Genomic DNA, 57671 nt, shown 5'->3' with positions numbered 1-57671 from the left:
CAGCCACACGAGATGAAGAAGTCAGCTTATGACTGCGACGTGTTGTATGGAACGACCAGTGAGTTTGGTTTTGATTATCTGCGCGACAATATGAAATTAAGTGTTGAAGAGCAGTATCAAAAGAAACGTAATATGGCAATTGTTGACGAAGTCGATTCGACGCTGATTGATGAAGCTCGAACGCCATTGATTATCTCAGGGCCAGCGCATGATCATCAGCCGCGTTACGACCTTGCAGATCGTCTGGCTCGTTTTCTGCTTGAAAAGCAGAAGCCGTGGGAGGCACTCGATCTGAAGGTACAGGAATGTATGGTTAAGGTTTCAGGCCTTGAGGGAGATATACGAACGGCCCGAGATAAAGAGGGCCTTCCGGCAATGCGAGAGTCGCTCAATCAAGCTCGCAAAGAGTTGTTAAAACTGGAAGAAGACCGAGATAAATTTACCCAATACTACGAAGTAGAGCTTGATAAAAAACGCGCTCACCTGACGCATGATGGTATTTCAGAGTCGCAAAGAGAAGCCAATATTGGTTCATTTTATGTTGGTGAAAATGTTGATGTGCCGCACCTCCTTGAGCAGGCCATTCGAGCTCACACGGTTTATCAACGGGATCGAGACTATATCGTTGCGGCGGATCAGGATGGTACGGCATCGATCGTAATCGTTGATCAGAATACGGGCCGAAAAATGGTTGGCCGACAGTGGTCTGATGGACTGCATCAGGCAATTGAATCCAAGGAAAGCGTTCCGATTAAACAAGAAACGCAGACCATGGCGACTATTACTATTCAAAACTTCTACAAGCTTTATGACAAGCTGGCTGGTATGACAGGAACAGCTGATACAGAAGCCACGGAGTTCTATGAGATCTACAAGCTAGATGTGGTTGTCATTCCGACCAATGTTCCTGTGATTCGTGAGGATCGCAATGATCTCATCTTTATGACCGCGAAAGATAAGCTCAACGCAATTGTTGATGAGGTTAAAAGCTTTCATGATGCTGGAAGGCCGGTGTTGGTTGGCACCACCAGCGTAGAGCGGTCGAAGGAGCTTAGTGAGTCACTGTCACGTCGTTTTAACATTCCTCATGAAGTGCTTAATGCTGAGCAGCATGATCGCGAATCAGAGATCATTACAAACGCTGGTCAGTTGGGTGCTGTGATGATTGCAACCAACATGGCAGGCCGTGGTACGGATATCAAATTGACTTCACTTACGAATGAAGCAATTATTGAACATTGGAAGCGGCGAGGAATTTGTCCCAAGGGGGTGACTGCAGAGCAGCCTGAGGAAGAAGTTATCTCGCAGGTGTATCGGCATATGGCGCCGAAGGAACTGGGAATGAAGAAGGCCCAGGTTGATGCGATGGAGGATAGAGATATTCGCCTGGCTCTGTTGCGTCACTGGTATGACGAGTATTGCTGGATGGCGCGAGGCAAGAGCTCAGGTAAGTCAGAAAGTGAATTGGTGAATTCCCTCGACGAGTCGGGTAACTGTTTGATGCAAAATCTTCGGTTCTTCAACAGTATTGAAGATCTGGGTGGACTTCATGTGATTGGTACAGAGCGCCATGAGTCGCGCCGTATCGACAATCAGCTCAGAGGCCGATCTGGAAGACAAGGTGACAAAGGTTCGACACGTTTCTATCTGAGTCTTGAAGATGATTTGATGAAAATGTTTGCAGGGCCGACAACACTCAAGATTTTGAGCCGGTTGGGCATGAAGGAAGGCGATGCTATTGAGCACGCCATGCTTGATAAGGCCGTAGGCCGGGCACAACGAAAAGTTGAAGAACGCAACTTCCTTATTCGAAAAAATATACTCGAGTACGACGAAGTGATGGATCTGCAGCGTCACAGTTTCTATGGTCTGCGTCAGCGCATTCTTGTGGGTCATGACATCAAAGGTCTGATCTTTGAAAATATTGATGAATCGATGGCAGACGCAGCCTACCGATTTTTAGACAAGCTCTACGGCCCAAAGTGCATCGCTGAATGGGTGCGAGAGAATCTTGGTGTGCAAATTGGGGCGGAGCGTCTTCGTGAAACGGACCTGGTTGATTTGCATAAGCGGATAAAGACGGATGCGAAGGAGGATTCCGGAAACATTATTCGGGTCACGATCGGTGAGTACCTTTCTGAAGAGATCGATCTCGGTAAAGGCACTCTGGCACACGAGTCCAGTGAGCAGTGTGACTACAAAGGGCTTTGCGATTGGGCAAACTCGACATTCAAATCGAATCTAAAAATCTCACAGATTAAGCAGATGAGTAAAGAAGAGATCGTGACGGCGATTCATAGCGCTGCAGAAACCTTAATCGATGCGGCGGATCTCTCGCCGGTCGATCAGTACAGCAGCAAATCTTATGGTTCTACAGAGTTAGGTAAGTGGCTCGATAGCAAGATGGGCATTCAAATTGATGTAGAAGAATATGCGTTGATGGAAGATCGAGACAAAGCGATTGACCAACTTTCGGATAAGGCTCGAGAGGCCTATCAGAACCGAGAGCTGACATACCCCATTGACTTTGCACTGGATATGACAACCTCTGCGTTGCAGAATGAGCAGCCAGGTGCGATTGAGCAGCTCTGTCGTTGGGTTAATGCTCGTTATGAACTTGATTGGGATCCCTCAAATCTGCCCTCCGATCGGCCAGCAGAACTTCGTGAACTTTTAGTCGAGCAAGCCCAGGGGTGGCAGAATGGAAAAGTTGATTCACGAGCACAAAGAACTTTGAAAACAGTTGGCAATGACGTTGATGCATTGGATAAGTGGTTCCAGAAAGAGATGTTTGCATCATTGACCGATGATGAGCGAGTTGATGCAGAGCAAGACATAATGGAAGCGACTCGTGCGAAGATGTTGACTGTCATGCGTGCAGAACTATCGCAGTTTGAGCGTTGGATACTTTTGCAGATACTTGATCAAAGTTGGAAGGAACATTTGTATCAGATGGACCAATTGCGAGAGTCAATTGGATTTCGTTCGTTTAGTCAACGTGATCCTCGTATTGAATTCAAACGCGAGGGGTCACGACTGTTTGATGAAATGCATGAGTCAGTCAGAGACAAACTGACTGGTCTTATTTTCAAAGCGAAGCTGCAACCTCAATTGGCGCCCCCCCAAGGTCGTCAGCAGCAAGCGTCGCCTTCGCAGCAGGACCCTGCTCCAGAGGCGATGCAAACTGGTCGAGGGCAGCAGGCAGCGCCACCAGCACCAGCGTCTTCTGCAACAGCTGCTGCAGTCGCAGCCACTGCAGCGGCACGTGGTACAAAACAGCAGCAACGCGACTTAGAGGCAGCAAATCAGGCTGGCGGCGCAGCGAAGAAGAAGCAGCAGCCAGTACGAGCTGCCGTTACGGTGGGGCGCAACGAGCCGTGTCCATGTGGATCTGGCCAGAAGTACAAGAAGTGCTGTGGAGCCCGTAATGGATGATCGCTATGGGGCAATTCTGGCAGGAATGAATCTGCCAAGAGGGTTGTTAGCGGAGTTTATTTCAGTCTTCATGTTGATGTTCGTCACGGGCGGGGCCGTCATTGTGGTCGGCGGTGAAGATGCTGTGGCTATTGCTTTGGCCAGCGGATTGACAATTACAGCGACCATTGCAGCGGTGTTTCATATTTCGGGTGCACAGTTCAACCCAGCTGTCTCAATTGCAGTCACGCTACTCGGTAAGCAATCATGGAGGCGGTGCTTTGCATTTATCATTGCGCAGTGTTCAGGCGCGACGGTGGCAGCGTTGTTACTTCAATGGCTAATCGTAGGTGTTCAGTTACCCATCACTCGGGCTGACGAGGGTTCGGTTGCGCATATTGGACTCACAGTGGGGCTCTTTAGCGATCTTGCTCAAATGGATGTTGCTGGTAGCACAGTGCGGGTGCTGATTCTTGAGGCCATTGCGACATTCTTTTTGATGTTTGTGATTATGGGCGTGATGGTTGATCAGCGGAGTGGTTTGGACAGTCCAATACTCATGGGATTGCCAGTCGGTATGGTCGTGGCTGTTGATGTACTGTGCTTTGGAAAACTGACTGGCGCGTCGATGAATCCTGCGCGAAGTCTGGGGCCAGCTATTGCTATGGATTACTGGCACATTCAATGGGTTTACTGGGTTGGGCCAATCATTGGCGCGCTCGCGGCCGCAATTCTCTACCGCATGGCATTTGGACACTTGGCAGTTGCAGCTCAAAAGCATCAAAGCATGAATGATTAATTAATGTGATTGACTCTTGGTGTGTTGCTGCGCCTGAGGATGACCGCGCTGCCAACAATCAAGAAAACAGGGATCACAAGCAACCAGTAGGCGGGCCGAAACATGCCGAACTCTGCAATTGGCAAGCTGATGCAGAGAACGACGACAAGCCACACCAGCGAAGTCTTGGTTCGATTCGGCAGCCAAATCAACATGATTGCAGGGAAGACGAGCCCATACATCACAAGAAATCGAAAATACCCCCGCTCCAGCGATAGTTCATCCAACGCTGTGCCACCAATCATTAACGCGAGCCAAAATATTAATGGCACCACCAATGGGCTGAGCATATAAAAACGCTTGCCGCCGCGATTCACTTCTCCACGGGATGTGAATTGTTCTCCCAGTCGAAGCTCGCGAAGGTGTGCGGCGATTGTAAAAATTGACTGGTATACGAAGAAGGCGATTATCAGTGATGGTAGAGCATATGGAGCATACATCGCATAGCTGGCGACAAAGACCATCGTGAAGGCAAACCCAAGGCCAAAGATGCCAAAGGCATGCGGTCCATTCACTGCCTGTCTGGCACGGTGCAGTGTTGCATCGAGATGCGGGCAAAGGAGAAATCCCAATGCAAACATCGGGGCGGCGCCAATTGCACCGCTCGGTGCCTGCTCAGCAAGATCGCTGACATGATCAAGATTATTGGGGCCAATGATGAAGAAAGTCACAATCGTCGCTGCAAAGATGATGCTGGCAACAACCAACCACAAAATGGTTGGCAGATAACTCACAAACCAAGCTATGGAAAAAACTGCAATTGGAATCCACAGGCTTAGCCAAACCAGTCCAGGATCTGGAGCAAAGGCCCAGGTCATGAAAGTGGCGATCATGCTTAGAAAGAAAAGATGGTAGGCGATCGTGACAGTCGAAAACCAGGTCACACTCAAGCCGGCTTGAGTCACTGCTTTGCGAGAAGCCTCCTTTGAACGAAGGACATAGCCCATGCCAGCGCAGCCAAGCACATTAGGAATTGCAATCAACCAGAAACCAGCCCACCCGAACCGGTGAATCAAGAGGATTGGTAGCCACATTCCAATGCACCAGGTCCAGCTGACGGTGCAGAAAATGCCCCAGCCACAGTTTGCAATCCAAGCAGGCATCGCACTACAGGCCTCATGGCCGCCTAAGGAGTAATCATCGGACCAGACTAGCGTGAATTAGCCTTACGACGTCTTGCTTGAGCTTTTTCTTTTGCTTGCTCACGCGGCGTGCAATGGAAGACAATTGAGCAACGTCCGACTCGTGGTGCTTTCTCTTTTGTCTTTCGTAGAATCTGTCTTACATCGAGCGTCATCTCAAGATTGAACTCGGTGTTTTTGCTCATGCTCTCATGAATCTCTTTTCGAACCCGTTCGGTATCTGCTACTTCATAAATCGCCGGGCCGAGGCACGGTCTTAGAAATCGATAAGACATCTCACGGCATACCACGGTAAAGTCGCTCTTGCATTCAGCAAAGACGAACATTCCAGCGGCTACTTCCGAGTTGCCCAGAAGTGCAGCACCAGCCATCGCGTTGTACCAGTTCCGATTGACTCGCTTGAACGGAAGTACTGCAGTGAAAGTTCCAGCATCTCGCCGCCAAAGTCTGACGCCACTTCGAAATGCATATGGCAGCCAGATCATTGAGAAAAGACGATGCCAAAAGTTATGACGCGTACTAAGGCTAGCCGCACATGCTTCGAGCCTGTGAAGCAGCGATGGTGATTTCATGACTGCATGAGAACCTGTGACCTCAGTGATGACCGGTTCGTTGGCGTTTTCTGTGAGGTTATTCAACGGATAGACCTTGTTTGTTAGAGATCGAAAAAGTCACCGGCAAGAAGGCAATATCACAGTTCCTTGATGTCTCCTTGGGCTTAAGGTCCATGGAAAAAGAGACTGCTCTTGGGGCTGGGATTGTAGGAACCTAGTGGGGGTCTTCCAACCTGTACGTTGTTGGATCTCTAGGAGTGCGTAGGATCTGTCGCGGATATGCTAGACGAGATTGGCGTCCAGGGCCAAGGCGTTAGAAGGGCATGACCTTCACTCTGGGGCGACAATCGGTGAGTCTGGTGCTCAATAGTTCATGGAGATTACTATGTCGATGGGTCTTATCGGAGTATGCAGCTGGTCTTTATCACCTAATAATCCTCAGATCCTGGGCTCTCAGCTTTCAAAAACAGGTGTGGAGGGCGTTCAGCTGGCTTTAGGGCCTGTGCTTGAAGATGAGAACAATTGGGGTCAGGGGGGTGATAAGACCAAGGAAGTGCTGTCGCATGCCGGAATTCAGCTATTGAGCGGCATGATGGCGACCGTCGGTGAAGATTATTCCACTTTAGAGTCTATTCGTGCGACAGGAGGGCTGCGTCCAGATGAAACGTGGGACGCGAATCTTTTGATGGCCAAAAAAACGGCTGAGCTTGCACATCAGATGAGCCTGAAACTGGTCACTCTCCATGCTGGATTTATTCCAGAAGATCGAGCTGATCCTGAACGAAGTGTGATTTTGGGACGACTTTCTGAATTGGCAAGCATCTTTGATTCCCATGGCATTCAGCTTGGCTTAGAGACTGGTCAGGAATCAGCAGTGACTCTGCTTGAACTGCTCGAAGAGCTCGCCAGCCCAAATGTCGGTGTGAACTTTGATCCTGCCAACATGATTCTCTACAACATGGGTGATCCTATTGAGGCGATCAGGATACTTTCACCACATATCCTTCAGGTCCATATCAAAGATGCGATGCCTACCGAAGTTCCAGGAAGATGGGGGAGTGAGGTTCCTGTGGGTAGCGGGGCGGTCGATTGGAATCAGTTCCTTGGGGCGGTTTCTCATCTTCCAAAAGTGGTCAATATGGTGATAGAGCGTGAAGCTGGAAGTCATCGCCTTGAAGACATTCTTAAGGCGCTATCAGTGATTGAGGCATATCGGTTAGCTAAGCCAGGAGTTGTATCGTGAACCTAGGCACGCGACAGAGAATACAAAGCAAGATGAAAGATTCTTTTCAGTGGTTGCATTGGCTACTGATCATCGTATGTCTTGTACATGCAGTCTCCTGTGGGTCGATTCCCAGTCATGGAGGTCGTTATGAGTCGATGGCCATTGCCACAGACTCGCCAATTGCTTCAGATGCTGGCTTGGCAATCCTCAAGCAAGGCGGAAACGCGGTGGATGCAGCAGTTGCAGCGAGTTTCTGTCTGGCCGTCACCAGACCTCAATCATGCGGTTTAGGTGGCGGTGGTTTCATGTTAATTGCAGCACCTGATTTTGCGGCCGATCGGCGCGATAGAGCAAGGAAGGTATTGCTGCAAGCGGGTTTTGAAGATGCACTGCTTCAAACAGATACAGGTACGACTTTTGTTGGTCTTAATTATCGTGAGCGTGCTCCGGGTGCGTTGCACCCAGCCTACTACTCTGATTTGGAGAGCCAGATAGAGCACCCAAGTCGGTACGGGCCCCATGCTATTGGAGTGCCGGGTACTGTGGCAGGATTGCTCTTGGCGCATGAGGCTTTTGGTCAGCTGCCACTAAGTGAGGTACTACAGCCTGCCATCACAGCAGCTGAAAAAGGTTTCTCAGCGGATAAACATCTTGCGCTTGCTGTGCAGGAGACTGCGAAACAGCGAGCGAAAGATCCAGATCTCATGCTGATCAGCAGTCAATTGTGGCAAGACTTAGCGAACAATGGTCAGCTACGTCGTGGCACTCAGATTCGACAGCCATCACTTGCTCAAACACTCAAGATGATTGTAAAAGATGGTCGAGATGCTTTTTACGATGGTCCAATCGGGATCTCACTGGTAGAGACAATTAGTAAATTTGGCGGCACCATGACACTTGAGGATTTGAAGAACTATCGAGTGTCCATTGTCGAACCGCTTGTTTCCCGCGTTGTGTTTCAAAAATATACGATGTTGTCAATGCCGCCGCCCAGTAGTGGGGGCATCGCTATGCAACAGATTCTCAGTATTCTGGATATGTATGTAGAGCGTCATGGATTACCGCCACGCAGGTCACCTCGTTACGTGCATACCATGACTGAGGCAATGAAACATGCATTTGCGGATCGATCGAGATGGTTGGCGGATCCCGAGTTTGCGCCGGTACCTGTTGATCGCTTGACAGACAGTGCTTACCACCGTCGATTAGCTGATCAGGTTGAGCGGGTTAAGACGCGTGAGCCAAGTGCTTATGGAATGCGACGGGCACTTCCTGATGATCGTGGTACCAGCCATATCTCCGTTGTTGATCAGCAAGGCATGGCTGTTGCTTGTACAGAAACAATCAATGGGTACTTTGGGTCACTTGTATTCGACGAAAACACTGGCATTGTTCTTAACAATGAGATGGATGATTTTACGACGGTCTCGGGTGGCTCCAATCTCTTTGAACTTCGGCAATCTGACTGGAATTTGCCGGAGTCAGGGAAGCGGCCGTTGAGTAGCATGTCACCGACGATCGTGCTTTCGGATGGGCGCCCAGTGATTGTGGCGGGGGCTTCGGGTGGGCCCCGAATCATCACTGGTACGCTGCAGGTCATTCTTGATGTCATGCTCTTCGGTATGACACCATGGGAGGCAGTGGCTTCGCCACGTTTTCACCACCAGTGGTACCCCGATGAGTTGCGATTTGATGAAAGTTGGTCCAATGATGGCCTGGTTCAGGCAATGGAGGCTCGTGGGCATACCATTAGTGAGATCAGGACAGTTGGTATTGTGCAGATTGTGGTGGTTGATGAGGATGGATTATCTGCGGCAAGCGATCCACGTAAAGAAGGCCGCCCCGCTGGGGACCCCATCATTAAGAAGGCCAAACCAAGTTCTTTTAAGTAGTCGGACAAGCGGAGAATTCTGAGATGCCAATTTACGTCTATGAAGTTGTGACAGAGGATGACTCTCCGGGGGAGCGTTATGAAATTATGCAACCAATGACGGCTGATGCATTGACGAAGCACCCAGAGACCGGTGAGAAGATTCAACGCGTACCAACCGCACCAAACTTGCCAGCGACTTGGTCGGACGGTGCAACCAAAAGTAAATTGAGTAATAAGAATCTTGATCGCCTTGGCTTTACGAAATATGAACGAGCTGGTGATGGCAACTATGAGAAGAAATCAGGAAAGGGCCCGGATGTCATTTCTTCGTGATCTAACGAGTATGCGGTTGTTCATATTCGCTTTCTTCTTAGGCACCATGCCGGCGGGATGTGTTGTTTCAATGGAGCAACTTGCACCGTACCAACAGCCTCAAGCGAAACGTGCGGCTCGTTGGATGGTCGGCCACTTTACGACTCTGATTGTTGCAGAAAGTGATTCAACGTCAGAGGATCTTCAGCGTGTTGTGGTGCCTATTTGGTTGGATCGACGGGATGGTCCCTGGCTCTATGTTGAAGAGGCCAAAGCTACGCAGCCTGATGAACCAATAAGTCAGTTGGTTATGAATATCCGTCTTGGATACCACGGGCAGGTTCAATGTGAGGTCTATGATCTACCTGATGATCGGGCTGTTTACGCAAACGCCTGGAATGAGCCAGATGTACTCAGTTCAATCTCGCCACAACAGTGTGACTATCGGTCCGGATGCACAATTGATATGCATCTCAATGGACAAGATGTTTATGTCGGTTCGACCAATGGTGATGGCTGTCCAGATCAATACCTGAACGGCGCATTCATGACCATTCATCAGCAAATTGGTGCCCTGAGTATGACGCGCTGGGTGCGCGGATTCACAGATGATGGGGTACTGCTCTGGGGCTCGCCCGACACACCAGAGGTTTTTAATCGCTTGACGAAGATTCCCGAGTCACTCGATGAGCCTTTGGTGATGATCCAAAGTAGCCCCTAGCTGAGTTGTTGAATGATCTCTAGCCGCCCAGCGTATAACGCACAAACGCTTTTATCTTGGCGCCATCTGGAAGCATATCTTCAACTCTTTTCGATTCGTCAAGAACATATTTCTGTGCAAGTAGGGTGCATTCTTGCAAGAACTTGCGAACCTTCCCGTCAGCCATCTTCTGAGCAATCTCTGCAGGCTTACCCGTTGCTTCGGCCTCAGCTTGGGCATCGGTACGGATCTGCTCGATCTTGTCAGCAGGTACATCTTCAGGGCCGATACCCATCGGGTCATGAAATACGATGTGCTGGCATATGCCCTTGAGGGTTGAGTCGTCTATATCACCTTCAACCTGAATTAAGCAGGCACGCTTGCCATCGTGATGTAGATAGGATCCAAACGAGCCACCTTCAATCTTCTGGCCTCGTCCGAAGTTAACATTTTCACCTGTCGTAATTCGCTGGTCATCAATGAGCGCCGTCATTGCAGCGTCAGGAGCGACATCACCTGCAGGTTGACTGATTGCTGCTTGAGCAACACCTTCGACCATTTCTACAAACTTATCATTACGAGCGGTGAAGTCAGTTTCGGTGAGGACCTCAACAATAACCGCTTGCGAACCATCAACAACAATTCCGATTCGACCCTCTGCAGTCGCCCGTTCTGTACGTGTCGACATTTTGTCTTTTCGCGTTTCTCGCAGCCACTCTTCGGCTGCCGCAAGGTCGCCGGCCTTTTCGTTGAGGGCTTTCTTGCAGTCCATCATGCCTAGGCCAGTCTTCTGGCGGAGATCCATCACATCCTTGGCGGTAAAAGTCACGTCACAAGCTCCCATAGAGTTGAGATTCACGAAAGGTGTTTTTAAGTCAGACTGATCAACGGCCATTATTGCTGAAGCTGCTGCTTAGAATTGGAGTTCATTTATGTTGCGGTTGGGGGCATCTCAGAAGGAGGGTCAGCAACGGCAACAGATTCAGTAGCGGCTGGGGCTTTACTCGCTGAATCTTCGGCGGGCGCCGCTGGTTCATCTGCTCGGAAGCGGGACCTCGATGACCGCCGCGCTGGAGCAGGCTGCTCATTGGGCTCTTCAGTTGAACCCTTTTCAGGGCCACGAGACAACTTGCCTTCAGTAACAGCCTCATTGAGCTCACGCAATACAACATCAATCGATCGCATGGAGTCATCATTTCCTGGAATGGGGATGTCCGCCATGCCAGGATCTCCATCAGTATCAATGAGCGCGATGGTCGGGATTCCAAGTGTCCGAGCCTCTCTGAGCGCATTGGTTTCTCGTTGCACGTCAATGATAAAGAGTGCGCCGGGCAATTTCTTCATGTCGCGAATACCCTGGAGGTTTCGCGTAATCTTGCGCTTTTCTCGCATCAACTGTGATGCCATCTTTTTCGAATATGTTTCGATCTCACCAGAATCAACGAGTTTCTCAAGCTCAACAAGCCGCTTAAGACGTTCGCGGATGGTTTTGAAGTTTGTCAGTGTGCCACCAAGCCATCTTTCGATGACATAAGGCATGCCAACTTCAATTGCCCTTGCCTCGACGGCACCGCGAGCCTGACGCTTGGTGCCGACGTAGCAAATGTCTTTGCCTGAAGCGACAGTTCTCGTAATGAACTTACGAGCAAGCAGCAATCCCTTGATTGTCTCGCGAATATCGATGATATGGATTTTGTTACGAGCACCATAAATATAAGGTGCCATTTTCGGGTTCCATCCACTTTTGCGTTGCCCAAAGTGAATACCCGCTTCGATTAGGTCTTTGACCATTTCAGATGAAGGCATACTGAGACCGTACCTCGTTCAGCGCGACCGGCGGAGCATGCGGTGGTTGGCAGCTTTACACTGCCCGAGATCCGCGCTTGGGCGCTTGATGTGACGTTTTGTCGGGATCGGAATCCTGAGGCCACGTCGATCGGACCAGGGGTAAAAAGCAGCTAAAAGAAGGACCACCGATCCTCTTTAGCTGTGAGCAGCAAATGGCTCAAGAGGGGCGGATTCTAACCAACTAGCCATCTCGCTTCAATCCCTTAAGGCTCAAGAAATAGCAGTCGGTCGTGATTCAGGATGGTGAGGGGGGCGATTCGTGGGCGAAAACGCTTTTTCAGCATGGACAAGCCGCCCCCCAACGATGGTGGCCACAGCTTTGCTGGTGACCGAAAAGCCGGCAAACATTGAGTTTGTGCACGGTGATTGAAAATCAGCGGGGTTGACCGTCCATTTCATCTCAGGATCAATGACCGTGATATCGGCTCGATGACCGATCTTCAGGCTTCCATAGCCATGCTGATCAAGGCCAACGAGGCGAGCGGGGTTGATTGTCAGCATGGAGAGCATCGCTGGCCAGTCGAGTACACCGGTTTCGATCAAGGCCTTTGCATAAAGCGGCAAGGCGCATTCCAAACCAATTGTTCCAAAAGCAGCGGAGGCAAAATCAGTGTTCTTGGTTTGTGCTGGATGCGGCGCATGATCGGTCGCAAGCACAGTAACAACGCCTTCCGCAATCGCATTTCGAAGTGCTTCCACATCTTCAGCACTGCGTAAGGGAGGATTGATCTTCGCTTGAGTGTTGTAGTTATCACAGAATTCGTCTGTGAGTAGCAGGTGGTGTGGCGATGCCTCACCGCTTGCTTGTTGGCCAGCGTTTTGGGCATCACGAAGCGCGTTGATTGATTCACGAGCAGAAAGATGTTGAGCATGGTATTTGGCACCGATGTCGGCATTGAGTTTTAGATCACGCTTGAGAATAGATGATTCTGCAACTGGTGGCCAACCAATAAGACCCAGTCGTGTAGCTGTCGGACTGGTATTCATGACAGATCCAACGGTCATCGCTGGATCCTGACAATGTTGCATAAAGACGCTGCCAACATCTTTGACATTCTTCAATACCATCGCCATGACATCGTCACGAGCAACGGCATCGCCGTCATCTGAAAAACCAACAGCACCTGCCTCAGCCAATCCTTGAAAATTGACTAGTTCACTGCCTTTTCGACCAAGCGTGGCGCAGACCACAGCAAAAACCTGACTTCCGTCAGCGGCGAGCGCTTTCGTAGCCTGTTGCTGGACTAAGGCCAGAACATCAATGCAATCCAATGCTGGTGATGTGTTGGGCATACAACAGACGGTGGTAAAGCCGCCACAGACAGCACCTCTGCTGCCGGTGGCAATCGTCTCAGTATGGAGCTGGTTAATTGATGGCTCGCGGAAGTGGACATGCGGATCGATCAGTCCTGGTGTCACCAGGCATCCCTCTACATCTAGTACCAGGGTGTCACGCTTGCTTTTTGACGAGATCTTGCCTGGCGTGGTCTCGATGGCTGTGACAAGGCCATTCTCAATCAGCACATCAGCAGTCTGGTCAAATCCACTTTCTGGATTGATGACTCGACCGCCACGAAGCACCGTTTCTGGCTTTTGATGATCCATCACTGGATTGTACTTGAGGTTGGCCAGATTCGATTGGTGGTGGTGAATATGGCTGTCAGGGAATTTTTCTGCAGCTCATCAAAGATCCGTAGAATCATGGGACATGACTGGATTTCCAACTGATCGAGAGGAAGTGCGCGTTCGACTGGCGGCAGAGGCCCGAAGCTTGCCAGATCAGCCTGGCGTCTATTTGCTCAAGGATCACGCCGACCACATTCTCTATGTCGGGAAAGCCGCCAGCCTTCGTAGCCGCGTTGGCTCCTATTTTACGCGCTCAGTGGATCTGGGACCGAAAAAACAGTTGATGCTCAGTGATGTTGAGTCACTCGATATCATCGAATGTGATGGCGAGTGGCAAGCACTGTTGGTGGAATCGAGATTAATAAAAGATACGCGGCCTCGGTTCAATGAGTTGATGACGGATGACAAGACGTATCCATATCTTGTTATCACAACCCGCGAAGCCTTCCCTGGTGTTTATATCACCCGCACGCCTGGTGATGATCAGTTTCGTCAGGGACGTATCTTTGGCCCATTTACTTCGTCAGGTGCCTTACGCGATGCACTTCAATTGTTGCAGCGTGTTTTCAAGTATCGAACATGTCATCTTGATATCAATCCAGATGATCCCCGTAACGCACATTTTCGTCCATGCTTGTTGTATGCCATCAATCAATGCTCTGGGCCTTGTGGTAATAAAATTTCGCAAGAAGCATATCGCAAGGACATTGATCGCTTCATTCGTTTTCTTGGCTCTAAGCGCACTGTCATGATTAAAGAATTGCGAACGGAGATGGAACAAGCATCGCGGGGACGTGAGTATGAACACGCAGCAATTCTTCGCGATCAACTGCGAGCCATTGAGAAATTAGATGAACGTGAAAAAGACCGTCATACGATGGCAGCATGGCAGCCAGAGGTCATGGCTTTTGCGTCTGATCCGAGCCAAGGTCTGCGGAGTCTGCAGCGAATACTTGGATTGGACGCACCTATTCGCTGGCTTGAGGCCATTGATATTGCTCATCTACAAGGAGATGAGACGGTTGGCTCAAAGGTTTGTTTTATTGATGGTCGACCTTTCCGAGAACAATACCGGCGGTTTCGTGTGCGAACGGCCTCAAATGATGATTATGCATCGATCGGCGAAGTGGTGAGTCGCTGTTATCGCAACGCCCGTGAAGGTAAGGAGCTCTTGCCTGACGTCATTTTGATTGACGGTGGACGAGGGCAACTTTCAGCAGCTGGTACAGCGCTTGGTGAAATAAGACCACAGGCGCTTATTAGTCTTGCAAAGCGAGAGGAGCTGATTCATCTTGAGGGGCGGAGTGAGCCCATTCGACTCGGCAGAGAGAATGTTGGGCTGAAGCTCTGTCAAGCAATTCGAGATGAAGCACACCGTTTTGCACAGCATTATCACCACCTGCTGCGGCATAAAAGAGTGATTGATCGCTAATTGAGCTAGTGGACTAAGCGCCACAAGCAGCGTTGGCGAGCCAAGTGATTTATGGTCCTCATGCCGGGCTGGGAAGCGTACCAGCAGCCGGTTCATCATCAGGATCTTTACGTGATTCTGCAGATCCAGAATCTGATGATTTGTTCTTTGCTGATTCTGCGTCAAGCAGTTCGGCAACGGTTGGCTTATCTAGCCGCTGGCCTTGCATAAGCGAGTCGACTTCTTCTGCTAAGAGCGTTTCAAACTTTAAGAGCGCCTCAGCGACAGCCACGATTTTATCCCATTGTTCATCCACGATCTTTTCAGTTTCGGAGAAGGCGGTATCAATGATTCGTCGCACTTCGTTGTCGATCATATGCGCTGTCTCTGGTGAGTAGTCCTTTTCTGGGATGTACATTTCACTGGTATCAGAACCCGAGTAGTTAACGAATCCCAATTTGTCAGACATGCCCCACTCGATGACCATGCTACGGGCGTATTGTGTAGCCATTTGGATGTCCATCGATGCGCCAGAGGAGATCTCGCCAGTCTTGCGCTGCTCAGCAATGCGTCCACCGCAGAGGACACGAAGTGTGTCTCGGAGATATCGGGTGCCGAATCCGTAGCGGTCCTTTTCGGGAAGGCTAAAAGTGGCACCGAGTGATTGGCCACGTGGAATAATGGTCACCTTGTGGACTGGATCGGCATGTTCCATCAGAGCTTGTACGACGGTATGGCCAGCTTCGTGATAGGCAGTGGCGACTCGTTCAAGCTCTTCAATTCGACGGCTCTTGCGAGCGCGACCAAAGCGAATCTTATCGCGAGCTTCTTCTAAGTCTTCCATCTCAACATGATCTTTATGTGCCAGTGTTGCAATGATGGCGGCTTCATTAATGACCGCTGCCAAGTCTGCGCCTGAGAACATAGGCGTGCCACGGCCGAGTCGCTCTAGGTTGACATCAGGACCAGTCTTGACCTTTTTAGAGTGGACTTCCAGAATCTGACTTCGGCCAAACAGGTCGGGTAGTGGCACCTGTACCTGGCGGTCGAAACGACCTGGACGTGTGAGCGCTGGATCGAGGACGTCTGAGCGGTTGGTTGCTGCAATCACGATGATTTGGTCTGTCGCGTTGAAACCATCCATTTCAACAAGAATTGCATTGAGTGTCTGTTCTCGTTCGTCATGGCCGCCAGTCGTAAACCCACCACCACGTCGGCGTCCGACTGCATCAATCTCATCAAGGAAGATGATGCATGGTGAATTGTCTTTGGCTTGTTTGAATAAGTCGCGGACGCGGCTGGCGCCAACGCCGACAAACATCTCTACAAAGTCAGAACCAGAGATGGAGAAGAAGGGCACGTCGGCTTCACCAGCAATTGCTCGTGCGAGGAGCGTTTTGCCGCAACCGGGAGGGCCTACCAGGAGGACGCCCCGTGGGATGCGACCGCCAAGTCGCTGGAACCTCTTGGGGTTTTTAAGGAATTCGACAATCTCAGTGACTTCTTCCTTTGCCTCATCAATTCCTGCAACGTCATTAAAAGTAACTTCGATAGCGTCCTTGTTGGAGAGTCGGTGTTTCGACTTTCCAAAGTTGCCCAGCATGCCACCAGGTCCTCCTCCGGCATTTCGCATTGAGCGGCTAATAAAGAACCAAATCAGGAGGATCACTAGGATGATTGGGCCAAAGGAAAACAAGATCTGTTTCCAGATTTTTGTTTCCGTATCTATGTTCGCGTAGGTGACGCCTTTTTCCTCGAGCTTTTCGATGTAATCAGAAGAATCGCCCAGATGGTAATTGAAGTAGATCAGCTCACCATCGCTATAGCCTATTGATCCTTCTGCAATACGTGCGGTTATTCGATTGGGGCCAATGTCGACTCGATTGTCCACAATCTTATTGGGCGTGCTGACCGTATTAAGGAAGCTGCTCCACGTTTCAATCTGTTTGCCTTTCTCGCCACTCGACAAGAATGCAAACAGAATGATCATGAGACCAATGAGAAACACCCATGTCATGAGGCCCCGTCCCATGCGATTGGCAGGCGGTGGTGTTGGCGGGGTGCCCCGATTAGGACCGCCTTCGTTTTCGGCAGAAGGCTTTTGATCGTTGGCGTCGCCCTTGGGAGGAAGGGGGTCTTGGTTTTTGTCTTGTTGGCTCATTGGTGTTGATTGAGTTTTAGAGTACTGGGCGTCGTTCTTTAAGGGATTAGAAGAAGGCGGGTGCCTTACCAGTCATTACGCATTTCATCGACGATATCTTCTGCTATCTGTTGTACGACTGCGAATTCTCCCAGTTCCAATGGCTCCCCAGGCTTTTGGTTGGTGGTCCCAGAAGGTGTAAATACGGCGTCGGCTGAAAAACCGGTTCGTTCCATCATAGGCTCGCCACTCCGTAGGTCACGCCAGGAGAAGTCAATCTGCACCACGACCAGAACTTCTTGATTGAGGCCCGTTTCGCGGGATTTAGAGATTGTCCTGAGCTCCACACCAGCGACGGTGCCTTCTAAAAGGCTATCGGCAGTGGCTTGAGAGGCGACTTTATATGGTGTTCGGGCCTCAATTTCCTTGATTACGGCATCTGTAATCCAAAAACTAATATTCCGCATGTAGGTGTCATTGGTGAATATCGGCACAGCGATCGTGTTGATATTGGTGGTATAGGTCGAGCTATTGATGCTGTAGCCCTGAGTCGGATCCTGGGCGCAACCATTCGCTATCAAACAGCTTGCGGATAGGAAAAATATTTTTGGCAACCAACGATGTAGCTTAGGTAGGAGCCTCATGGGGTTGGCTCACTATTTGGTGGATGATCGCCCACACCTGCTGGTGATGACTCATCCTCTTGTTTCTTTTTGTTTTCCGCATCCTCAAATGCCTTGTTGATGGAATCATCTTCGGCTTGTTTTTCTTTGAGGGCTTTTTCCGCCTTCTCAGATTGTTCCTGCTGGACGGCATCGAGATCTTCCATATTGGCGGCCTTGGCTTCGTCGGTGACGGTCTCTTCGGCCAGCATTTGATCTTGACCTGGTGCGTCTAACAGGGCTTCTTGATAAATGGAATAATCCGGCATTTGTGAAATCACGGAAGGTGGCAGATTGGGCACGATTGATGGAATGAGGCGAAGTGCACGAGCCGCAGCCACTGTATTGGGGTGCTCGAAGATCATGATACGAATGGTGTACTCAGCAGAAATGGGATCGCCAATAGCCAGGTACCACTCAGCCGTTGTCAGCATCTTCTCTGCTTCTGATTCATTGATTCGCAAGACCAATGCTTCTGAACCAATTCGTTGGGCTTGAGCTGGTGAAACAACATCGAGTTGTTCAAGTTGAGCACGGGCCTCAAAAATGCCTACAGCATCAAACTCTGGTCCCTTATAGGAAGCGATATTTGCGAAGATGAGTCGGCGTCGAGCCAGCGGAATATTGTCTGAGTGAGGATAGTTCTCAATAAAGACGGCATAGGTATCAGCAGCTAATTGCATCTCACGACGACGGTAGTAGAAGTCGCCTAGTGCCAAGCCAGCTTGTTCAGCAATCTGGCTACCCGGTAAGCGTTCTTGTACCCGAATGAAAATTTCCTGAGCTTCGTCATAGGCCAGCAGGATTCGTAGTCCAAGAAATTTTCGGCGGACGCCATTGGCGAATAGCTTGGCAATTTCATATTCCCGCGTGACCGCCTGCACGAATGCAGCAGAGCTTGGGTGACTTCGAGCAACGAACTCGTAGTCGTAGAGGGCCTCGTAGTAACTGTGCTGTGCGACCAGAGTGTCGCCGCGGATCATGTACGCCTCAGGAATAAGTGGATCGTATGGAAATTTCTCAATCCATCGTGTGACCAGGTTCATGGCGCGAAGTAGTTCGCCTGCAGCCAGTGCTTTACGGGCTGCAGCGAGTTGTCCTGCTGGTGTTCCAGTCTGGGCCGTTTGGGTTGCTTTCCATTGGTCCTCATCAGTGAGGGTATAGGTGTCCTGGCCTAAGGCAGCAGGGGCCAACACAAAAATGGAGGTCGCCAGCAGTGCTATCCGCAAACTGCGTCGGCATGGGCTATCAGGACGGGAATGTATTCTTCCTGACAAGGGCATGGGTGGATGTTACGGTGCAGAGGGCCGCCCCACAATGTACGGTGGGCAAGGAGGCTTCTGAAGCGACTGATGCAGATCGTTCTCACTTTCAACCCGACTTCTGGAAAAGGCCATGCCCGAGAGAATGTAAAGCTGATCGCTGAAGCACTTGAAGCAACGAGCCATCGCATTCGCGTTGTAGAAACCGAGCCATCAGATGCCAAAATATGGTTACTGCCGAAGTTGGCAGATTGTGACCTCTTGTTGGTCTTTGGGGGTGATGGAACAGTGCTTCTGGTCCTCGATGCGGTGCTCGATGCCGGGGTGCCTATCTTTCACGTGCCGGAGGGTACCGAGAATCTGTTTGCACGTGGTTTTGGAATGTCTGCGAATCCAGAGCGGGTTGCTGCAGCAGTCAGTCGTTTTAAGCAAGTGAAAATGGATGTCGGAAAAGCCAATGGGCAGCGATTCTTGCTGATGGCTTCCTTGGGTTTCGATGCTGAAGTGGTTCATGATCTGGCAGCAAGACGCAGGGGTCCCATCTCCCATTTGAGTTATGTGGGGCCAATGCTGAGGCAGTTCTTCAAGTGGAAGCCGCCGCGACTAAGCGTTGTTATTGATGGGCAGGACCTGCTGGCGGAATCCATCGCTGATTGTGGTGGCCAAGAGAATGGACAAACCAATGAGCAGGGCTCTCCGCTCTCGGTCACGGGAAGGCGTGGATTTGTGATTGTGGCCAATAGCCGGTGCTACGCATTGGGTCTCAATCCAGCCCCGAGTGCATCAATGATTGATGGTCAGCTCGACGTGATCTTTGTGCCAGTGAAACGATCCTGGTCTGTCTTATGGTTTCTCTTACTGGGAATGTTGGGTTGTCTACACCGGTCTTCTCGAGTTTGTGTGGGAAAGGGGCGGTGCATACAGGTGTGCGCAACATGCTCGCAACATGTGCAGCTTGATGGTGATCCAGCGACTGAAACAGACTCTGGAAAGAATCAAGGAAACCAGCATGCTTGGCAGCTGAATGTGAGCGTCGAAGCGGGGGCATTATCGGTCGTTGTGCCATTAGAGGCTGATACGTTGCCAATTTAGCAAGCGATTTTGATGAATCGAACAGGTCATCTCAAGTTGCCATCAGGCGTCTCCGATGAGTGCATGGCTGCGCGTGCAGCTTTCTCTTCGGAAACCACCAGGGGGTCGCCGTGGATCTTGCAACGATAGTCGGACTTGTATTAGGTATAGCTTGCGTTCTTGCGGCGCTGGTTATTGGCGGATCATTTATCAGCTACGTGGATCCCGCGTCGCTCATGATTGTGCTTGGTGGCGGTACAGCTGCAACGCTTACAGCGTTCCCGCTCGCCCGCTTCATGAAGCTGCCCAGGATTAGTGCCCGTGCGCTATTTCACAAATCAATGGATCCAGCTGAAATGGTTGATTCAATCGTTGGGTTGGCAGAGGTTGCTCGACGCGATGGCATCTTGGCATTGGAAAGCTCATTAGCTGAAATTGAAGATCCCTTCCTAATCAGTGGTATTCAGATGGCCGTTGACGGAACCGATCCTGACGTCATTGAGCACGTCATGGAAGCTGATCTTGAGAATCTGATTGAGCGACATGAAAGTGGCAAGAGCATGCTTGAGTCGCTGGGTCGGTATGCGCCAGCCTTCGGCATGATCGGAACGCTTATTGGCCTTGTCGCAATGCTCTCGGGTATGGACGATCCCAAAGCGATTGGCGCAGGTATGGCTGCAGCATTGTTGACAACGCTCTATGGAGCGCTCATTGCCAATGTTGTCTTCCTTCCAATGGCCGACAAATTGGGAGCGCGGACATCGGAAGAGACATTGCTTAAGACAATGATCATTCAAGGAGTGATGTCAATTCAGTCTGGTGACAATCCACGCAATGTCGAATCTAAGTTATTGACATTCTTGCCGCCAACAAGTCGTATTACCCAACAGCAACGACGAGAGGCAGCTTGATCTATGTCGCCTCGTAGAGCAAAAAAGTCTCGTGAGACACCTGGATGGGTGGTCACCTTTGGTGACATGATGGCCTTGCTCTTGTGCTTCTTTATTTTGCTTCAGATGTTTTCTGAGCTCAAGAAGGATCACGAATATCAACGTGTTATTACAGCGATCAAAGATGCTTTTGGTTATTCCGGGGGCGTTGGCGTGATGCCAATTGATGATGTCCCACTTAATTCAATGGTCGAAGTTCTTGAGGAAATTGCCATTGAGAATGATGCCCAGCAGCTTGAGAGTCAGAATGACGCCCAAGGCCTCGATGGCCCGCACTTACGGGTCACACGTGTACGTGAGGGTATTGTCTTTACGATTGGTGGGCCGACGACCTTTAAGGAGGGCTCGGCCACAATTAGTACCCAAGGGCGAGCGGAGCTTGAGCAGTTAGCCACTCTGTTGGCAGGCCGCTCTAATAAAGTAATCGTTCGTGGGCATGCAGCGGCAAAGTACCTCGATCCTGGAAGTTCTTGGGATGATTTAGACGATCTCAGTTTTCATCGAGCGCGCAATGTGAAATCAGTGCTGGTTGATCTTGGTATTGAGGATCGAGTGTTTCGCTTGGAGGCCGTTGGTATGCGTGAACCGGTCAACCCGCGTGCACTAAACCACAATGATGTGGCGGAAAACCGTCGTGTCGAGATCATTCTCACTGAGCAGACGATTCACGAATTCAATCAAGACGCAGACTTTTCATCACCAAGTCTGGTACGAGGGGAATCTTAGATGGTCCAGAAGTCAAATATTGATCCCAACGCAGCAGGGCCCGAACATTCAGCCCGGCGTTTGAACTTACGAATGATTATCATTGTGGCGGTCATCCTGGTGGTGGAAGCCGCGGCTATCTTGTTTGTGGTTGATCTCACTGGTGGTCCCAGCGAGGCTCTGGCAGATGACAGCCCCTTGGCAATGCTTGACCTTGCGGAAGAACGTATTGTCGAGGTACAGGTACTCGGTGCTCGCCTTCCAAATGCCAAAGTTGGCGTGACCTATCTTTATGAAACTGAGATTTATGTTCAGGTGCGAAAGAAGCACCAGGGCCGAGTCACTGACCATCTGGATCAATTCGGTAATGAGATTAAGTCAGAGATATCAGCGATTTGGAAGGCGGCTGATCCCAGTCACTTTCAAGAGGTTCGGTTGGAGACACTTACGCGAAAACTGCGGGTGTTACTCAACCAGCACTTCGGGATCGATCCAGAGACTGGCAAGCCATTTGTTGAGAAATGTGTGATTGTGATGGGTACTGGCTTCCGGCTCTAAGGCTTATGAGGAGGATTCTCAGCCCTTTGCTGGCCTCCGTATCATCCCAATAGCTGGTTCGAACCACTCAACTTAAGTCACCAGATCGAAGATATTCAGTTTTCTGCCCCTCATGACCGATGAAGCAGGTTGGCACTGGAGTGCCAGGTATGGTTGCCGCGCGCCCTCATGGCATGTGGCAGCTGAGATCTCGAAACCTCCCCCTTCGGAGACGCCAAGGATGGCCGACCAAGCAGATCAGGGCTTCACGCCGCAGTCACATCAGCCGCACGAGCAACCCAAGACACCACCAATTCCGTCTGCCGAGATGCCACCTACGGTTCCGGATGCTGATGATGCGCTAAAGCAGGTGTCGAAAGCAGCAGAAAAGGTGGCATCGACCTCACAGGATCCGCTCAATTCTTCAGCGGTGCCGACGGGGTTAGACATGCCAGAATTCGAACATTCATCGCACCCTAAGACAGCCCTCAATGGCGGGTCTCAGTTCAATGGAACTTCGGGTGCTGGACTTGATCGGCTCGATGACGTTGAGCTTGATGTTCGAATCGAACTTGGTCGGACGCGAATGTACGTGCAGGACGTGCTTCGTCTTAACGCGGACTCAGTGATAGAGCTAGAAAGGCCAGCTGGTGACCCTGTTGATATTCGAGTCAATGGACAGCTGGTTGCCCGTGGTGAAGTATTAGTAGTTGATGAGACGCTTTGTGTGAGAATTGGCGAGATTGTCGAGGAAGGCCATAGCAACAGGTAAGAAGTGAGATGGACTGGTGTTTTTTAGGCATCAGCGTAGAAGTCAGTACTGGTTCCGGATGGATTCGGAACCGAAATAGCCAGGGACGGCATGATGACCGCACGGGTCAGAGGACATTTGGGCGCTGTAATGCTCGCAATTGCGGGCATCTGCTCGTTAAGTGGTCTGGCCTTGGGCGTTCAGCAGCCTCCACTTCTAGAAGCCAATAATCCTGTTTCGGTGCCGGTCCAGCTATCAGTGCCCGAGGCTGAGGTTGCACAAGCAACAGCGTTGCCAGTGGCCAAAATTGAGCAACTTCCATTAGGGCATCCTCAGAAAAGTAGGGCACTTGGTATTGCTTCTGGTGCTGATGGCGATACGCCTGCTGTTGACTCTTACGATCCAACTCAAAATGAGGTGGTCCGCGTTCTTCTTGCGCTCGGTGGTGTACTGGCTCTGATCCTGCTTTTGCGTGCCGTTTTACGTCGCATGGGCGCTGCATCTGGAGTTGGATCGTTGGGTGGTCGACGGCCGTCTGGTGTACTTGAGGTCTTAGGGCGTTTCCCGACAGGGCGAAAACAATCGATGGTGCTCCTGAAACTCGGGCGTCGTATCGTTTTGGTGCATCAGACGCCCATGGGCATGCAATCATTAGCTGAGGTAGTTGATCCTGATGAAGTCGCGTCATTGCTGACTCGTGTTGAGGCAGGGCATGGTGTTCGGGGTGGAAAAAAGCCGGGGGCCGCGCTGAAGCGAATATTCTCCGCCAAGCGATCCAATACATCAGGCGATCAGTTCTCAAGCGTCTTAAAGGAGATGCAAGATGATCCCTGGGACGCTGTTGAAGCGGCGAATTCTGGAGATGTCGTGGCAAGCGGTCAGGATGTCCAGTCGGTTTTATCACGCGCGCCACGCCGTGAGACGGGTGTGGATGGTAGTGAGTTAGTTGACTTGACCCGCGCCGCAAAGATCAATCTTAAAAAGGGCGGGTCCGCTGGTTCTTCTCGTGGTGGGGAGGCTAGAAGATGACCCTTCGTCGATGGCATTTTCTTTCATTGCTTATCTGCTGTGGTGCGATTGCATTATTTACATCCTCACTTACAGCACAACAAGCCAATGTCGTTCAGATCTCACAAACAGATCCCGGTGCACTAAATAATCCCAACCCACTGACTGTTTTGCAGGATGTTGCAAACGCCATTCCAGGTACAGATGGGCGACTGAGTGCCGTACTTAACATCATGTTGTTGTTAACGGTTCTTGCGTTAGTTCCGTCAATATTGATTCTCTGTACTTGTTTTATTCGTCTCGTCATTGTTTTTGGATTGCTGCGTCAGGCATTGGGGACACAAGGGATGCCACCAAGTCAGGTGGTGGTTGGTCTGAGTCTCTTTCTCACCTTGGTGATCATGACTCCGACACTTGAGCGGATGTACGTTGAAGGTATTCAGCCTTATGCAGAAGGCAAAGAAACAAATTATGAGGTTGCATGGAATCGAACCAAGCAACCGCTTCGAGACTTCATGTTTGGACAATTAGAAGCGACCGGGAACTGGTCAAGTCTCTACATGATTCTCAACTACCGCGGTGTAGATACTTCTTCGCCAGAAGAACTGAAGCGCAGTGATGTAGACATGATCGCGTTGATACCTGCTTATGTGCTTAGTGAGTTGAAGACGGCGTTCTTGATTGGATTTCGAGTTTTTCTGCCGTTCCTTGTCATTGACATGGTCATTGCGAGCATTTTGATCTCCATGGGCATGTTGATGTTGCCCCCAGTTTTGATTTCATTGCCGTTTAAGTTGTTGTTGTTTGTGTTGGTCGATGGATGGGCGCTTGTAGCTGGTTCACTGTTGGCAAGTGTGGCTCAGGGTGAAGGTCCTGTGGATGTCACCGGGCAGATCTTTGGTAGTGGCCCGTAGGAGGTTTCGTATGGAAGCTGATGCAGTTGATATTGTCAGGCAAGCATTCATGCTTTCGCTACTGATCGCTGCGCCAATTCTTGGGGCTGGTTTGATTGTTGGCTTAATAATTAGTTTGTTGCAGGCCGTGACACAAGTGCAGGAGCAGACTCTGAGCTTCGTGCCCAAAATTGTTGCCATGGTCTTGGTGGCGGTGGCGATTCTTGGTTGGTTGACTGTGAAAATGACTGACTTCGCAATTGACATGTTTGTGTGGTTTTGACATGAGAGGGTTTAACGATGTCGAGCTTAAGGACTGATTTCATTGCAAGCGATTGCACCGCACATTCCCGCCGCACTTCTTGTGATCTTCCGAATCGGAGGACTCATGATGTTTGCGCCAGTTCTTGGTTCGAACCTCATTCCAGTGAAGTTCAAGGCGCTGCTTGCAGTGGTTCTAGGGCTCGCCATTTACGGGATTGTGAGCACGGGTCCGGTCAGTATGGGCGCCTTCCAGTTGAACCTTTGGTCGCTGGCACCCCTGATCGCACTGGAGATGATGATTGGTCTGCTGATTGGGTTTTTTGCAAGCCTGCCATTTGTCGGAGTGCAGATGGGCGGATTACTCATGGGGCAACAGATGGGGCTGGGCTTCGTGAGTTTTTACAATCCAGCCTCAGATTCGGACGCCGATCTATTGGGCCAGATTTTGTTCTTTATGGCGCTCGCAGGCTTCCTCATGATCGGTGGGCTCGACGCGATTGTGTACTGTCTATTACAGACCTTTCAGCACATTCCAATTGGCACCTTCACGCTCGGCGAGGAGACGATCGCCGTGATCCTGTCACTCTTATTGGCAGCGTGCGAAATGGCTCTCAGGATTGCGGCGCCGGTTCTGGCGATCATCTTTCTACAGAGTATCGCCATGGGATTTGTGGCCAAGACGGTGCCGCAACTGAACATTTTGAGCCTGGGATTTCCATTAAGAATTCTGATTGGTCTCGTCATTCTGATTGCAGGTCTTGTTGTGATTGATGAGGTCATCCTTGATGGGATGAACTCCATGTTGGGTACGCTTATGACTTGGGTGAAGGGACAGTAGCTTCGAATGTCGGAAGATCTAGGCGAAAAAACAGAACAGCCAACGGCGCGTCGGCTGAGTGAAGCAAGGAAAGAAGGCCAGGTTGCCCGAAGCCAAGATTTTTCTAGCGCGGTGCTCTTAGCAGCCATGACTTTGGCGTTGGCATTGGCAGCAATGCCAATGCTAGAAACAGCTGGAGTCATGATTAGGCATGCACTATCACCTGAAACCTTAGGCATCATGATTGATTCGAAGCAAACGAGTCATCTTGTGGCTGCGATGGGGCAGGCAACTGTCAAAGTTTTGGTCCCTGTATTAGTCGTGGCAGTCGTGGCAGCACTTGTTTCTCATATCGGTCAATTTGGTTTTATCTTTTCGAGTAAAGCGCTGGTCCCAAAGATAGAAAAGCTTAATCCAATCAGTGGTGCCAAACGAATTTATGGCATCAATGCGATCGTAAAAGCAGGCCTTGATTCATTCAAGGTGCTATTCGTGATGCTGGTCGCCATTTGGGCTGCATGGGATCATGCACCAGAGATTTTGGCATTGCCTCAGCATGGCGTTCTCGTAGCAGCTGCGGCGACCGGTTGGTTACTGCTTGATACGGCATTGCGTATGTTGGCAGTACTTTTTCTGTTGGGAATTCTGGACTTTATCTATCAGCGATGGAAGAACCGCCGTGATCTGCGAATGACCAAACAACAGGTCAAAGATGAGCTTAAGCAAACTGACGGTGATCCTGAGACAAAGCGCCGACGAATGAGAATACAACAGCAGATTGCAATGCATCGAATCAGTGCAGCGGTTCCAAAAGCGGATGTCATTGTCACGAATCCAGAACACATTTCGATTGCCTTGTCATATGACAGCACCAACATGGAGGCGCCACGGGTGCTCGCTAAAGGTGCTGATTTTATGGCCATGCGAATTCGAGCAATTGCGACCGAGCACAACATCCCCATTGTGGAGCGTAAGCCACTGGCAAGAGCGCTGTATCGCGAGGTTGAGGTTGGTGAGGAAATACCAGAATCATTTTTTCAGACTGTGGCCGAGATTCTGGCCTATGTCTATCGATTACAGGGACGAATGGCGGGATAGCAAGGCGCGTAACAAGTCAACATGCAGGATCTAGTTCGTAAATCATCATCTCCGCTGACAGTTTTTCTGGCTGTGGTGATTCAATACAAGCACTTCTTAGTTCCATTGGCCATTCTTGGTTTAGTGGCGGTTTTGGTAGTACCAATGCCGCCGTTCATGCTCGATGTCCTTCTGTCATTCAATATCTCATTGGCGGCCATTATCTTGCTGACTACGGTCTACATGAGCGAGCCGCTCGAATTCAGTGTCTTTCCCGCTCTTTTACTCGGCACAACGCTCTTCAGGTTAGTGCTCAACATTGCTTCAACGCGACTCATTCTTTCTGCGGACGCCACGACGCCAGCCGAAGCAGCTGGCGTTGCAGGTGAAGTGATTGAGGCTTTCGGCACGTTTGTTGCTGGATCTTCTTTGGTGGTTGGTGTCATTATTTTCCTGATACTGATCATTGTGCAGTTTGTGGTCATTACCAAAGGTGCGACGCGCATGAGTGAAGTCGCCGCAAGGTTCACGCTCGATGCAATGCCTGGCAAACAAATGGCTATTGACGCAGATCTTTCAGCTGGGTTGATCGATGAGAAAGAAGCACGTTTGCGGCGTACGACAATCATGCGTGAAGCAGACTTCTATGGTGCGATGGATGGTGCCAGTAAGTTTGTTCGTGGTGACGCAATTGCGGGCATCATCATCACGCTGGTTAATATTCTGGGTGGTTTTGCAATTGGAATGTTTTACAAGGGCTGGTCCTTTGGCGCCTCTGTTGATGTTTTCACGAAATTGACCATTGGTGATGGCTTGGCGAGCCAAATACCATCTTTCATTATCGCAGTTGCTGCTGGACTGATTGTTGCCCGAAGTGGCGAGCGTCAGCGTCTTGGTGATGCGATTCCCGAGCAGCTGACGAGTCAGCCGGTGGCACTGTTCATGGTGTCGGGCTTTCTTGCGTTGCTTGCGTTTACTCCTTTGCCATCGTTCCCATTGCTGGTGGCATCTGGATTGCTTGCGAGCATTGGTTATCTGCAGTGGCGTGGTACCAAACAACAAGAAATTGAGGCCAATGTTTCTGAGGCCGTCTCCGATCAGAGTGCGACTGAGGAAAAAGTGGAGATGCTGCTGGATGTCGATCCGCTTGAAGTTGAAATTGGCTATGGACTTGTTCCGATGGTTGATGCGGCTTCTGGCGGAGATTTGCTCGACCGTATCTCAATGGTACGGCGTCAGTTGGCGGTTGAACTTGGCATTGTTATGCCGCCGATTCGTATTCGGGACAATATGCAGTTGGGACCAAATCTGTACCGAGTGAAACTTCGTGGTGCGGAGATTGGAGAAGGGACAGCGTATCCCAATCTCTTGATGGCGATGGATTCTGGTGTCACAACTGGCGCCATTGACGGCATCAGTGAACGCGAGCCAGCATTTGGTTTGCCTGCGATTTGGATTGAGCCACAAGCCAAGCCGCGGGCAGAGATGCTTGGCTACACCGTTGTTGATCCCACCAGTGTCATGGCAACCCATGTCACGGAGTTGGTGAAGGCACATGCGGATGAACTACTGAGTCGAGAAGAAGTTAATCATCTTTTAGATCAGCTACGGAAAAGAACTCCAAAGCTCGTTGAAGAGGCGGTGCCAGCGGTTGTCACAACCAGTCAGCTTCAGAAAGTGCTTCAAGGATTGTTGCAAGAGCGCGTTCCAATACGCGACCTTGAGACAATTGTGGAGACCCTGGCAGACTGGGCGCCCCAAACCAAGGATATTGTGGTCCTCACAGAGTATGCCCGCCATGCACTGCGGCGCACGATCTCCGCTCAATGGGCAGAAGTTGATGCAGAAGGAAAGGCTCGTTTGTTTGTGGTCACGATGGATCCTTCCCTTGAAGAGCAAATCGGTGGGTATATAGATCGAAGTAATGCGGGCACATCGCTCAATATGCCGCCTGCACTTGCGGCTGCGATTGCTCGAAGTGTTTATGAAGCCAGTGAGTCCCTTGTGCGAGATGGACACCAATTAATTGTGTTGGCATCACCAGCTGTTCGCGCACAGGTCAAGCAAATACTTGATGCCCACCTTCCCGGGTCATCAGTTTTAGCGTACAACGAAATTGTTAAAGGACTTGATGTTGAATCATTTGGTCTCGTTCAAGTGGCAGCCGCTGAAACGGCTACGCCCAACCAGGCGGGAGCAGCTGTAGACGTTGCGTAGATTGGATGGGCTGTTCCAGTGCAGCCCCATGGAAAATCAGGAGATCGATGTAGTGAAGAAGATCTATAGAGCCTATTCAATGACCCAGGCACTTGCCGCAGTGCAAGCTGATCTCGGTGGAAAGGCAGTCATTACCACAACGCGAAGCTATCGACGCGGTGGATTTATGGGTATCGGTGGGCGTCAAGTGGTTGAGGTCACTGCCCAGTTGCCCAAGACTCCAGCGGCTTCCAAAGAGCGACCCAAGCCAACTCCCTCGCCAAAGCCACCGGCGGCTAAGACAGCGACTGTGTCTCAGTCCATGGCGGGGCGCGCCTATTCGGCCAGTAGAGAGCCAGGCAAGGCTCGTGAGCGACTCTCAATCGCAATGACGCCAAATACGATGCCGGTCCCGGAGTCTCTTGCTACGCCGCCTCAGCGAGGTGCAGAGGCGCCTGTGATCGGTCTTCAGCAAAAAAGTTCTAGTCAGGTTGTACAAGCAGTTGCTTGTCGGCAGCAGTCTCGTTTGCCTGGATCACCGCAGCGTTTCATGCTCCAGCCCCAACAGGAGTTATCAGGGGTAACGAGCAAGGCTGCTGGTGACGCGAACTCGGTGGAAGATTCAGTCGATGATGCGGCAGACAGAGTGAGCCACTCGATGCAGCAAGAGCTTGAGTCAATAAAGTCAATGGTTTCAACAGTGCTGGATCGCCAAGAGAATATTCATGCGGCACCGACGAAACTACCTGAAGAACTCTTTGAGCACTACCTTCACCTCGTCTCGCAGGATCTATCGGATCAGCTTGCTGAGGAAGTTTTAATGACAGTTGCTGGTGAACTCAGCGGAGATGAGATCGGTCAAGAAGAAGTTGTGCGGGCATCGATTCAGGAGCATCTCGCAGCCTTAATCCCAGTCGGTGAGGATGTGAGGCTCCAGGTTGGCCGGCCGGGTGAGCCTCGGGTGATTGTCTTGGTTGGTCCCACAGGTGTCGGAAAAACAACAACGGTGGCCAAGCTCGCCGCCGCTTGCAAGCTTCACGGAAGGCATTCTGTTGGCCTCATCACTGCTGATACCTATCGAATCGCCGCCGTTGACCAGCTGCGAACCTATGCCAATATCATTGGTCTGCCGTTAGAGGTCGCATTGACGCCTGCTGATATGAAGCAAGCAATTCACGCCCTCCGCGGATGCGAGCTGATCTTGGTGGATACGGCTGGGAGAAGCCAAAACGACAAGGATAAATTGGCTGAGCTTCGAGAGATGATTACAGCAGCAGATCCAGATGAAGTGCATCTGGTTCTATCCGGTACAGCAGGGCAGCGCGTCCTGATGCGGGAGGCTGAGGCCTTCTCCCCAGTTGGTATTGACCGAATTGTGCTCACAAAGCTCGATGAGGCGGTGAGTTTTGGCATGTTAGTGAATGTAATTCGCCAGGTTGGTGCTACTCTGAGCTTTATGACTACTGGCCAGGAGGTTCCGGATCACATCGAACCGGGATCTGCGAGCCGCTTAGCTGAACTTGTAATGGAGGGTTCTCTCGTCAATGCATGATCAAGCATCGAACCTACGTTCGCTCGTACAGTCCGCCGGTGAAACTGGCGGTGCTGTCGGCACTATGGGAGGGGTTCGTGTGCTAGAGCGGTCTACTGAAGATAGCGGCTCAGCAGCAAGGCGGGAAAGCGCTGCCTTTGTCAGTTTGGGCCCGTCTGCAGTCAAACAGCAAAAGCAATCGATTCGTCTGGCCCATGCAGTGGCCGTCTGTTCTGGTAAAGGTGGTGTTGGTAAAAGCAACATCTCTATTAATCTTGCTGTTGCGCTCAGCCAGTTTGGATTAAGAGTCTGTGTACTTGATGCAGATCTCGGTATGGCAAATGCGGATGTGCTTTGTAACCTCACACCAAACGTGACATTGGAACATGTGATTTCTGGTCGAGCACGTCTGGTTGATGCAATGGTTGCGGCGCCAGGCGGTTTTCGACTCATCCCTGGTGCGTCTGGTGTGGCAGGCGTTGCTGATCTGGGGCCAATGGCGCGTCATCGTTTGTTGGAACAGTTATCGGTGTTAGACCGCTCAGCTGATGTATTACTTATTGATATTGGCGCTGGTATTGGTGCCAACGTAGTTGACTTCGCTGCTGCGGCGCATACCACGCTCGTCGTGACAACACCTGAGCCGACAGCAATCACTGATGCGTACGGCATGATCAAATCACTTTGTGAATCCATGCCAAATGCGCAGATTGAATTGGCAGTGAATATGGCCGACTCATGGGAGGAGGGCCGAGATGTCTATGAGCGAATCAATCGTGTCTGCCGGACCTTCTTGCGGCGAGAAATTGCATTGGGTGGTGTGATTCCACGTGATACAGCAGTGATCAATGCAGTCAAAGAGCGTGTCCCTTTTATGCTTACGGAACCAGATGGACTTGCCGCACGGGCCATCGTGGCGGTCGGTCGAGGTTTGATTGGACTCGATCGTTCTGCGGCATTCGAGGTTGAGGGGGGGTTCTTTTCTCGACTGGCAGGCCGAATGGGTTCCAGTCGAGAAAAAAGAAAATTCCAGAAGTGGCGGTCAGCGGCTCGATCAGATTAGGTGGCGAGGAAAAAAGAGTCATTGTTTGACTTTCTGGGCCTCTGTCAGCGCGTTTCTGGCATTACTAGGGTGGGGCCTCTGCCCTTTAGCGGAGAAAGTTCAGCGTGAGCGGTATTTCCCAAGTTGTTGCCACATGCTTTGCCTTAACGGCGTTTGCAGTTGCAATGGTATCCGGCTTGATCGTTGATAATCCACCATTAACAGTGCTTGTTAGGTCTTTGATCGTATTGATTGTCTGTTATGGATTAGGTTGGCTTGTTGGCAGTGGGGTTGCGCGAACGATGCTATTGAGTAGCGATAGTGACGCACCTGCTGATATTGATCAGGAGCATTTTGGCGACTCTTCAGAAGCGTCTTCAAAGGAGGAAATTCAGGTGTCTTCAGGGGTGGCTGAGGACGAAAAGATCCCCGCGCCATTGTGACAAACGAACTATTTGGAAGCCCGTCAATCTGACGTGAGTGGCTTTCTACTTGAGCGAAGTGTTACAATTGCGGTATAGTCACTAACACACGCCCGTCATGGATCGACGGGTTGGCAAGGACTGCCAGTGGTCAAGGAGACGGCCAATGCCGAAGACGAAGCCCCCAGAGGCAAGGCGATCAAGCGGCGCTGCAAGCAACGCTCGACGCAATAAAAAGTCGAGAGCAAAACGTACTGGTGTATCTGGTACATCGCTTTCGGAACAACCCATACAAGACGTATGGCGTGAATACAAGAAAACCAATGCAACCGAGATTCGTTCTTTTCTCATACAGAACTATCTTGAGATTGTGCGCTATACAGCTGAGCGTATGCATATGCGCTTGCCTGCAGAAGTAGACGTCGATGACCTGATGTCTTCTGGCGTTTTTGGTTTGATGGATGCAATTGACGCCTACGATCTTGAACGCGGAGTGAAATTCGAGACCTATTGTGCCCAACGTATTCGCGGCGCCATCTTTGATGAGCTACGCGCTATGGATTGGGTACCCCGATTGGTTCGATCTCGTACCGCAAAAGTTGATCGAGCCCGCAAGTCGCTGGAGATGAGGCTGGGCCGCAAGCCAACCGAAGACGAAATCTGTGGGTCGATGGAGATTGATCAAAACGAATTTCAGAAGCTCTCTCGAGACTCGTCGCCAGTTGGTGTGGTGTCACTGAACCGCAAATGGTTTGAGACGGATTCCAGTAAAGACGTTCGTGAGATCGATGTGATCAAGGACAAGCGGCAAAATAATCCGCTGTCAGAATTACAGCGGGGCGATCTGAAATTGCTGCTCACCAAAGGGCTCTCCCGAGCCGAGCGTTTGATTGTTGTCTTGTACTACTACGAAGAAATGACGATGAAAGAGATTGGCACAACACTGGATCTCTCTGAGTCACGTGTAAGCCAAATGCACTCATCAATTCTGGCAAGACTTAAAGCGCAGATGCAACACAGAGACAAAGACCTGTAATTCGGTTTTTCTTGGTTTACCCGAATTCAATGCCTTGCGCGAGCGGCATGTCTGCACCGTAGTTGACCGTACAGGTCTGTCGACGCATGTAGGCCTTCCAGGAATCGGAACCCGATTCGCGGCCACCGCCGGTGTCTTTTTCACCTCCGAACGCGCCACCGATTTCGGCTCCACTGGTGCCGATGTTGACATTGGCAATGCCACAATCAGAGCCATCAGGAGAAAGGAATCGCTCAGCAGAGCGAAGCGATGAGGTGAAGATGGCACTTGAGAGTCCTTGGTCAACATCATTGTGCATTTCGATCGCAGTATCGAGATCATCAAACTCAAAGATGTAGAGCAGCGGGGCGAAGGTCTCTTCTTTTGTAATGGTGGGGTGCACGCCTTTGGGTACGCGTACAATCGTGGGCTCAACAAAGTTGCCGGGTGCATCCTTAAAGCGATCAACACCCTCAACACCGCCAGTGAGAACCTGGCATCCTTCTGCAACAGCTCGCTCAATGGCATCACGCATCGCGACGACAGATTGGTTATTGATGAGCGGCCCCATCAAGGTGCCTTTATCGAGAGGGTTGCCAATTGGCACACTCTTGTAAGCGGGCACGAGCCGTGTGGCGACCTCGTCAACAATATCACTGTGGCAGATCAGGCGTCGGGTCGACGTACATCGTTGCCCGGCGGTTCCGACGGCACCAAAAAGTACGCCCGGTAGCAGCATATCCATGTCTACATCGTTCATGACGATGATGGCATTGTTGCCTCCCAACTCAAGGAGGGATCGGCCGAGTCTGGCAGCAACACGTTCGCCAACGATGCGCCCCATGCGGCATGACCCTGTTGCGCTAATAAGTGGTAGGCGTCGGTCATCCACCATTGTCTCGCCAACCTCTGGATCGGTACCAATGACAAGGCCAAAGATATCGGCAGGGTCGCAATCTGGTGGATTGAAAATGTCTTGGTTACGCATGACATCATGTGCAATGTTTGTCATCGCAATTGCAGTTAATGGTGTGGCGAGACTTGGTTTCCAAATCATCGCATCTCCGCAAACTGCTGCAAGCATTGCGTTCCATGCCCACACAGCTACTGGAAAATTAAAGGCTGTGATGATGCCAATTGTTCCGAGTGGTTGCCATTGCTCGAACATTCTGTGTTGAGGTCGCTCGGACTGGATAGTAAGTCCATACAGTTGACGAGAAAGACCGACGGCAAAATCTGCAATGTCGATGCACTCAATGACTTCGCCAATGCCCTCTGCCTTGATTTTGCCCATCTCAAGAGTCACAAGCTCGCCCAGTGGATCGCACTGATCGCGGAATGCATTACCCATGCGACGCACAAGTTCACCTCGCTTGGGCGCTGGAATGCGCCGCCAATGAAGCTGTGCCTTGATGGCTCGTTGAACAGTTTCGTTGTACGCCTGTTTGTTTTGCAAGCGGACAGCGGCAATTGGTTCATCGGTTGCTGGGTTGGAGGAGATTACACAGTCGTCACCAGCTGTGGCAGCATCGACGACGAGTGGGTGACGGTAAAGATCGGCAGATTGAAGTAGTTCTTGGCTCATTCCGGCATTGTAGCTCGGCCTGCGGTGCTGCGTAGGTTGGCCGGCCGACGGGCTTATCAGACCGGGCTCCTGTCCCTAGAATCTAGGAATGGTCACCGTATTGCGTAAGCCCCCTGAGCTGGTCTGGTCAAAGGCCAGCTATGAGCCAGATTCTGATTATCTGGACCAAGCAGCGACCCGCTGGGCCAGCTTCTGTGAGCGGCACCCCAGCGCTTTTGATGGGCTGATCACCCATGTCGCAGCCGTCCATCGAAGTGGATGTGGGGGCGCCACGCTTCACGTGCAGCCATGCCCATACCGGTTCCATGCAGTTCAAGGGGCCGGGTTTGATCTTGGCGTGCGTGCTTTAGGTGTGACTGGTCTTGTGGCTCGAGGAGGTTGCCTGCTGATGGGGCAGCGCAGTGAGCATGTCGCTCACTATCAGGGCATGTGGGAATTTGGTCCCAGTGGTGGGGTCGAACCTGAAAAGGGTGTGGTGCAGAGTCTCGCAGAGGAGATCACTGAAGAAGTAGGGTTGAAGATGAGAGGCCTTCCGGTTGCAAGGGCATTACTTCGTGACCAGCGGCTTCGCACTTGGGAATTGGTCTATGAGGTTCAGGTGAATGAAGACTCACCTGGTACAAGTGGGGAGTACACAGATGTTCGATGGGTTGATCTTGCATCTGATCTGCCGCATCCATTGAGTCCTTTTGCCGCTCAACTTATTGCGAAGTTGGGGCAATGGAACAAGGGCAACGCAGTTGCAAAGCTTGATGAGAAAAAGTCAGATGAGCGTACTTAGCGAAACGAAAGTTAGTTGACCTTCGCATCCAGGTATTTTTCGACACTCTTGAGATCCGACAGGATCTGAGGAGACACGTGAAGCGTGAATGATGAGCCTTCTTTGGTGTCTGCGAGACGGGTCGCTTTTGCTCGAGCGGTCCAACGCTTACCTGCACGGATATAGGTGTTGTTGGTCACGAGTCGCCGGCGTTTTGCCAGTGCTTTTCGTGCCCCTTGTACCTCCGTCTGCATGCCAACCAACCGCTCAAGCGTTTTCTTGGCCTTCGTGGGCATGTGTCCGGAAGTAATGGTGAAGGTCACCGTTTGATTAGATGTGTAGGTATCAGTCATAGTCTTCAAATCCGTTACATCGCCTCTGGGGGCCGGTTCTTGATGGCGGAGCATCCTAACAGGTGCGGCGCCAAGGGCAAGAGAATCCTCTAGTTTGACCCGGAGACACGCTCGATCTCATCAAAGTTGGTCAATCCCTGAGCAACCAGCCCAAAGCCGTAGGCCTCCAGTGACATAAAGTGGCCCTGCTCAGCCAGCTGCCTGATTCCCTGGATCGTGGGGGTCTTGAGAATTTGATCCCGCATCTGGTCATTGATATCAAGGAGCTCAAACAAAGCTCGGCGGCCGGTAAACCCTGTGAGAAGGCATCGCTTACAGCCGCGGGGAGAATAGATTTCACCCACACCTTCAAGTGCTTTGCCCATACGTAGATTCTGAGCTGGAGTCGCTGCTACTTTCTTTTTGCAAGCTGGGCAAAGCAACCGGACCAGCCGCTGGGCAACGATCAGATTCAGAGCATTTGCCACCAGATAAGATTCCATACCAAGATCAAGAAGTCGGAAAATTGCACCAATGGAGTCTTTTGCATGCACGGTCGTGTAGACCAGGTGGCCAGTCATTGATGCTTGCATTGCGACCGTTGCTGTTTCAATGTCCCGAATCTCGCCAACAAAGATGACATCTGGATCCTGACGTAATACTGATCGCAGAATAGTGGCGAAAGTGTTGCCTTGTTTGTGGTCGATTGGGATCTGCGTACAACCATCTAGGTAGTACTCCACGGGATCTTCAATCGTGATCGCATTACGTTGGTCTACATCGACTTCACGTAGGCAAGAGTAAAGGCTTGTGGTCTTTCCAGATCCGGTTGGCCCGCAAGCGAGCAAAAGTCCGGCATCCTTTGTCGCCATAACGCGGAGTTTTTCGTACATCCAGGGCACCATGCCAAGCTCATGTAAGCGACTGGGTGCATTGCTCGAGTCAAGAACCCGAATGACGAGCTTCTGGCCATGCATTGAAGGGGTCAGGCTGACACGATAGTCCACGCGCCTTCCGCCAACTGCAACAGAGAAGTGTCCGTCTTGGACAGTATTTTTCTGGCTCGTATCAATTTCACAGAGAATTTTAACAATTCCAAGGACACGCTTAAAGAGCGTGGCGCTCATATGTACGGCTGAGAGCATGTATCCATCAACCCGGAGTCGAATTGTGGCGCCTTCTCTACGTGGTTCAACATGAAGGTCTGTTGCACGAGAGCGGAAGCATGCAAGCAGCATCAAACGAAAGACGCGAACACCCTCGCCGGCGCCTTCATCTGAACCACTTTCAAGACCTGATGCTTCTGCCTGATGCATCGTGACCCCGCGATTATCAACGAGGCTAATATCATTTTCATCAAATGATTTGTCGTGCCCAGCAGCAATGATCTCTCGCAATTTTACTTCATAGTCAGTTTGGGCATCAGTGACTTCGTCGGAAAGATCAATGGTGGCAACTGGTTCGCTGAATGCTGGTGCTTCCTCGATCGCGACCTCGAAATCTGGTACATCAGGTCGTTTATTTGGATGTCTTTGCTCGGGATCAATGAAACGCAATTCGCTCGATCCAATACGAACTACGTCGCCGTTATCGAGCATATCTCTTTCAACACGATCTTCATTGAGCTTGGTGCCATTGCGTGATTTCAAGTCCTTGATGCAATAACCATCATCTGTTGGCTCGATAACACAATGGCGTCGGCTGGTCTGATCATCTTCCAAAGTAAGCTTGTTATCAGCATGGCGGCCGATCGTCAGGGGGCTACCATCAAGTGCTAATCTTTGGGTGCCGGATTTCGTTTTGACCTCAAGATAGGCCATCTGGGCTGCGCTCCTCCCGTTCGCGGGTCGAATTGAATTCACATGTGTGTGCCAGTGTATCTCAGGACGGCTACTTCTTATGAGGGTAGGGTCGTTTAAAGGCCATAGATGCCTCTATCGGCCAAAGTCGTACTCGATACCAGATCTCCGGGGGCCCGTTTGCCACCCAATATCAATGTTTTTGGTTCGAGAAAAGGGCTAAAAAGGCGATTTCGGCTGACTTCATTCGCTCGGGCCTGATAGTGGAGGTAGAATAGACGGTGAAGAGGCGTGAGGAGTCATACATTGTCCACGAATGGTGATGTATGAGAGAGGAAAGAGAGAATCCGGTAGTTGCAGCATCTTGTTTTGGCAGTTGTTTCGGGGTCTGCCTGATTTGTCAATGCCCAGTCTGCTGGTCTCTGAGAAGGTGAACAGGGGCGGAGAATGCGTGGTCTCCAATGAGTGGATTGGTACGACTGAGTCGTCATAGTCTAGCTCCCTTATTTGTTGTTCTGGCAGCAGTAACCGCAATCGTTATTGGCTCGGTGGTCATCGCTTCGCCCTTAAAAAATCAGGACCGTCAGATTATTGATGTGGTGATTGACGCGACGGTCGGCAATGTGGGTGCTCTGCAGGCTGGCGCTTCGGGGCAGATGCGTAGGCAAGCCGTCTATCAGGACCTTCAGCTGGCTCTCAGTGAGACCGATCTCTCCTGGAATGTCGTTCGCGACATTGAAACCGCTGCGTCAAAGCGAATGCATCCAGTTGCATCGATCTCCAGCGAGATCGTGGTAAGAACGGTGGCAACCTACCTCCATGTACCTAGTCAGTTCGATACGATTCAAACTGCAATCAATGCCTCTATCTCAGGTGATGAGATTGTGGTCGCCCCAGGTCGTTATAACGAGGTGTTGAACCTGAACGGTCGCGCCGTCAGAGTGCGAAGTGATGCAGGTGCTGACCTTACGATTATCGACGGCACTGATCTTAACGATAGTGTGATTAAGTGCATTAGTGGCGAAGGTCCAACAACTGTCATCGAAGGCTTTACAGTGACCGGCGGAACAGGTGATCCAACGCTGTTCGGGTTGGGCGTTACGGTTGGTGGCGGCATGCTCAATATTGATAGCTCGCCACGTATTATCGACTGTAAATTCAGAGGCAACCGGGCTACCTACAATGGCGGTGGCATGTACAACGGTTACCAGAGTCGTCCTACGCTCGCCGGTTGCGATTTTGTCAACAACCGTGCGGAAAAGGGTGCTGGTATTTATAGTTCAAACAGTTCTATTGAAGTAACTAATTGTTCATTTAGCTCCAACGTTGCTGCGTATGGTGGCGGAGCTATGTACAACAGTAATGACACACGAACGCTGGTCTCTTCTTGTCAATTTCGCAATAACTCAGCGGCTTACAACGGTGGTGCAATTTACGACTATGCCAGCCACTCATCAGTGTCTGATTGTACTTTTAGTCAGAATGCGGCTCACTACAACGGTGGTGGCATGTACCGTGGTTTACAAAGCCGAGCCTCAATACAGAACTGCATATTCTTGACGCCCAATGATGATATTGCCGGCTCTGGTCACTGGATGGCCGATTCAGTATTTGTGTTGGGCGCATGTTGTATTGGTTCAAGCTGTCTCGAGGTTACAGAGAAGGCCTGTGAAAAGGCTGGTGGTACTTGGACTGGTTCTGATTCATCTTGCCGTGACGCACAAGCAATTTGTCCTGACTTCTTCATTTCTGACATCAATCACGATGGAGAAGTGAATCAACAAGACGTTGAGCAGCTGCTTGAGGATATTGGCAACTGCAGAACACCATAAACAAGTGGTTCAAGCGAACCTGCGATCGCAAGGTCGTTCTAAGAGGCTTGGCTTTCGCCCTGCTCGAGGAGCTGCCCTGCATTGTTTTTAGCAGCCATATTGTTTTCTGGACTGCTGGTAACAAGAGAGCCGCTAAAGCCAGCTTCAATGGTCATAAACAAGGTTTGCGGGCAACAGATAGCTCTGTTTTGATATCATATCGTCCTTAAGACCAGACTAGAGCAACCTTACAAAACCTTACTTGGATCACCTTCGTGTCCACAGCAGAGACGACAACCATGCCGCCCCATACCGAGGTGCCCAGTGAAACGATTCCTCGAGTCGCTATCCGCTTTGCGGGTGACTCGGGAGATGGGATGCAATTAACTGGGGGCCAATTCACCAACACATCTGCATTGCTCGGTAATGACTTTGCGACGTTCCCTGACTTTCCAGCAGAGATTCGAGCGCCAAGAGGAACTACTTTTGGCGTGTCAGGTTTTCAGGTTCATTTTGCCAATGAGAATATTCACACACCAGGTGATATCGTCAATGCGTTAGTTGCAATGAATCCTGCTGCCTTCAAGGTGCACATTGTTGATGTTGAACCAGGTGGGATTGTCATTGTCAATAGTGATGAATTCACGAAGGGAAATTTAAAAAAAGCTGGGTACGAAGCTGGCTATAACCCACTCGAAGACGAAGATCTCGTGAGTCAGTACAGACTATTCCAGATACCAATGTCGAGAATGACGCGAGAGTCGTTGGCCGGTGGAGAAGAATCAGTCCGTGATATTGATCGTTGTCGAAATATGTATGCACTTGGAATTGCTTACTGGCTTTATCACAGGCCGCTTGATGCAACATTGGACTTCTTTGATCACTATCTAAACAAGCAAAAAAAACGACCTGATCTGGCGGCTTTGAATGAAAAAGCGTTAAAAGCTGGTTATTACTTTGGTGAGACTGCTGAACTGTTTGCTACCCGCTATGACGTAGCACCAGCCAAGATGCCTCCAGGTACATATCGCAAGATTGCGGGTAATGAAGCAGCTGCGATTGGATTTGTGACCGCAGCGCAAAAGGCAGGCAAGCAGCTGGTATACGCGGGATATCCGATTACGCCGGCTTCAGATCTCATGCATGCACTTGCGCGCTACAAGCAGTTCGATGTGAAGATGATGCAGGCTGAAGATGAAATCGGAGCAGTCTGTTGTGCCATTGGGGCGAGCTTCGCTGGTGCACTGGGAATGTCAGGTACGTCGGGGCCAGGTATGGCTCTGAAGGCGGAGGCAATGGCACTTGCAGTTATTCTTGAACTGCCACTTGTCGTTGTTGACGTGCAACGAGCTGGACCCTCTACAGGTATGCCAACCAAGACAGAGCAAGCGGATTTGCTTACAGCGATGTATGGACGCCCAGGTGAAGCGCCGGTTGTTGTGGTGGCACCTCAGAGTCCTGCTGACTGTTTTGCGATGGCTATTGAGGCAGTTCGCTTAGCCGTTCATTGCATGTGCCCAGTGGTTTATCTTTCCGACGCATCGCTCGCAACGGGCGCTGAGCCCTGGCTCATTCCTGATCTTGATTCAATTCCAGCCATTAAAATTGAACACCCCACGGCTGTTGAAGGTGAAAAATTTGAACCATATGCTCGTGATGCCGAGACACTTGCTCGACCTTGGGCGATTCCTGGTCAAGTTGGTTTAGAGCATCGGCTTGGTGGTTTAGAGAAGGATGAGCAAACAGGTAATGTCTCCTATGATCCCGAAAATCATGACAATATGATTCGCTTGCGAGCAGAGAAAGTTGCTCGGGCAGCTTCTGTTATTCCACCGCTTGTCGTCGAAGGTGCTGCCGACGCTAAAACGCTGATCTTGGGATGGGGCGGTACCTACGGCTCAATTGCGACCGCTGCACAGCGGCTTGAGCAGCAGGGCATCCATGTTGCCAGGGCACACTTACGTTATCTCAATCCCATGCCAGCCAATATCGAGCAGGTGTTACGTCAATATGATCAGATCATCGTGCCTGAAATTAATACAGGCCAGCTGGCGATGCTTTTGCGAGCTCGGTATCTGGTCGATGTGGCATCAATCAATCACATCCGTGGACGGAGCTTTCAGGTAGGCGAACTTGTTGATGAGATCAAAGGACTTCTCAAGAACGATGGTCAGGTGAAAACATCATGACGACGACTGAGCTTCCCACACTGAAGGCGAAAGACTTTACGACCGACCAGGATGTTCGATGGTGTCCTGGCTGTGGTGACTATGCGGTGCTAGCAGCAGTCCGTAAGTGTTTGCCAACGCTGGGTCATAAAAAGGAAGAATACGTCTTTGTGAGCGGTATTGGTTGTGCAGCGCGTTTCCCGTATTACATGGAAACGTATGGTTTGCACTCTATTCATGGAAGAGCTCCGGCCTTCGCGACAGGTATCAAGATTACCAATCCTGAGTTACAAGTCTGGTTGGTCTCCGGTGATGGCGACCTTCTCTCCATCGGTGGTAATCACACGGTACATATGCTGCGTCGCAATATTGATATTAATGTCTTGTTGCTCAACAACCGGATTTATGGATTAACAAAGGGCCAGGCCTCGCCCACAAGTGAGCGAGGCAAAGTGACAAAATCGACACCTGTTGGATCGCCTGATCGTCCAATGAATCCACTCACACTGGCGTTGGGAGCTGGTGCAACCTTTGTCGCGCGTTCAATTGACGTGGATCTTAAGCATATGGATGCAATGATGAAGCGATGTGCAGCCCATTGCGGTACGTCGTTCTTGGAGATCTATCAAGATTGCAACATCTTCAACCACGAGGCCTGGTTCTATGCCTCGCAAAAAGATACGAAATCGCACAACACCATTCAGTTGGAGCATGGCAAGGCAATGGTATTTGCTGATGGCTCTAAGGGGATTCGTCTTGTCGGTCTTGCGCTTGAGGTCGTAGACATTGATGGCGATGTAAGTGAAAAAGACCTGCTGATTCATGATGAATCCAATCGAACGCAAGCATTCTTACTGGCGCAGCTGGCCTATCCTGATTTTCCAGAACCAATGGGCGTGCTCTATCGTGATGCTGAGGACGAATCAAATAAACCAGTCGAATACGTCTTAGCTGATCAGGTCAGTCAGGCGAAAAAACAAGGAGCGACTGATCTTCAGTCGCTGATTCGCGGTCGTGAGACGTGGGAAGTCAGTGGTCAAGGCAATGAGTGACGCTGTTGGTCCATTTGGCAACATGTCGTCAGTGGTCGCCGAACCATTAGAGGCTTATGACGTTGTTGTGATTGGTGGCGGTCATGCTGGTGTTGAAGCATGTTGGGCAGCCGCTTCAGCGATCGGGCCTGAGGGTCGCGTTGCGCTGGTTACGATGGACCCTTCAAAAATTGGTGTCATGAGCTGTAACCCGGCAATTGGTGGTCTTGGTAAAGGGCAAATCGTCCGTGAAATTGATGCTCTTGGCGGTGTGATGGGCAGAGCGGCGGATGCCACGGGCATCATGTTCAAGATGCTGAATACCTCAAAGGGCGCTGCTGTACGTGGGCCGCGATGTCAGAACGACAAATATGAATATGCACGCGAAGTTCAGCGTCTGATCGCAGGACGCTCCAACATCGACATCATTGCGGCTTGTGTTGACGAGCTTCTTGTTGAGAAAAATAAGATTGTTGGGGTTCAGCTTGAGTTGGCGAATCAGCGATCCGCACAAGTGATCACAGATGCCGTTGTTTTAACAACAGGCACATTCATGCGTGCATTGATGCATACGGGTCAGCAGTCGACACCAGGAGGTCGTGTTGGCGAGGGCAGTGCAGTCGGTATTGCGCATACGCTTGCTCAATTAGGTTTTGAGCTGGGCCGCCTCAAGACTGGTACACCACCGCGTCTTGATCGAGCCACGATTGATTGGGAAGGTTTGGTTGGTCAGCGCGGCGATGAAAACCCCATACCGTTTTCGGATCTCTCTCCAGCGTCTTTGCCTGGGGGCCGTTTCCCTGCTATTGAGCAGACGGAATGTCGCATCACTTCAACGACAGCCCAGATGCACGATTTGATCCGGGAAAATCTAGATAAGGCACCTATGTATTCCGGTCAGATTGATGCTTCTGCCGGTCCGCGATACTGCCCGTCTATTGAAGACAAAGTGGTGCGTTTTGCTGATCGAGAAGAGCACCATATCTTTTTAGAGCCGGAGTCTCTTTCAACGAACGAGGTGTACTGTAATGGCATCAGTACTTCATTGCCGAAGGAAGTGCAGGCGCAATTCCTTTCCATGATGCCGGGCTGTGAGCATGCACGTGTACTTCGTTATGGTTATGCGGTTGAGTACGACATGGTCTGGCCACATCAAATTGACTCGACCACAATGACAAAAAAAGTCGACGGTCTTTTTTTAGCAGGTCAAATTAACGGTACAAGTGGTTATGAGGAAGCTGCTGGACAAGGGCTTGTTGCAGGTCTCAATTCAGCTCGCTGGGTCGTTGGTGGGCACGAAGCAATGATACGTTTGGGTCGTGACCAAGCCTATATCGGAGTGATGCTTGATGATCTTGTCACCAAGACGCCGCGAGAGCCGTATCGCATGTTTACCAGTCGTGCTGAACACCGCCTACTCCTCCGGGCGGATAATTCAGATCAGCGTCTGACCCCGCTGGGGCGAGAGTTCGGTCTTGTCTGCGATCGACGATGGCATTCTTTTCAGCAACGGGCTGAGGCTCAGACGGCATTACATTTACAAATGGAAAGCAATTTTATTGAGGGTAAGTCACTCATGGCTTGGGCTCGTCGGCCTGATTTGAAGCCAGAGCAGTTTCGGGGGTACCTAGTCAATGCTGGAATTGACCCGCCATCCTCAGACATCGTCCAGCGTGTCGTCACTGAGGCAAGATATGATGGCTATCTCAAACGGCAGGCGGCAGAGATCCGCCGCCGCGAGGATGGCGAGAGGCGAGCCATTCCAGCCTGGCTGGAGGCCCACACAGTGAAAGGACTGCGTGGAGAGGCCGCTGAGGCGATTGCTCGTTTTCAGCCAGCTACGCTTGGTCAGGCTGCGCGACTTGCGGGTGTTGGCCCAGCAGATGTGACACTTTTAGCGGTTGCGATCCGTCGTGGCCGGGCTGCTTCGACTGGGACAGGTTGAAGACTGGGTTTAGGGTGTCTAGGCTGTCCTTCTCAACGCCACTGTAGCTCAATTGGTAGAGCACTTGATTTGTAATCATGAGGTTGGGGGTTCAAGTCCCCCCGGTGGCTTTTAGGGGAGCATTGATCTTGCCCAGGAAATGGTCGGGCGATACAGTAGCGACCCATCAAGCGATATGAGCGACACAATTAGGGCGAGTACCCAAGTGGACAAAGGGGGCAGACTGTAAATCTGCTGGCGTACGCCTTCACAGGTTCGAATCCTGTCTCGCCCACTCACCGAGGGCCCCTCAAAAGGGGCCCTTTGTATTTTGGTGTTGTCAGAAAACGGACTGGACTGATGGGCAGTCTTTTACAAGGTCGTGTTGCTAATCAATCTCACCAACTCGTTCGACGACAATCGTATCGTCGAGGTCGAACTTGTGATTCATTTGTTGTTTCATGAAGTCGTCGATCTGATTCTTAGATCCAGTGAGTGTTACTGAGTTGCCACCGCCGCTGCTGATGTCGCCCTCAAGGTTGCCATTTTCAACAGCTTGTTTGAACGTCGTGTAATCGAGCGGAAAGAGCACCAAGTGATGGCCTTTAGATTCACTAGTTTTTGCTCGAATGACGAAGTACTTATCCTTAACTTTAGGGTCCTCTGAATCGAGCAGATTAATGTAGTAGTCACCGTCGAGTTCGGTAACAACGCCGGTTGCCTGTTTCACAACAAACTTTTTCTGATCAGCCTTCCATGAGAGTCCGCCTATCACAATGTTTCCACTTTCCAATGGCTGAACAAAGATAACTTCCTCAGATGGTCCCGTACTCCAGACGCCTGCAAGCTTTTGTACTTGCTCTTCGTCTTCAACAGCGTTGCCAACAGGTTGTTTAAAAACAACGCTTGAACAGGCGCCTAAATAGAGTGCCATGATCACCAGTAAGAAGCTTGCAAATGATCGATAGAGCATGATCAGTCTCCTAGATAGATTTGATAATGGTGGGTCTATAGGTCTCTATTCGAACGTCTAGACTCAGCATTTATTGCATGAATGTCGCCAGGGCCAAACTGTTTTCCGTCGCAATCATAAACCCTAGAAGAACTAGAAAACATTGTTTCCAGAGCATTTATCTGGGATGTAGTTGGTCCTCGTCTTGGATCTAAAACAAAATTTACATGATAAGTAGAGTGGCATGGTTGTCAGAGTCGGGGTGACAGGACTTGAACCTGCGGCCTCGTCGCCCCGAACGACGCGCTCTACCAAGCTGAGCTACACCCCGTGTTCTTGGCGGTAGACAAGAGCGGGGGAGGATACACGCACAAGGAGTTCGGGGAAAGCTAGTCAATACACATGGTTGCAGCGGGCCTAGCGGCTCTTTTGGCTTTTTGATCTGAGGCTATCAATCGACATGCTTCCGCTGCCATGAACCACAATAAATAACAGGCCGCCCATCATGGAGAGATTCTTCAAGAATTGTATTTGGTCCATCGAATCATGGCTGAGAGGTGGATGCATAATAAAGCTCACCGGGATTAGGAATATAAGTAGAAGCACTGCGCCATATCTAGCCCAAAGGCCGAGGACGATAAAGAGACTTCCCACTAACAGCAGGGCGATACAACCTGCCAAGAAGAACCAGCCTGGCTTGATGCCTTTGTCTTGAAGCATCTGAGCACTTTCGGGGAAGTCTAAGATTTTTTGAATGCCTGAAAGGGCGAAGATAATACAGATGAGAATGCGGGCGAGCAATAAAACTAAAGCTTGCATTGGGCGTCTCCTTGTGACCTTCATTGATCGGCATGTCGACTCATGTGTGATGAGAATCGACCGTGCCAATCGTTTGGGGAAGATCGTGCTATTGCCAAAATCTGTTCTTTAGATTTGCTTGAGATTTGCATTCCAAGGCACAACATCATCTTGGCATTCACTGCATGTCAATATGCGAGATCGCCTGCGCGTCTTTTCAATGACGATTGTCGGTTGTGGTTCGGTCAATCTGTTTTGGGGGGCGTTGGCTCAGGAATCAGCACACACCGAAACCCACTATGACTCAAGCTTGTGTCTGGGGTGGTGCTCATGCGGGCACTCGGACGATAGCTGCTGCAATAGTTGGCATGGCAGAGAAATGAGCCCCCTTTTTGTACCCGAGATTCTAAAGCGTGCGGATTGCGTGGGTCCAGCGACTGATCAGGTCCAATGGGATTATTCGTCGACTGACCTTCTGGTGCTGCGCTCTTACGGATGGCATAGAGGTCATGTTGATAACGATCAGCGGTCCATTCCCATACATTGCCTGCCATGTCATAGATGTGCAAGGCATTGGGAGCGAATTGCTTAACGGGTGCAATGCCGGCAAAACCATCCGATGCGGTATCTACTGAAGGGAACTCGCCTTGCCAAATATTGGCCATGTGAACACCATTTGGCTCCAGCTCATGGCCCCAGCTGTAGCGCTGATCGTCTGCGTTATAGCGAGCGGCACGTTCCCATTGCGCTTCTGTTGGAAGCTTCTTGCCCGCCCATTGCGCATAGGCGTTTGCGTCTTCCCATGAGATATGAACAACCGGGTAGTTATCCATTCCTTCAATGGAGGTGCCTGGGCCGCCCGGGCGATGCCAACTGGCGTGTGGTACCCAAGACCACCATTGCAGATGCGGACTCTGCGCGGTTTCTTGCGGCGGTGGAATGAAAACAAGTGATCCGGGCCCCATCATCTCTTCAGGAGGCTTGGGAGTGTTTGGTGGTACTTGCTTCTTAAGCTCTTCCCAATCAACAGGCTTCTCTGCGGTTGTTTTATATTGGGTGGCTTCAACAAAACGCTTGAACTGAGCATTTGTTACTTCGGTAGCATCAATCCAAAAACCATTCATTGTTATTTGATGTGCAGGACTTTCATCGGGTCTTGCATCATTTGCATTGCTGCCCATCGTAAATTCGCCAGCAGGAACCCAGACCATTCCAGTCGGAACGGGGCCAGCATCCTGGTGTTGTAGCGATATCGTGGTGAAGCTGAACGCGATTTTCAAGATAAAAAATGTTATCGAAATCATGTATTGATTATTCTAGGCGAAGTGTTGATGCAAGGCGATCAAAGTGATCCATCAATGAACGCCTCAAGCCGTTCCGATGAGCCAGATCCAACTGCAGGTGAGTAGGTTTTGCAGGTGACGTTTTTTATGGCATTCAGAAAATACATCGAAGCAATGTTGTATTTTCCGTTTAGAAGTTCGAATCGAAGACTGCTGCGTTTCAAGTGGGCAAAGATGTAGAATTTTCATTGGTTTTGGTATGCTCAATTCATGAAACAACTAGATGAAAAGGTAGCCATCATTACAGGTGCGAGTTCTGGTATTGGAGAAGCGATTGCGCACGCCTTTGCCGTTGCAGGGTGTCGTGTTGTTTTGGTTTCACGCAGCTTAGAAAAATTAAAAGCCGTGAGAGAACGTCTGATGAAATCTGAGTCTGAGATCCATGAGCCTTTGGTTCTTGCGGCAGATATCTCTTCGGAAGATGATGTTATTGATCTCTTTAAGAATGTTATTGCCGCGTATAACCGAATTGACATTCTTGTGAACAATGCAGGCATTGCTCTTGGTGGGTTGTGTGAAGAACTCGAACTCTCTGCCTGGCAGAATGTCATCAATACAAATGTCACAGGCGCCTTTCTATGTGGTCGGGAAGCATTCCGCGTGATGAAGCCACAGGGCGGTGGTCGTATTATTAATATTGGTAGCGTTTCGGCAATGGTGCCAAGATCAAATGCGCTTCCATATACCACATCGAAATTCGCCTTAAAGGGTATGACGCACGGAATGGCGCTTGAAGGGCGCGATTATGGCATCTCAGTTGGTGTGATTGAACCGGGAAACGTACACACTCCATTTTGGGAAAGAAATCCAAACGGGCAAAAGATTATGCAAGAGGAGGGTGCCATGGACCCTTCCGACATCGCTCGTGTAGCAATGTTGATGGCCACACTGCCGCCTGATGTCAACATGGTTGAGAGCACCTTGCTCCCACTGAGTATGCCGTTTCTTGGTCGGGGATAGAGAACAGCGTTGTTTGTGATCCGCACTGCCTTTTATTTAAAAAGAGTGCGCGTTGCCTTGTTTAGGCAGTCGATGCCACAGCGGCTAGTCGTTCGTCTCGGTCGATCACAACGAGTGCTAACAAAGTTCCACTGAAGTAAAAGAAATGGCTGGCGGCTGCATCGAAATCGCCGGCAGTTCGAGCACCAAATCCCAAAATGATAAACATAAAGAGTGATGCGACGAGCGTGTACTTGAGGACCGTTGCTTCAGTTTTGAACCACTCACCAAGACACAGACTGATGATTGCTCCAATGGCAATGAGAGACTCAAGAAGAGCAATGCTTAGATACATAGGTGTCTGTGGAAACGATCCCATCCAAGTCTCTGAAAACTGATCGATAAACCACTCTGGCGCGCCACCATCGATCCACTTGCCGATCGCTGCAAGTAGAAATGTCAGTAGAAATATGAGTGTTACAGCAATACGCATCAGCGTCATGGTGAATCGATCATTAGACATTGAGGTTATCCTCTCGTGCTTGGGTCAGAGGCAAGGAGTCAATACGAGATTCGGATCGAACTTCGATATCTGTTTGGAAAAACATTGATCGAACCGATTGCATTGTGTGCTATCGGCTTCTTGGTAAGCGATGTTGAAATTGTGCTTTATTCCTGGTGACGTAAGCGATTATCGATCGCCTATGATCTTCGGCCGTTCCATCGATGCGAAGCTATCTAAAAGCAAGTTTTCGATCGAAGGGTCATTTCACGGGAAGATGTGAGGCATTCCAACGGTTGTTACTGCGGTCGATGTCTGGGAAGTCCTTTTCGGCATCAAGTTCGACGGAAATCAGACGGCTCTTATGATTCACCTTTTGGGTGTTTCTGTCTGAAAGATACCAAGCTTGAACTGGAATGCGTCTGATCATGGTGGTGCCATCCGCAAAGGTCATCTTGAGATCGGCGGGCATCACCAGTTCATTCAAATTATCGACCGTGATCGTGGTGGAAATCGTGCCGTCTTCTTGTTGTTTCGAGCTGACATCAACAAGTTCCTGATCGAGCATGCTGGTTTCCATAAACCAGCCACGCCAGAACCAGGCAAGATCTTCGCCAGAGCTATTTTCCATGATGCGATAAAAATCTGCTGGCTGTGGTGACTTGAATGCCCACGTCTCTATGTACTCTCGAAATGCGGGATCAAAGCGATCTGGACCGAGAATGTGTTCACGCAACATCACAAGTCCAACTGATGGCTTTTCATAGAACAGCGTGCCGCGGATTCGCCCGGGACTTCGATCTGGATAGGTCGCCAATGGAACCATTTCAGTTCGCACCATCTTGCGTGCAAAAGAGTCGGCATTACCTCGGCGGCCTTCCTTGCCCTCGAACCAGTCCCCAAAGGAGTAGTAGTTAATAAACGTGTTGAAGCCTTCATCCATCCATGCATGACGTCGCTCATCAGTATTGACAATCATTGGGAACCAGTTGTGCCCAATTTCATGCGTGGTGACACCGTAAAGTCCACGTTCGGTGCTGCGCCCGCGGCAGAAAATGATCATTGGATACTCCATTCCGCCCTCGGAACCGCTGACATTGGTAGCGGTTGGATACGGGTAGGGGTACCACTGCTTGTTGTAGCCAACAATAGCCGTTCGGAGCATCTGGGTGCTGTCTTCCCAGAGCGGTAGCGCCTCTTTGGGATAGGCCGATGAGATAAAAGTCTCGTCGAGACTGCATGCGTCGTAGATAAATGCATCTGAGGCAGCCCATGCAAAGGTACGTACATCATCGGCTTTAAAGTGCCATGTCAGGTCGCCTTCGCCACTCGGTCGAGAAGCTGGATCGCTGACTTCTTCCTCAGAGCGGATCATGATGGTTTCACTTGAACTGCGCGCTTTGGCCAGACGTTCAATTTGCTGTGGCGTAAAAACTTCATCTTCATTTTGAAGTACACCAGTGGCGACCACAATATATTCGCGCGGTGCTGTAATGCTTACTTTGTAATCTCCGAAGTCGGTATAAAACTCACCGCCACCGATATAAGGCAACGTATTCCAGCCATAGACATCATTGAAGACTGCAACAGCGGGGAACCACTGGGCGATTTCATAGACCTTCCCTTGTTCCACTTTTTCAAGACCGAATCGCGGAGTGTCTCCATCAAGAACTTCAAAGTGCCAATGCACGTCAAATGTGATTCGGCCACCATTTGCTTTTACGGGAGTAGGTAGTTCCACCCGGCCCAATGTGTCATGCACAGCATATTGCAGCGCTTCGCCGTTTTGAGAGAGTGAGTCGATGACAATCCCCTCGGTGAAGTCCTGCACCCGACGGCGCCCTGATCGAACTCCAAGGCTGTCTTGGCGCATTAGATTTTGCTCAAGATGTATCCAAAGATATTTCAGTTGTTGCGGTGAATTATTGACGTATGTGATCTGGGCATGCCCAGTAATCATGTTGGTTTCTGGCTCGAGTTCTACATCAATGATGTAATCGACTTGCTGTTGCCAGTAAGCAGGACCAGGATGGCCGGTCATGGTTCGAATGGCATTGGGTGTCGGAAGATCGAGCTCTGTAAAAATCGTCGTGGTTGGACGAGCGGCTGGTTGCCGCATCGGTGGTTTTGGGCTGCATGCAAGTGGAGCGGCCAGTGTTATTCCGATGAGTATGAAGGCAAGCAGTGACTTCAAGAGTCAGTCTCCTATGAGAGGGCGTCAATATGAAGCTGTTCAATCGAGAAAACAGCATACCCGGAGAACTCAATTGTTCACGATCTTGGACATGAATTAATTGGTGGTTTGATCCAAGTTCCCTGGAGGAGCCAATTCAATCGGTTTGTCTTCCGCAGATTGAGCACCCAGTAGCTGCATAAGGAAGATACGGTTGGGGTTCTCAAGATGCCAAGCACGCAGCTCAGCAATACCAGCGGTTCCTTCCAGCGGTCGCACAGGCGGAACGACCACCACATTCAATCGCATGACTTGGCGTTCTTGGACTTCCACGTTGACGTCAATGGCAAACCCATGTGTTTCTCCGATTGGTTCCAACCAATCAATCTCGACGGGTTGGGCATTTTCAAAGTCTGGCTCAATCAGCATGGCTGCACCTTCGCGCATGATCGTAGTGATCCAAGGTAAATCCAGAATGCCCGGACCTTTTATGACGGCCGCACCTGCTTTTTTTCGCACATCCTTAATCGCTTCAGCGCTCACGTACGTCATGGCGATGGTATGAAGTGATGCGATGACTTGACTGACCTGACGCATCTGTTGGCGAATCTCTGCATCGAGATCTGTCATGGTTCGTCCATTTTGTGACCATTGCAATTGCCGTTGCGGTGCGATGGGGCCATCAGGGATGGCGTATTGATGCAGATCGCGCATCAGATACTCGGGTGTCGTGAGCGTCACTGATGTTTCGAGCAGGGTGGCTTGGTCATTAAAAAGCTCGAACTGTAGAGGCCAGACTTGCGTGAATTCATCAAGGTAAACGGTATGGTCTATCTCTTCTCCATCATCTTTAACAACCCGTACCGGACGAAACCAGTGGGTTGGCGATAGCGGCAACTCGGTGGTCCGAATGCCCTCTATAAACGTATCAGGGCCCATGACCGTGACGCGCATGTACCAACAATGTGTCCGTGTTGGCGTCTTAAGAAGTAAGCCATAGAGTGCCTGATCGCCCGGAGCCCAGCCAATTCGTTCATCTGGGGCTAAATCAAAACCAACCCCCAGATTGCCGGCACTGTCAAAGGCAGGATCAGTAGTCATGACAGGGTTAATAGCCACTTGCTGTTGTTGAACTCGACCGCTGCACCCCAATAGAGCGGTGAGCATGAGCAAGGTCATCAAGGCAGAGATTGGCCCGTGCATTCGCATTTATTGAGAATAGCAGTGTTGCTAAGTTGAAGTGGTCTATGTCGACGTATTCAGCGTCGGAGCCTTGTGAGAGGCAGAGAAAGGCCACTTCTATGTTTTCTATGCTTTCTATGTTTGCTCTGCGTTCAGATTCTGTCATAGCAGTGGTCTCGATAGCCTGCTGACCAGTAGGTTAAGTTGAAGGAACAGTCGTTTTCATACGCTTGGTTTGAGACTGTAAGCAACAACAATTCTCTACTTCGGGTGACCTACTTCCGCAGGCGCATCGTTCTTTAGACCAGCCGATAAAACACTCCGTTAGAGATTCAGGAATTGTCTTCAGGTAGCGAAGAATATTGGATTGCTCTTTATGCAAACATAAGTATTGAAACGGATTACCAACATCACTAGTTTGCATTTGAAAACTCTTATTAATGGCGGGGGCGCCAAAATGAGAAGAGTGTGTTTCTTGAAAAACTCGCGAAGGGGAGGTTGTGTCTGTATGTCTAGGATAAAAAATATTAACAAGACCGCGGTGGCGCTAGTGACTGGTCTGACATTCACGGTTGTTGGCTTTGTTCATGCCGATCCAATCACTTTTGATTCGTATGACGGTAACGGTGTAGCGGAGTGGCAAATCGGCGACAATCCGCAAGGTGGGGTTACGAACAACAACCCCCCCGACAATCCATTTAGTTTCAGTAATGGCGGTGAAGACCAACAAGGGAGCAGTGAAGCGCGTGCTCAGTACGAACTGGGTGCTGAATGGGGTTCGAATTATTACAACCAGAGTAGCGCTGTGAAGGGTGAAATGCTCTTCTCAGAAGGTGGCGAAGCGCCTGGTTTTGCCTACGCCTCTACCGGAAGTTTATTTACGTTTACAGCTGCTTCAAATATGTCTATATCGATCAGTATGTCGATGTTTGCGACCAGTGGAGATACTGGAATTTCCAATTCTGTGACTGGCGATATTGACCTCAATGGCGCTAGCCTAGCGAGCTGGTCTTATGCAAGTGATGGTAGTAGTTACCAAAACACTTGGAGCTTTCAAGCAGGTGATGAAATTGCGATTGAACTAACAGCTGGAGCTGGCGCTACGTTCGGTAACGATCGCCGTGAAAATATCGTCGGAAAGGCAGACTACATTTTCGGCCTCGAAGCCTATTCGACGATGGTTCCACTGCCCTCAGCGGCACTGGCTGGTCTCTTGGGTCTTGGAGGGGTTATTGGCTGCCCACGCCGGCGCCGCTTGGCCTGATTCAAACCCACTTGGGGACAGACAAAAATACGAGACAAATCAATTGCCTCGCATCAACGCCTGGGCCGTTCTTTGGGGGGTCCAGGCGTCCTTTTTTAACAGAAAAACAGCCCTTATAGATCTCATTGTGAGGATCTAGACGTTGCCGTTCTAGGTGATATACGTAGTTCAAGGGCAAGGGATTGTCCGATAACAACAACCTTAACTGTCTTTGAGTAAATCATTGTTACCTAGAGGCTTGTGGTTCTGTCCACAGTTCTACTAGACTAGCTCCCTTGGTCCTCACCCGATATCCGTCTTTAACTGACGTAGGGTGAGGTCCTTAACCCGGGGAGTTAGAAAGATGAGCGTGTTTCACAATAACTTATTGGTCATCGCCGCTGCGACACCTATAGCAGTCTGTAGCTTTGTTCAAGCGGATGCAATTGATATTACGACAGTCAGTAACAGCATTGATGCCTTGGCATATTTGGACCCTTTCAATACTGATGCTGATGCAACCGGCGATGTGGGTAACAACCCATGGTCAGGGAGCGCTAACGCAGAGCTAAGTAATAGTTCGGGTGCAGTCCAAGCCATGGGTACAGGCAATACCTCATGGAATGGAAACAGTTTCCAATCTTCGTATACAAACAATACAAGCGTTTCAAACGATATCAAAGAAGAGTTCAATGCTGACGCTAAATCAACGGTGTCTGCAGTTTTTACGGCTTTGGAAACGACCAGCTACCAACTGACCATTGCTATTACTGCTCTAAATTATATTGTTAGTACTGATCAGGTCAGCGGCAACTTTAGTCTTCAATCGACAGGTGCGATCCTTCATGAATGGTCCGGCTCCCAAGCTGCCGGATCTGCAACCTTCACGTTTACTGGATCAATCACCGCTGGTGACTCTTTTGTTCTCACGACCTCAGCTTCGAGTCTTCTCAATAGTTCTGGTACTGATGCCTTTGCTGGCAACTCGACGACAACTGGCCTCGCATCGTTTGACTTGAGCTTTGTAGCAGGCACGGTGATCCCACTGCCAGCAGCAGGTTTTATGGGTCTCGCAGGTCTAGGTGGATTGATGATCAGCCGCCGCCGCCGGTAAAAACGCTATTGAGACTTAGAAAAATCCCAGCCCAATCTTCCCCAGGCCTATGGCCTGGGTTTTTTGTGGCCCAAAGAAAGGTCTTAGAAGTTCATATGGGTCCTTATGACGTCAAAATAGGGCATTTAGGGCATTTAGGGCATTTGGTACCAGATGTGCAGATTTAGTAAAGGCGTCTTTTTCCGGCGGTATTTTGGTAATCAATTACGCATTAGTCGAGGACTGTGGTAGCCTTTAGCACTTGTTTACAGGGGCGAGTAGCGCAATAACAGCGTTTACTGAGGAGTAGAGATTGGTGGTCTCAGGGGAGTCCAACAATTTTGGTGAGAGAGAAAGAGACCGTTGCGAAGATCAGTAAAGACAATATCGGGTTTAACTGGGCTGCTTGTTCTGGGTATGGCCAGCACTGTTACATCTGCAGATCTTCTGAACTTTCACGAAGGAGCCTTCGAAATCTCCGCCAGCTCCGAAATTGGGCCGGACCAATCTATTGATACTGACAGTCAGTCGGGCGATCTGAGTACCAATCCATTTGACCTCATGGTGAGTACCAGTGCATCGCTCGGCGGTTTCCAGACGTCGGCCTCTGCGAGTCAGCTGACCGCTTGGAATGGAAGTTCCATTACTTCTATGGGCGCTTCCCTTGCTGGTCTTTCGGTAGGCTCTACAGGCTCTGTTACCTGGAATAGCAACTCATTGACCAATTTTTACATTGAGTTCACTGCAACCGAGAATGTGTTGTTTGACCTGTCGGGATCTGTACAAGGAGCCAACGGTAATTTCGCCAACGTCCTGTTAGAGAATCTCGATACGGGCGTAGAAATTGAAGCATACAGTTCAGATTCAGCTTTAAGTCCCTTTGCTGCGAGTGGATCGCTTGTTGCCGGCGTCAACTATCGATTACAAGCTAATTCCGCCGCTCTTTCTGAGGGTATCGCTGGTCTTTCTAGTGAGTTGAACGCAACGGGTTTCAATGTGGACTTTTCCGTTACTGCTATTCCGGGGCCTGGTGCATTGAGTCTTCTGTGCGTAGGTGGGTTCTTCCGATCCTCACGCCGTCGAAGAGGCTGAACCAGTTATAAAACTAATTCAAAGTTGATGCTCGCGGTATGGCGCGTTTTTTCTACTGCGCGATCGTCGCATTGCTAGCGATTGCAATGAACTGACATCGGTTATCAGTCGTGAATTGTGCTATCGGACACTGAGTGCAAATAAAGTAGGCATGGCACCTAGAATATTGTGCTAAGTATTTGTTAACAATGGTTTTGGGTATATCTTTTGGCAGCGACTCATAGCAGAGTTGCCGTTTTTGAAGTGCTCAAGAGACGAGTGCCTTGTTGGCATTTGCAGTAGTCAATGTGGACTGTTGTGATAAAGATCTCAAGAGTTGAAATAGAAAAAGTGATGTCGGGGGATCTCACATGAAACTGAAGAAGAGAGTGAAGTTAGTCGTAGCTGCTTCCATGCTCGGGTTAAGTTCTGTTGCATTGGCGGACAATATTCATGTGTCCAATGCAGATATGTTTACCGATGCATGGGCGGCGTTGGGTAGCTGGGGCCATCAATACCATTGGGACGACGGTGATGAGAGTAATAATCCATGGCTGTCATTTGTAGAATCGCAAGATCCAGGTTTCATAGGCCACAGTCATGCTGTAGGGATTCAGGAGACTGGATGGGATGGTTTCGGTATCGAATCAGCTGGCCTGGGTGCTGGTGGGTTTAGTTACTGGGCTGATGGCGGTGAATCATCACCTGATGACAATGAAGGTTTCTGGGAAGCCGATGGACGATCACAAATGAAAACGACGTTTACGGCAGTAGAGGCTGCAAACTTCGAACTAAACGTTGCCTATCAATCAACTCTTGGTCACACCTCAATGGGCCCAGAAAATTCTTTTGGCTACCTGGAAGATGTAACGACCGGTACGATCATTGTCGATTGGAGTGCTGCCACTAGTGGCGGTATGGGCTCTCTAACGGAGTCTGGAATGCTGGTGGCAGGTCATGAATACCAGTTGTTTGCTTCAGCGCTTGGTGGTTCAAAGCACGGTCATGGACACTTTGGCGAGAGCTCATACGAACTTGAGTTCGTGACTTCTTACCTGGTGCCAATGCCTGCGGCAGCTATGTATGGTCTCGCGGGTTTAAGTGGACTTGGCCTCAGTCGTAGACGCCGCCGTCGCACTGACGCTTAATCAATCTAAATCGCTCATTAGACGAATGAAGCCAGGGGAACTTGCGGATGACCGCATGCCCCTGGCTTTTTTATTCAGGTCAGTTTTTAGAGATTCCTATGAAAGTGCTCGTGATTGCCATAGTTAAGCTTTTTCGCGATCGCGATGAGGGTTCTTATTTATCGGACAACAGCACTGCTGCGGGGGCACAAAAAAAGCGTCTAAGTGGTTTATAAAAAGTGACTTAGACAGCACGCGCAGAAACGGCGCTATTTTTAATAAAGTTCATCCTCTCTCATGTGTCAAAAATAGCCAAAATGCTCATTTTTGGATCTATATGATCGATTTATCAATTCTTTTGACGCCAAAATGCTTTGGCTAAGTCCTTGAATTGGTTACGGCAGTCGGTTACCTTGGTGGCTGTGCCTGGGGCCAACTAGAAGGTTGGAATAGCCTGGGGGGAACTTTGAAGAGAATTTCTAGGGGAAATCAAGAAATGAATAAGACTATCGTTACCACTATTGGTGCAGCTGGCGTTTTAGCGCTGTCTAG

49 protein-coding genes and 3 tRNA genes (1 of these 52 running past the window's edge) are annotated in these 57671 nt (G+C 50.3%); 34 read left to right on the top strand and 18 right to left on the bottom strand.

What is annotated here, in order from left to right; genetic code table 11:
* On the top strand, positions 1 to 3435 hold the 3' portion of the coding sequence (gene secA / locus P8J86_10440) for a preprotein translocase subunit SecA (protein ID MDG2055112.1). The gene continues 732 nt to the left of window position 1, outside the view; only the last 3435 of its 4167 coding nucleotides appear in the window; its start codon lies off the left edge, out of view; the stop codon is at positions 3433 to 3435.
* Entirely contained in the window at positions 3428 to 4213 is a 786-nt protein-coding gene (locus tag P8J86_10435; protein ID MDG2055111.1) for an aquaporin, read from the top strand. The genes secA and P8J86_10435 overlap by 8 nt, the downstream gene beginning before the upstream one ends.
* On the opposite strand, the gene P8J86_10430 is transcribed toward P8J86_10435, so the two are convergent.
* Positions 4210 to 5355: a hypothetical protein gene (locus tag P8J86_10430; GenBank protein MDG2055110.1), complete on the bottom strand. Its 1146-nt coding sequence runs from the start codon at positions 5353 to 5355 to the stop codon at positions 4210 to 4212. The genes P8J86_10435 and P8J86_10430 overlap by 4 nt on opposite strands.
* A 47-nt stretch (positions 5356 to 5402) precedes the next feature.
* Positions 5403 to 6032, bottom strand: a complete 630-nt coding sequence (locus tag P8J86_10425; GenBank protein ID MDG2055109.1) for a hypothetical protein — start codon at positions 6030 to 6032, stop codon at positions 5403 to 5405.
* A gap of 301 nt (positions 6033 to 6333) precedes the next feature.
* Between P8J86_10425 and P8J86_10420 the strand changes: the two genes are divergently transcribed.
* The 4 genes from P8J86_10420 to P8J86_10405 are packed head-to-tail and all read left to right on the top strand — an operon-like array spanning position 6334 to position 10079.
* The gene (locus P8J86_10420; protein MDG2055108.1) at positions 6334 to 7191 is read left to right on the top strand and encodes a sugar phosphate isomerase/epimerase; all 858 of its coding nucleotides are present in this window, start codon (positions 6334 to 6336) and stop codon (positions 7189 to 7191) included.
* A gap of 32 nt (positions 7192 to 7223) precedes the next feature.
* Positions 7224 to 9065 (top strand): gamma-glutamyltransferase, encoded by a 1842-nt coding sequence (gene ggt, locus P8J86_10415; protein MDG2055107.1) that lies wholly within the window; start codon positions 7224 to 7226, stop codon positions 9063 to 9065.
* A gap of 23 nt (positions 9066 to 9088) precedes the next feature.
* The gene (locus tag P8J86_10410) at positions 9089 to 9379 is read left to right on the top strand and encodes a hypothetical protein (protein ID MDG2055106.1); all 291 of its coding nucleotides are present in this window, start codon (positions 9089 to 9091) and stop codon (positions 9377 to 9379) included.
* On the top strand, positions 9363 to 10079 hold the full coding sequence (locus P8J86_10405; protein ID MDG2055105.1) for a chromophore lyase CpcT/CpeT: 717 nt from the start codon (positions 9363 to 9365) through the stop codon (positions 10077 to 10079). The genes P8J86_10410 and P8J86_10405 overlap by 17 nt, the downstream gene beginning before the upstream one ends.
* A 19-nt stretch (positions 10080 to 10098) precedes the next feature.
* Here P8J86_10405 and tsf read toward each other — a convergent pair whose 3' ends face one another.
* The 3 genes from tsf to P8J86_10390 all read right to left on the bottom strand — a co-directional run bounded on the left by tsf (position 10099) and on the right by P8J86_10390 (position 13511).
* Entirely contained in the window at positions 10099 to 10887 is a 789-nt protein-coding gene (gene tsf / locus P8J86_10400; GenBank protein ID MDG2055104.1) for a translation elongation factor Ts, read from the bottom strand.
* Between the two features lie 101 nt (positions 10888 to 10988).
* Positions 10989 to 11864: a 30S ribosomal protein S2 gene (rpsB, locus tag P8J86_10395; protein ID MDG2055103.1), complete on the bottom strand. Its 876-nt coding sequence runs from the start codon at positions 11862 to 11864 to the stop codon at positions 10989 to 10991.
* Positions 11865 to 12116: 252 nt separating this feature from the next.
* Positions 12117 to 13511 carry a dihydroorotase gene (locus P8J86_10390; GenBank protein ID MDG2055102.1) on the bottom strand — a complete coding sequence of 465 codons (1395 nt, stop codon included), beginning with the start codon at positions 13509 to 13511 and terminating at the stop codon, positions 12117 to 12119.
* 103 nt (positions 13512 to 13614) lie between these two features.
* Between P8J86_10390 and P8J86_10385 the strand changes: the two genes are divergently transcribed.
* Positions 13615 to 14964 carry a UvrB/UvrC motif-containing protein gene (locus P8J86_10385; GenBank protein MDG2055101.1) on the top strand — a complete coding sequence of 450 codons (1350 nt, stop codon included), beginning with the start codon at positions 13615 to 13617 and terminating at the stop codon, positions 14962 to 14964.
* A 58-nt stretch (positions 14965 to 15022) separates the two neighbouring features.
* On the opposite strand, the gene ftsH is transcribed toward P8J86_10385, so the two are convergent.
* From ftsH to bamD, 3 genes are all read right to left on the bottom strand, one after another.
* Positions 15023 to 17104, bottom strand: a complete 2082-nt coding sequence (gene ftsH / locus P8J86_10380; GenBank protein ID MDG2055100.1) for an ATP-dependent zinc metalloprotease FtsH — start codon at positions 17102 to 17104, stop codon at positions 15023 to 15025.
* A gap of 65 nt (positions 17105 to 17169) precedes the next feature.
* Positions 17170 to 17727: an LptE family protein gene (locus tag P8J86_10375; protein ID MDG2055099.1), complete on the bottom strand. Its 558-nt coding sequence runs from the start codon at positions 17725 to 17727 to the stop codon at positions 17170 to 17172.
* Positions 17724 to 18941 (bottom strand): outer membrane protein assembly factor BamD, encoded by a 1218-nt coding sequence (gene bamD / locus P8J86_10370; GenBank protein MDG2055098.1) that lies wholly within the window; start codon positions 18939 to 18941, stop codon positions 17724 to 17726. Before bamD ends, P8J86_10375 begins: the two co-directional genes overlap by 4 nt.
* A 156-nt stretch (positions 18942 to 19097) precedes the next feature.
* On the opposite strand from bamD, the gene P8J86_10365 reads away from it, so the two are divergent.
* From P8J86_10365 to P8J86_10295, 15 genes are all read left to right on the top strand, one after another.
* Positions 19098 to 20099, top strand: coding sequence for a diacylglycerol kinase family protein (locus P8J86_10365; protein MDG2055097.1), 1002 nt, complete (start codon positions 19098 to 19100; stop codon positions 20097 to 20099).
* 110 nt (positions 20100 to 20209) lie between these two features.
* Positions 20210 to 20989: a MotA/TolQ/ExbB proton channel family protein gene (locus tag P8J86_10360; GenBank protein ID MDG2055096.1), complete on the top strand. Its 780-nt coding sequence runs from the start codon at positions 20210 to 20212 to the stop codon at positions 20987 to 20989.
* Positions 20990 to 20992: 3 nt separating this feature from the next.
* Positions 20993 to 21754, top strand: coding sequence for a flagellar motor protein MotB (locus tag P8J86_10355; GenBank protein MDG2055095.1), 762 nt, complete (start codon positions 20993 to 20995; stop codon positions 21752 to 21754).
* Entirely contained in the window at positions 21755 to 22291 is a 537-nt protein-coding gene (locus P8J86_10350; protein MDG2055094.1) for a hypothetical protein, read from the top strand.
* 220 nt (positions 22292 to 22511) lie between these two features.
* Entirely contained in the window at positions 22512 to 23042 is a 531-nt protein-coding gene (fliN, locus tag P8J86_10345) for a flagellar motor switch protein FliN (GenBank protein ID MDG2055093.1), read from the top strand.
* Between the two features lie 90 nt (positions 23043 to 23132).
* On the top strand, positions 23133 to 24050 hold the full coding sequence (locus P8J86_10340; GenBank protein ID MDG2055092.1) for a flagellar biosynthetic protein FliO: 918 nt from the start codon (positions 23133 to 23135) through the stop codon (positions 24048 to 24050).
* A complete protein-coding gene (gene fliP, locus P8J86_10335) occupies positions 24047 to 24943 on the top strand; it encodes a flagellar type III secretion system pore protein FliP (protein ID MDG2055091.1) in 897 nt (298 codons plus the stop codon). The genes P8J86_10340 and fliP overlap by 4 nt, the downstream gene beginning before the upstream one ends.
* A gap of 10 nt (positions 24944 to 24953) precedes the next feature.
* The gene (fliQ, locus tag P8J86_10330; GenBank protein MDG2055090.1) at positions 24954 to 25205 is read left to right on the top strand and encodes a flagellar biosynthesis protein FliQ; all 252 of its coding nucleotides are present in this window, start codon (positions 24954 to 24956) and stop codon (positions 25203 to 25205) included.
* A gap of 42 nt (positions 25206 to 25247) precedes the next feature.
* On the top strand, positions 25248 to 26024 hold the full coding sequence (locus tag P8J86_10325) for a flagellar biosynthetic protein FliR (GenBank protein MDG2055089.1): 777 nt from the start codon (positions 25248 to 25250) through the stop codon (positions 26022 to 26024).
* Positions 26025 to 26030: 6 nt separating this feature from the next.
* A complete protein-coding gene (flhB, locus tag P8J86_10320) occupies positions 26031 to 27101 on the top strand; it encodes a flagellar biosynthesis protein FlhB (protein ID MDG2055088.1) in 1071 nt (356 codons plus the stop codon).
* Positions 27102 to 27122: 21 nt separating this feature from the next.
* A complete protein-coding gene (gene flhA, locus P8J86_10315; protein MDG2055087.1) occupies positions 27123 to 29297 on the top strand; it encodes a flagellar biosynthesis protein FlhA in 2175 nt (724 codons plus the stop codon).
* A 52-nt stretch (positions 29298 to 29349) separates the two neighbouring features.
* Positions 29350 to 30828, top strand: coding sequence for a flagellar biosynthesis protein FlhF (flhF, locus tag P8J86_10310; GenBank protein ID MDG2055086.1), 1479 nt, complete (start codon positions 29350 to 29352; stop codon positions 30826 to 30828).
* Entirely contained in the window at positions 30821 to 31870 is a 1050-nt protein-coding gene (locus tag P8J86_10305; protein MDG2055085.1) for a MinD/ParA family protein, read from the top strand. Before flhF ends, P8J86_10305 begins: the two co-directional genes overlap by 8 nt.
* 104 nt (positions 31871 to 31974) lie before the next feature.
* On the top strand, positions 31975 to 32292 hold the full coding sequence (locus P8J86_10300; GenBank protein MDG2055084.1) for a hypothetical protein: 318 nt from the start codon (positions 31975 to 31977) through the stop codon (positions 32290 to 32292).
* Between the two features lie 145 nt (positions 32293 to 32437).
* The gene (locus P8J86_10295) at positions 32438 to 33307 is read left to right on the top strand and encodes a FliA/WhiG family RNA polymerase sigma factor (GenBank protein MDG2055083.1); all 870 of its coding nucleotides are present in this window, start codon (positions 32438 to 32440) and stop codon (positions 33305 to 33307) included.
* A 16-nt stretch (positions 33308 to 33323) separates the two neighbouring features.
* On the opposite strand, the gene P8J86_10290 is transcribed toward P8J86_10295, so the two are convergent.
* On the bottom strand, positions 33324 to 34871 hold the full coding sequence (locus tag P8J86_10290) for an aldehyde dehydrogenase family protein (GenBank protein MDG2055082.1): 1548 nt from the start codon (positions 34869 to 34871) through the stop codon (positions 33324 to 33326).
* Between the two features lie 88 nt (positions 34872 to 34959).
* On the opposite strand from P8J86_10290, the gene P8J86_10285 reads away from it, so the two are divergent.
* Entirely contained in the window at positions 34960 to 35652 is a 693-nt protein-coding gene (locus P8J86_10285) for an NUDIX domain-containing protein (protein MDG2055081.1), read from the top strand.
* 11 nt (positions 35653 to 35663) lie between these two features.
* On the opposite strand, the gene P8J86_10280 is transcribed toward P8J86_10285, so the two are convergent.
* Both P8J86_10280 and P8J86_10275 read right to left on the bottom strand, forming a co-directional pair.
* Entirely contained in the window at positions 35664 to 35984 is a 321-nt protein-coding gene (locus P8J86_10280) for a hypothetical protein (protein ID MDG2055080.1), read from the bottom strand.
* Positions 35985 to 36073: 89 nt separating this feature from the next.
* On the bottom strand, positions 36074 to 37783 hold the full coding sequence (locus tag P8J86_10275) for an ATPase, T2SS/T4P/T4SS family (protein ID MDG2055079.1): 1710 nt from the start codon (positions 37781 to 37783) through the stop codon (positions 36074 to 36076).
* Between the two features lie 440 nt (positions 37784 to 38223).
* On the opposite strand from P8J86_10275, the gene P8J86_10270 reads away from it, so the two are divergent.
* The 6 genes from P8J86_10270 to P8J86_10245 all read left to right on the top strand — a co-directional run bounded on the left by P8J86_10270 (position 38224) and on the right by P8J86_10245 (position 44991).
* A complete protein-coding gene (locus P8J86_10270; protein MDG2055078.1) occupies positions 38224 to 39594 on the top strand; it encodes a hypothetical protein in 1371 nt (456 codons plus the stop codon).
* Between the two features lie 254 nt (positions 39595 to 39848).
* Positions 39849 to 41762 carry a 2-oxoacid:acceptor oxidoreductase subunit alpha gene (locus P8J86_10265; protein MDG2055077.1) on the top strand — a complete coding sequence of 638 codons (1914 nt, stop codon included), beginning with the start codon at positions 39849 to 39851 and terminating at the stop codon, positions 41760 to 41762.
* Complete coding sequence (locus P8J86_10260) at positions 41759 to 42793, top strand: 2-oxoacid:ferredoxin oxidoreductase subunit beta (protein MDG2055076.1); 1035 nt, start codon at positions 41759 to 41761, stop codon at positions 42791 to 42793. The genes P8J86_10265 and P8J86_10260 overlap by 4 nt, the downstream gene beginning before the upstream one ends.
* Complete coding sequence (mnmG, locus tag P8J86_10255; protein ID MDG2055075.1) at positions 42786 to 44717, top strand: tRNA uridine-5-carboxymethylaminomethyl(34) synthesis enzyme MnmG; 1932 nt, start codon at positions 42786 to 42788, stop codon at positions 44715 to 44717. The genes P8J86_10260 and mnmG overlap by 8 nt, the downstream gene beginning before the upstream one ends.
* A gap of 37 nt (positions 44718 to 44754) precedes the next feature.
* Positions 44755 to 44827 (top strand) — tRNA-Thr (locus tag P8J86_10250).
* Between the two features lie 81 nt (positions 44828 to 44908).
* Positions 44909 to 44991: transfer RNA gene (locus tag P8J86_10245), tRNA-Tyr, on the top strand.
* A gap of 93 nt (positions 44992 to 45084) precedes the next feature.
* On the opposite strand, the gene P8J86_10240 is transcribed toward P8J86_10245, so the two are convergent.
* The 4 genes from P8J86_10240 to P8J86_10225 form a co-directional block, all read right to left on the bottom strand.
* Positions 45085 to 45669: a hypothetical protein gene (locus P8J86_10240; GenBank protein MDG2055074.1), complete on the bottom strand. Its 585-nt coding sequence runs from the start codon at positions 45667 to 45669 to the stop codon at positions 45085 to 45087.
* 236 nt (positions 45670 to 45905) lie between these two features.
* Positions 45906 to 45979: transfer RNA gene (locus tag P8J86_10235), tRNA-Pro, on the bottom strand.
* 86 nt (positions 45980 to 46065) lie between these two features.
* The gene (locus tag P8J86_10230; GenBank protein ID MDG2055073.1) at positions 46066 to 46467 is read right to left on the bottom strand and encodes a DoxX family protein; all 402 of its coding nucleotides are present in this window, start codon (positions 46465 to 46467) and stop codon (positions 46066 to 46068) included.
* Between the two features lie 224 nt (positions 46468 to 46691).
* Positions 46692 to 47750, bottom strand: a complete 1059-nt coding sequence (locus tag P8J86_10225) for a formylglycine-generating enzyme family protein (GenBank protein ID MDG2055072.1) — start codon at positions 47748 to 47750, stop codon at positions 46692 to 46694.
* A 249-nt stretch (positions 47751 to 47999) separates the two neighbouring features.
* Between P8J86_10225 and P8J86_10220 the strand changes: the two genes are divergently transcribed.
* The gene (locus P8J86_10220) at positions 48000 to 48749 is read left to right on the top strand and encodes an SDR family NAD(P)-dependent oxidoreductase (protein ID MDG2055071.1); all 750 of its coding nucleotides are present in this window, start codon (positions 48000 to 48002) and stop codon (positions 48747 to 48749) included.
* Between the two features lie 61 nt (positions 48750 to 48810).
* On the opposite strand, the gene P8J86_10215 is transcribed toward P8J86_10220, so the two are convergent.
* The 3 genes from P8J86_10215 to P8J86_10205 all read right to left on the bottom strand — a co-directional run bounded on the left by P8J86_10215 (position 48811) and on the right by P8J86_10205 (position 52570).
* On the bottom strand, positions 48811 to 49251 hold the full coding sequence (locus P8J86_10215) for a hypothetical protein (GenBank protein MDG2055070.1): 441 nt from the start codon (positions 49249 to 49251) through the stop codon (positions 48811 to 48813).
* A 241-nt stretch (positions 49252 to 49492) separates the two neighbouring features.
* The gene (locus tag P8J86_10210) at positions 49493 to 51424 is read right to left on the bottom strand and encodes a M1 family metallopeptidase (protein ID MDG2055069.1); all 1932 of its coding nucleotides are present in this window, start codon (positions 51422 to 51424) and stop codon (positions 49493 to 49495) included.
* 96 nt (positions 51425 to 51520) lie between these two features.
* On the bottom strand, positions 51521 to 52570 hold the full coding sequence (locus P8J86_10205; protein ID MDG2055068.1) for a hypothetical protein: 1050 nt from the start codon (positions 52568 to 52570) through the stop codon (positions 51521 to 51523).
* Between the two features lie 523 nt (positions 52571 to 53093).
* On the opposite strand from P8J86_10205, the gene P8J86_10200 reads away from it, so the two are divergent.
* The 4 genes from P8J86_10200 (at position 53094) to P8J86_10185 (ending at position 57140) form a co-directional block, all read left to right on the top strand.
* Positions 53094 to 53849 carry a hypothetical protein gene (locus P8J86_10200; protein ID MDG2055067.1) on the top strand — a complete coding sequence of 252 codons (756 nt, stop codon included), beginning with the start codon at positions 53094 to 53096 and terminating at the stop codon, positions 53847 to 53849.
* Between the two features lie 343 nt (positions 53850 to 54192).
* Positions 54193 to 54942, top strand: a complete 750-nt coding sequence (locus P8J86_10195; protein MDG2055066.1) for a VPLPA-CTERM sorting domain-containing protein — start codon at positions 54193 to 54195, stop codon at positions 54940 to 54942.
* A 396-nt stretch (positions 54943 to 55338) separates the two neighbouring features.
* Complete coding sequence (locus P8J86_10190) at positions 55339 to 56013, top strand: hypothetical protein (protein ID MDG2055065.1); 675 nt, start codon at positions 55339 to 55341, stop codon at positions 56011 to 56013.
* Positions 56014 to 56363: 350 nt separating this feature from the next.
* Positions 56364 to 57140, top strand: coding sequence for a hypothetical protein (locus P8J86_10185; protein ID MDG2055064.1), 777 nt, complete (start codon positions 56364 to 56366; stop codon positions 57138 to 57140).
* Positions 57141 to 57671 lie beyond the last annotated feature (531 nt).

This window comes from Phycisphaerales bacterium (assembly GCA_029268515.1).
Lineage (GTDB): Bacteria > Planctomycetota > Phycisphaerae > Phycisphaerales > SM1A02 > JAQWNP01.
This window is presented reverse-complemented; position numbering and strand designations above follow the sequence as displayed.

Excerpts from the sequence above, each read along its gene's own strand:
- P8J86_10435 (MDG2055111.1), top strand. The coding sequence starts at position 3,428 with ATGGATGATCGCTATGGGGCAATTCTGGCAGGAATGAATCTGCCAAGA.
- P8J86_10430 (MDG2055110.1), bottom strand. The coding sequence starts at position 5,355 with ATGCCTGCTTGGATTGCAAACTGTGGCTGGGGCATTTTCTGCACCGTC.
- P8J86_10420 (MDG2055108.1), top strand. The coding sequence starts at position 6,334 with ATGTCGATGGGTCTTATCGGAGTATGCAGCTGGTCTTTATCACCTAAT.
- ggt (MDG2055107.1), top strand. The coding sequence starts at position 7,224 with ATGAAAGATTCTTTTCAGTGGTTGCATTGGCTACTGATCATCGTATGT.
- P8J86_10410 (MDG2055106.1), top strand. The coding sequence starts at position 9,089 with ATGCCAATTTACGTCTATGAAGTTGTGACAGAGGATGACTCTCCGGGG.
- P8J86_10405 (MDG2055105.1), top strand. The coding sequence starts at position 9,363 with ATGTCATTTCTTCGTGATCTAACGAGTATGCGGTTGTTCATATTCGCT.
- rpsB (MDG2055103.1), bottom strand. The coding sequence starts at position 11,864 with ATGCCTTCATCTGAAATGGTCAAAGACCTAATCGAAGCGGGTATTCAC.
- P8J86_10390 (MDG2055102.1), bottom strand. The coding sequence starts at position 13,511 with ATGGATCATCAAAAGCCAGAAACGGTGCTTCGTGGCGGTCGAGTCATC.
- P8J86_10385 (MDG2055101.1), top strand. The coding sequence starts at position 13,615 with ATGACTGGATTTCCAACTGATCGAGAGGAAGTGCGCGTTCGACTGGCG.
- ftsH (MDG2055100.1), bottom strand. The coding sequence starts at position 17,104 with ATGAGCCAACAAGACAAAAACCAAGACCCCCTTCCTCCCAAGGGCGAC.
- P8J86_10375 (MDG2055099.1), bottom strand. The coding sequence starts at position 17,727 with ATGAGGCTCCTACCTAAGCTACATCGTTGGTTGCCAAAAATATTTTTC.
- P8J86_10365 (MDG2055097.1), top strand. The coding sequence starts at position 19,098 with ATGCAGATCGTTCTCACTTTCAACCCGACTTCTGGAAAAGGCCATGCC.
- P8J86_10355 (MDG2055095.1), top strand. The coding sequence starts at position 20,993 with ATGTCGCCTCGTAGAGCAAAAAAGTCTCGTGAGACACCTGGATGGGTG.
- P8J86_10350 (MDG2055094.1), top strand. The coding sequence starts at position 21,755 with ATGGTCCAGAAGTCAAATATTGATCCCAACGCAGCAGGGCCCGAACAT.
- fliN (MDG2055093.1), top strand. The coding sequence starts at position 22,512 with ATGGCCGACCAAGCAGATCAGGGCTTCACGCCGCAGTCACATCAGCCG.
- P8J86_10340 (MDG2055092.1), top strand. The coding sequence starts at position 23,133 with ATGATGACCGCACGGGTCAGAGGACATTTGGGCGCTGTAATGCTCGCA.
- fliP (MDG2055091.1), top strand. The coding sequence starts at position 24,047 with ATGACCCTTCGTCGATGGCATTTTCTTTCATTGCTTATCTGCTGTGGT.
- fliQ (MDG2055090.1), top strand. The coding sequence starts at position 24,954 with ATGGAAGCTGATGCAGTTGATATTGTCAGGCAAGCATTCATGCTTTCG.
- flhB (MDG2055088.1), top strand. The coding sequence starts at position 26,031 with ATGTCGGAAGATCTAGGCGAAAAAACAGAACAGCCAACGGCGCGTCGG.
- flhA (MDG2055087.1), top strand. The coding sequence starts at position 27,123 with ATGCAGGATCTAGTTCGTAAATCATCATCTCCGCTGACAGTTTTTCTG.
- P8J86_10305 (MDG2055085.1), top strand. The coding sequence starts at position 30,821 with ATGCATGATCAAGCATCGAACCTACGTTCGCTCGTACAGTCCGCCGGT.
- P8J86_10295 (MDG2055083.1), top strand. The coding sequence starts at position 32,438 with ATGCCGAAGACGAAGCCCCCAGAGGCAAGGCGATCAAGCGGCGCTGCA.
- P8J86_10290 (MDG2055082.1), bottom strand. The coding sequence starts at position 34,871 with ATGAGCCAAGAACTACTTCAATCTGCCGATCTTTACCGTCACCCACTC.
- P8J86_10285 (MDG2055081.1), top strand. The coding sequence starts at position 34,960 with ATGGTCACCGTATTGCGTAAGCCCCCTGAGCTGGTCTGGTCAAAGGCC.
- P8J86_10280 (MDG2055080.1), bottom strand. The coding sequence starts at position 35,984 with ATGACTGATACCTACACATCTAATCAAACGGTGACCTTCACCATTACT.
- P8J86_10275 (MDG2055079.1), bottom strand. The coding sequence starts at position 37,783 with ATGGCCTATCTTGAGGTCAAAACGAAATCCGGCACCCAAAGATTAGCA.
- P8J86_10270 (MDG2055078.1), top strand. The coding sequence starts at position 38,224 with ATGAGTGGATTGGTACGACTGAGTCGTCATAGTCTAGCTCCCTTATTT.
- P8J86_10260 (MDG2055076.1), top strand. The coding sequence starts at position 41,759 with ATGACGACGACTGAGCTTCCCACACTGAAGGCGAAAGACTTTACGACC.
- mnmG (MDG2055075.1), top strand. The coding sequence starts at position 42,786 with ATGAGTGACGCTGTTGGTCCATTTGGCAACATGTCGTCAGTGGTCGCC.
- P8J86_10240 (MDG2055074.1), bottom strand. The coding sequence starts at position 45,669 with ATGCTCTATCGATCATTTGCAAGCTTCTTACTGGTGATCATGGCACTC.
- P8J86_10230 (MDG2055073.1), bottom strand. The coding sequence starts at position 46,467 with ATGCAAGCTTTAGTTTTATTGCTCGCCCGCATTCTCATCTGTATTATC.
- P8J86_10225 (MDG2055072.1), bottom strand. The coding sequence starts at position 47,750 with ATGATTTCGATAACATTTTTTATCTTGAAAATCGCGTTCAGCTTCACC.
- P8J86_10220 (MDG2055071.1), top strand. The coding sequence starts at position 48,000 with ATGAAACAACTAGATGAAAAGGTAGCCATCATTACAGGTGCGAGTTCT.
- P8J86_10215 (MDG2055070.1), bottom strand. The coding sequence starts at position 49,251 with ATGTCTAATGATCGATTCACCATGACGCTGATGCGTATTGCTGTAACA.
- P8J86_10205 (MDG2055068.1), bottom strand. The coding sequence starts at position 52,570 with ATGCTCACCGCTCTATTGGGGTGCAGCGGTCGAGTTCAACAACAGCAA.
- P8J86_10200 (MDG2055067.1), top strand. The coding sequence starts at position 53,094 with ATGTCTAGGATAAAAAATATTAACAAGACCGCGGTGGCGCTAGTGACT.
- P8J86_10195 (MDG2055066.1), top strand. The coding sequence starts at position 54,193 with ATGAGCGTGTTTCACAATAACTTATTGGTCATCGCCGCTGCGACACCT.
- P8J86_10190 (MDG2055065.1), top strand. The coding sequence starts at position 55,339 with ATGGCCAGCACTGTTACATCTGCAGATCTTCTGAACTTTCACGAAGGA.
- P8J86_10185 (MDG2055064.1), top strand. The coding sequence starts at position 56,364 with ATGAAACTGAAGAAGAGAGTGAAGTTAGTCGTAGCTGCTTCCATGCTC.